General features: G+C 68.7%; 47 protein-coding genes, 1 tRNA gene and 1 other RNA gene. 16 read left to right on the top strand and 33 right to left on the bottom strand.

Annotation, left to right across the window (positions count from 1 at the left end; translation table 11 throughout):
- Positions 1 to 50 precede the first annotated feature (50 nt).
- From ACTIEW_RS14120 to ACTIEW_RS14110, 3 genes are all read right to left on the bottom strand, one after another.
- Positions 51 to 581: a porin family protein gene (locus ACTIEW_RS14120; protein WP_439478538.1), complete on the bottom strand. Its 531-nt coding sequence runs from the start codon at positions 579 to 581 to the stop codon at positions 51 to 53.
- Between the two features lie 172 nt (positions 582 to 753).
- Positions 754 to 3444, bottom strand: coding sequence for a pyruvate, phosphate dikinase (gene ppdK, locus ACTIEW_RS14115; protein ID WP_439478537.1), 2691 nt, complete (start codon positions 3442 to 3444; stop codon positions 754 to 756).
- Positions 3445 to 3586: 142 nt separating this feature from the next.
- Entirely contained in the window at positions 3587 to 4852 is a 1266-nt protein-coding gene (locus tag ACTIEW_RS14110) for an alpha/beta fold hydrolase (RefSeq protein WP_439478536.1), read from the bottom strand.
- A 134-nt stretch (positions 4853 to 4986) separates the two neighbouring features.
- Here ACTIEW_RS14110 and ACTIEW_RS14105 point away from each other — a divergent pair, with 134 nt between their 5' ends.
- From ACTIEW_RS14105 to ACTIEW_RS14095, 3 genes are all read left to right on the top strand, one after another.
- On the top strand, positions 4987 to 6066 hold the full coding sequence (locus tag ACTIEW_RS14105) for a site-specific DNA-methyltransferase (RefSeq protein ID WP_439478535.1): 1080 nt from the start codon (positions 4987 to 4989) through the stop codon (positions 6064 to 6066).
- 132 nt (positions 6067 to 6198) lie between these two features.
- Positions 6199 to 7314, top strand: coding sequence for a glycosyltransferase family 4 protein (locus ACTIEW_RS14100; protein WP_439478534.1), 1116 nt, complete (start codon positions 6199 to 6201; stop codon positions 7312 to 7314).
- A gap of 86 nt (positions 7315 to 7400) precedes the next feature.
- On the top strand, positions 7401 to 9548 hold the full coding sequence (locus ACTIEW_RS14095; RefSeq protein WP_439478533.1) for an amylo-alpha-1,6-glucosidase: 2148 nt from the start codon (positions 7401 to 7403) through the stop codon (positions 9546 to 9548).
- On the opposite strand, the gene ACTIEW_RS14090 is transcribed toward ACTIEW_RS14095, so the two are convergent.
- A complete protein-coding gene (locus ACTIEW_RS14090; protein ID WP_439478532.1) occupies positions 9545 to 10561 on the bottom strand; it encodes an A/G-specific adenine glycosylase in 1017 nt (338 codons plus the stop codon). The genes ACTIEW_RS14095 and ACTIEW_RS14090 overlap by 4 nt on opposite strands.
- A 21-nt stretch (positions 10562 to 10582) precedes the next feature.
- On the opposite strand from ACTIEW_RS14090, the gene ACTIEW_RS14085 reads away from it, so the two are divergent.
- From ACTIEW_RS14085 to smc, 4 genes are all read left to right on the top strand, one after another.
- Positions 10583 to 11149, top strand: coding sequence for a DUF721 domain-containing protein (locus ACTIEW_RS14085; RefSeq protein ID WP_439478531.1), 567 nt, complete (start codon positions 10583 to 10585; stop codon positions 11147 to 11149).
- Positions 11150 to 11212: 63 nt separating this feature from the next.
- Complete coding sequence (locus tag ACTIEW_RS14080; RefSeq protein ID WP_439478530.1) at positions 11213 to 11905, top strand: thioredoxin domain-containing protein; 693 nt, start codon at positions 11213 to 11215, stop codon at positions 11903 to 11905.
- An 8-nt stretch (positions 11906 to 11913) separates the two neighbouring features.
- Complete coding sequence (locus ACTIEW_RS14075) at positions 11914 to 12552, top strand: thioredoxin domain-containing protein (RefSeq protein WP_439478529.1); 639 nt, start codon at positions 11914 to 11916, stop codon at positions 12550 to 12552.
- Positions 12553 to 12566: 14 nt separating this feature from the next.
- A complete protein-coding gene (smc, locus tag ACTIEW_RS14070; protein WP_439478528.1) occupies positions 12567 to 16007 on the top strand; it encodes a chromosome segregation protein SMC in 3441 nt (1146 codons plus the stop codon).
- Here the strand turns inward: smc and ACTIEW_RS14065 are convergent.
- The 15 genes from ACTIEW_RS14065 to sppA form a co-directional block, all read right to left on the bottom strand.
- On the bottom strand, positions 16004 to 16729 hold the full coding sequence (locus ACTIEW_RS14065) for a WecB/TagA/CpsF family glycosyltransferase (protein ID WP_439478527.1): 726 nt from the start codon (positions 16727 to 16729) through the stop codon (positions 16004 to 16006). The genes smc and ACTIEW_RS14065 overlap by 4 nt on opposite strands.
- Positions 16730 to 16861: 132 nt before the next feature.
- On the bottom strand, positions 16862 to 17947 hold the full coding sequence (murG, locus tag ACTIEW_RS14060) for an undecaprenyldiphospho-muramoylpentapeptide beta-N-acetylglucosaminyltransferase (RefSeq protein ID WP_439478526.1): 1086 nt from the start codon (positions 17945 to 17947) through the stop codon (positions 16862 to 16864).
- A 223-nt stretch (positions 17948 to 18170) separates the two neighbouring features.
- The gene (locus ACTIEW_RS14055) at positions 18171 to 19352 is read right to left on the bottom strand and encodes an FtsW/RodA/SpoVE family cell cycle protein (protein ID WP_439478525.1); all 1182 of its coding nucleotides are present in this window, start codon (positions 19350 to 19352) and stop codon (positions 18171 to 18173) included.
- 6 nt (positions 19353 to 19358) lie between these two features.
- Positions 19359 to 20858: a UDP-N-acetylmuramoyl-L-alanine--D-glutamate ligase gene (gene murD, locus ACTIEW_RS14050; RefSeq protein ID WP_439478524.1), complete on the bottom strand. Its 1500-nt coding sequence runs from the start codon at positions 20856 to 20858 to the stop codon at positions 19359 to 19361.
- 271 nt (positions 20859 to 21129) lie between these two features.
- Positions 21130 to 22239: a phospho-N-acetylmuramoyl-pentapeptide-transferase gene (mraY, locus tag ACTIEW_RS14045; protein WP_439478523.1), complete on the bottom strand. Its 1110-nt coding sequence runs from the start codon at positions 22237 to 22239 to the stop codon at positions 21130 to 21132.
- Positions 22239 to 23648: a UDP-N-acetylmuramoyl-tripeptide--D-alanyl-D-alanine ligase gene (locus ACTIEW_RS14040; RefSeq protein WP_439478522.1), complete on the bottom strand. Its 1410-nt coding sequence runs from the start codon at positions 23646 to 23648 to the stop codon at positions 22239 to 22241. Before ACTIEW_RS14040 ends, mraY begins: the two co-directional genes overlap by 1 nt.
- Complete coding sequence (locus ACTIEW_RS14035; RefSeq protein WP_439478521.1) at positions 23641 to 25110, bottom strand: UDP-N-acetylmuramoyl-L-alanyl-D-glutamate--2,6-diaminopimelate ligase; 1470 nt, start codon at positions 25108 to 25110, stop codon at positions 23641 to 23643. Before ACTIEW_RS14035 ends, ACTIEW_RS14040 begins: the two co-directional genes overlap by 8 nt.
- Positions 25107 to 26750, bottom strand: coding sequence for a peptidoglycan D,D-transpeptidase FtsI family protein (locus ACTIEW_RS14030; RefSeq protein WP_439478540.1), 1644 nt, complete (start codon positions 26748 to 26750; stop codon positions 25107 to 25109). Before ACTIEW_RS14030 ends, ACTIEW_RS14035 begins: the two co-directional genes overlap by 4 nt.
- A gap of 89 nt (positions 26751 to 26839) precedes the next feature.
- A complete protein-coding gene (ftsL, locus tag ACTIEW_RS14025) occupies positions 26840 to 27259 on the bottom strand; it encodes a cell division protein FtsL (protein WP_439478520.1) in 420 nt (139 codons plus the stop codon).
- Positions 27256 to 28209: a 16S rRNA (cytosine(1402)-N(4))-methyltransferase RsmH gene (rsmH, locus tag ACTIEW_RS14020; protein ID WP_439478519.1), complete on the bottom strand. Its 954-nt coding sequence runs from the start codon at positions 28207 to 28209 to the stop codon at positions 27256 to 27258. Before rsmH ends, ftsL begins: the two co-directional genes overlap by 4 nt.
- The gene (locus ACTIEW_RS14015) at positions 28206 to 28640 is read right to left on the bottom strand and encodes a division/cell wall cluster transcriptional repressor MraZ (RefSeq protein ID WP_439478518.1); all 435 of its coding nucleotides are present in this window, start codon (positions 28638 to 28640) and stop codon (positions 28206 to 28208) included. The genes rsmH and ACTIEW_RS14015 overlap by 4 nt, the downstream gene beginning before the upstream one ends.
- 536 nt (positions 28641 to 29176) lie before the next feature.
- Positions 29177 to 29556, bottom strand: an RNA gene (rnpB, locus tag ACTIEW_RS14010) — RNase P RNA component class A.
- A 118-nt stretch (positions 29557 to 29674) separates the two neighbouring features.
- Positions 29675 to 30376, bottom strand: coding sequence for an N-acetylmuramoyl-L-alanine amidase (locus ACTIEW_RS14005; RefSeq protein ID WP_439478539.1), 702 nt, complete (start codon positions 30374 to 30376; stop codon positions 29675 to 29677).
- 68 nt (positions 30377 to 30444) lie between these two features.
- Positions 30445 to 30762, bottom strand: coding sequence for a hypothetical protein (locus tag ACTIEW_RS14000; RefSeq protein ID WP_439478517.1), 318 nt, complete (start codon positions 30760 to 30762; stop codon positions 30445 to 30447).
- Positions 30763 to 30866: 104 nt separating this feature from the next.
- Complete coding sequence (sppA, locus tag ACTIEW_RS13995) at positions 30867 to 32648, bottom strand: signal peptide peptidase SppA (protein ID WP_439478516.1); 1782 nt, start codon at positions 32646 to 32648, stop codon at positions 30867 to 30869.
- A gap of 223 nt (positions 32649 to 32871) precedes the next feature.
- Here sppA and panD point away from each other — a divergent pair, with 223 nt between their 5' ends.
- Positions 32872 to 33228, top strand: a complete 357-nt coding sequence (panD, locus tag ACTIEW_RS13990; RefSeq protein ID WP_439478515.1) for an aspartate 1-decarboxylase — start codon at positions 32872 to 32874, stop codon at positions 33226 to 33228.
- A gap of 45 nt (positions 33229 to 33273) precedes the next feature.
- Positions 33274 to 33552: a hypothetical protein gene (locus tag ACTIEW_RS13985; protein ID WP_439478514.1), complete on the top strand. Its 279-nt coding sequence runs from the start codon at positions 33274 to 33276 to the stop codon at positions 33550 to 33552.
- A 39-nt stretch (positions 33553 to 33591) separates the two neighbouring features.
- On the opposite strand, the gene ACTIEW_RS13980 is transcribed toward ACTIEW_RS13985, so the two are convergent.
- Positions 33592 to 34353 carry an SIMPL domain-containing protein gene (locus ACTIEW_RS13980; RefSeq protein ID WP_439478513.1) on the bottom strand — a complete coding sequence of 254 codons (762 nt, stop codon included), beginning with the start codon at positions 34351 to 34353 and terminating at the stop codon, positions 33592 to 33594.
- A 210-nt stretch (positions 34354 to 34563) separates the two neighbouring features.
- On the opposite strand from ACTIEW_RS13980, the gene ACTIEW_RS13975 reads away from it, so the two are divergent.
- Positions 34564 to 34639 (top strand) — tRNA-Ile (locus ACTIEW_RS13975).
- 61 nt (positions 34640 to 34700) lie between these two features.
- Here the strand turns inward: ACTIEW_RS13975 and ACTIEW_RS13970 are convergent.
- Positions 34701 to 36188 (bottom strand): hypothetical protein, encoded by a 1488-nt coding sequence (locus ACTIEW_RS13970; RefSeq protein WP_439478512.1) that lies wholly within the window; start codon positions 36186 to 36188, stop codon positions 34701 to 34703.
- A gap of 13 nt (positions 36189 to 36201) precedes the next feature.
- Entirely contained in the window at positions 36202 to 37686 is a 1485-nt protein-coding gene (locus ACTIEW_RS13965) for a tetratricopeptide repeat protein (protein ID WP_439478511.1), read from the bottom strand.
- Between the two features lie 266 nt (positions 37687 to 37952).
- On the opposite strand from ACTIEW_RS13965, the gene ACTIEW_RS13960 reads away from it, so the two are divergent.
- The 5 genes from ACTIEW_RS13960 to ACTIEW_RS13940 all read left to right on the top strand — a co-directional run bounded on the left by ACTIEW_RS13960 (position 37953) and on the right by ACTIEW_RS13940 (position 41788).
- The gene (locus ACTIEW_RS13960) at positions 37953 to 38447 is read left to right on the top strand and encodes a GAF domain-containing protein (RefSeq protein ID WP_439478510.1); all 495 of its coding nucleotides are present in this window, start codon (positions 37953 to 37955) and stop codon (positions 38445 to 38447) included.
- 175 nt (positions 38448 to 38622) lie between these two features.
- Entirely contained in the window at positions 38623 to 39300 is a 678-nt protein-coding gene (locus ACTIEW_RS13955; RefSeq protein WP_439478509.1) for an SDR family NAD(P)-dependent oxidoreductase, read from the top strand.
- Positions 39300 to 40157 (top strand): HpcH/HpaI aldolase/citrate lyase family protein, encoded by an 858-nt coding sequence (locus ACTIEW_RS13950; protein WP_439478508.1) that lies wholly within the window; start codon positions 39300 to 39302, stop codon positions 40155 to 40157. Before ACTIEW_RS13955 ends, ACTIEW_RS13950 begins: the two co-directional genes overlap by 1 nt.
- 78 nt (positions 40158 to 40235) lie before the next feature.
- Complete coding sequence (locus tag ACTIEW_RS13945) at positions 40236 to 41357, top strand: beta-ketoacyl-ACP synthase III (RefSeq protein WP_439478507.1); 1122 nt, start codon at positions 40236 to 40238, stop codon at positions 41355 to 41357.
- A complete protein-coding gene (locus ACTIEW_RS13940; RefSeq protein ID WP_439478506.1) occupies positions 41357 to 41788 on the top strand; it encodes a hypothetical protein in 432 nt (143 codons plus the stop codon). The genes ACTIEW_RS13945 and ACTIEW_RS13940 overlap by 1 nt, the downstream gene beginning before the upstream one ends.
- Here the strand turns inward: ACTIEW_RS13940 and ACTIEW_RS13935 are convergent.
- The 10 genes from ACTIEW_RS13935 to petA all read right to left on the bottom strand — a co-directional run bounded on the left by ACTIEW_RS13935 (position 41772) and on the right by petA (position 52515).
- Positions 41772 to 42995, bottom strand: coding sequence for a M48 family metallopeptidase (locus tag ACTIEW_RS13935; protein ID WP_439478505.1), 1224 nt, complete (start codon positions 42993 to 42995; stop codon positions 41772 to 41774). The genes ACTIEW_RS13940 and ACTIEW_RS13935 overlap by 17 nt on opposite strands.
- A gap of 65 nt (positions 42996 to 43060) precedes the next feature.
- On the bottom strand, positions 43061 to 44701 hold the full coding sequence (locus tag ACTIEW_RS13930; RefSeq protein WP_439478504.1) for a DUF4166 domain-containing protein: 1641 nt from the start codon (positions 44699 to 44701) through the stop codon (positions 43061 to 43063).
- Positions 44698 to 45126, bottom strand: a complete 429-nt coding sequence (locus ACTIEW_RS13925; RefSeq protein WP_439478503.1) for a thiol-disulfide oxidoreductase DCC family protein — start codon at positions 45124 to 45126, stop codon at positions 44698 to 44700. Before ACTIEW_RS13925 ends, ACTIEW_RS13930 begins: the two co-directional genes overlap by 4 nt.
- 98 nt (positions 45127 to 45224) lie before the next feature.
- Entirely contained in the window at positions 45225 to 45614 is a 390-nt protein-coding gene (locus tag ACTIEW_RS13920; RefSeq protein ID WP_439478502.1) for a RidA family protein, read from the bottom strand.
- Positions 45611 to 47233: a M28 family peptidase gene (locus ACTIEW_RS13915; protein WP_439478501.1), complete on the bottom strand. Its 1623-nt coding sequence runs from the start codon at positions 47231 to 47233 to the stop codon at positions 45611 to 45613. Before ACTIEW_RS13915 ends, ACTIEW_RS13920 begins: the two co-directional genes overlap by 4 nt.
- Positions 47234 to 47316: 83 nt before the next feature.
- Entirely contained in the window at positions 47317 to 48993 is a 1677-nt protein-coding gene (locus ACTIEW_RS13910; RefSeq protein WP_439478500.1) for a M28 family metallopeptidase, read from the bottom strand.
- 93 nt (positions 48994 to 49086) lie between these two features.
- Positions 49087 to 49665, bottom strand: a complete 579-nt coding sequence (locus ACTIEW_RS13905; RefSeq protein ID WP_439478499.1) for a DUF1579 domain-containing protein — start codon at positions 49663 to 49665, stop codon at positions 49087 to 49089.
- A 119-nt stretch (positions 49666 to 49784) separates the two neighbouring features.
- Entirely contained in the window at positions 49785 to 50657 is an 873-nt protein-coding gene (locus ACTIEW_RS13900) for a cytochrome c1 (protein ID WP_439478498.1), read from the bottom strand.
- 8 nt (positions 50658 to 50665) lie between these two features.
- Positions 50666 to 51967: a cytochrome b gene (locus tag ACTIEW_RS13895; RefSeq protein WP_439478497.1), complete on the bottom strand. Its 1302-nt coding sequence runs from the start codon at positions 51965 to 51967 to the stop codon at positions 50666 to 50668.
- 11 nt (positions 51968 to 51978) lie between these two features.
- Positions 51979 to 52515, bottom strand: a complete 537-nt coding sequence (gene petA / locus ACTIEW_RS13890; RefSeq protein ID WP_439478496.1) for a ubiquinol-cytochrome c reductase iron-sulfur subunit — start codon at positions 52513 to 52515, stop codon at positions 51979 to 51981.
- 196 nt (positions 52516 to 52711) lie between these two features.
- Between petA and ACTIEW_RS13885 the strand changes: the two genes are divergently transcribed.
- A complete protein-coding gene (locus ACTIEW_RS13885; protein ID WP_439478495.1) occupies positions 52712 to 53158 on the top strand; it encodes a tRNA (cytidine(34)-2'-O)-methyltransferase in 447 nt (148 codons plus the stop codon).
- Positions 53159 to 53219: 61 nt separating this feature from the next.
- Here the strand turns inward: ACTIEW_RS13885 and ACTIEW_RS13880 are convergent, their stop codons facing one another.
- The gene (locus ACTIEW_RS13880) at positions 53220 to 54488 is read right to left on the bottom strand and encodes a dipeptidase (RefSeq protein WP_439478494.1); all 1269 of its coding nucleotides are present in this window, start codon (positions 54486 to 54488) and stop codon (positions 53220 to 53222) included.
- Positions 54489 to 54788: the final 300 nt, after the last annotated feature.

The raw sequence follows: 54788 nt of genomic DNA, 5'->3' as shown, positions 1-54788 counted from the left end.
CAGATCACCACCGATTTGGGAATCCCGATTCCAACAAAACGGGCCACGCTCTAGAAGCGGCGGACGTAGCTCAGGCCGTAGGTGTCCAGCTCACCGCCGTTGTCGTCAGTGAAGTCGCGGCGGGTCCAGTCGGCGCGGACGCCGTTCCGGCCATCGAAGAAGTAGTTGGCGCCGACGCCGTAGTTGACGCTTTCGCCGTCCTCGGTCGCGCTGAAGCCCGCGACGTCGGCCTTGATCTGGGTCGTGCCGTAGCCGAGGCGGCCGAACAGTTCGAAATTCTCGTTGATCGGCAGGGTGGCGACGCCATAGGCGGCGACGTCGTATTCATGGGACAGGTCCCCGGTGGCGGCGCCGACGGTGACTTCGTCGTCCTTGACGCCGAACGAGGCTTCGCCCTCGACGCCGAAATACGGAGACACCCTGGCGTTCAGGCGGCCAGTGATGGCGCCGAGGCTGGCGTCGTCGCCGTCCAGCACGGTGTAGCCGACCGACCCCGTCACTTGCGGCGAAGAGATGCTCTGGGCCATGGCCGGCGCTGCGATCAGAGTAAGGGCGGCGGTCGCGAGAAGAATGTTACGCATTGTTTCTTGTATCCTCTAGATGCGGTGACTTTCGTCACCAGCCCCATCCAGCGGAGACACAAATGGGTCGAGGATGAAGGCGTTCCAGAGGCGGTTGTTTACATAACGACGACTGTGTGACGCGAACCACAGACAGCGTTTTGCCAACCTTGGCCGTTTCATGGCCTGTCTGTCAGCGGTCCTTCTCGCGCTCCGTCCCGGCCCGCGCATGCAGGGCCGCCTGGGCCGCCGCCAGCCGGGCGATCGGCACGCGGTAGGGCGAGCAGCTCACGTAATCCAGGCCGACGTCCTCGCAGAAGGCGATGGAGGACGGGTCGCCGCCATGCTCGCCGCAGATGCCCATCTTGATGCCGGGCCGGGCTGCCCCGCCGCGCTCTGCGGCGATGCGGATCAGATCGCCGACGCCGTCCTGATCAAGCCGGACGAAGGGGTCGGTCTCGAAGATGCCCTTGTCGATATAGGCCTGCAGGAAGCGGCCGGAGTCGTCGCGGCTGATGCCGAAGGTCGTCTGGGTCAGGTCGTTGGTGCCGAAGGAGAAGAACTCGGCGTATTCGGCCAAGTCGGCGGCGCGCAGGGCGGCGCGGGGCAGTTCGATCATGGTCCCGACCAGATAGTCGACCCGGTCGCCGGCCTCGGCGAAGACGGCCTCGGCGGTGCGGTCGGTCAGCTCGCGCAGGTATTTCATCTCCAGCCCGAGGGCGACCAGCGGGTGCATGATCTCCGGAATGGGGGCCTCGGCGGCGGTCTTCTTGACCTCCAGCGCCGCCTCGAGGATGGCGCGGACCTGCATCTCGTAGATCTCGGGGTAGGCGACGCCGAGGCGGCAGCCACGGTGGCCGAGCATGGGATTGGTCTCGTGCAGCTCCTTCGCCCGCCGCTTCAGCTTGGCGGCGTCCAACCCTTGCGTGACGGCGAGGGCGTCGATCTCGGCGTCGGTGTGGGGGATGAACTCATGCAGCGGCGGATCGAGCAGGCGCACGGTCACCGGCAGGCCGGCCATGATGGTGAACAGCTCGACGAAGTCGGCCATCTGGAACGGCGCGATCTTGGCAAGGGCGGCGCGGCGGCCGGCCTCGTCATCGGCGAGGATCATCTCGCGCACCGCGGCGATGCGGGCGTCGTCGAAGAACATATGCTCGGTGCGGCACAGGCCGATGCCCTCGGCTCCGAAGCCGCGCGCGGTCTTCGCATCCAGCGGCGTCTCGGCGTTGGCGCGGACGCGCAGGCGGCGGACCTTGTCGGCCCAGGCCATCAGGGTCTGGAAGTCGCCGGTCAGCTCCGGCTCGATCATGGCCACGGCGCCGTCCAGCACCTCGCCCTTCGAGCCGTCGATGGTGATGATCTCGCCGGCCCGGAAGGTGCGGCCGCGGGCGGTGAAGGTCCCCGTCTTGTCGTCGATCGACAGTTCATTGATGCCGCAGACGCAGGGACGCCCCATGCCGCGGGCGACGACGGCGGCGTGACTGGTCATGCCGCCCCGGGCCGTGACGATGCCCCGCGCCGCATGCATGCCGTGGATGTCCTCGGGCGAGGTCTCCTCCCGCACCAGGATGACGGCGTCGCCCAGCTGCGACAGCCGCTCAGCCTCGTCGGCGTCAAACACGATCTTGCCGGTGGCGGCGCCGGGGCTGGCGGGCAGGCCGGCGGCCACCACGGTGCGCGACGCGTTCGGGTCGAGGGTGGGGTGCAACAGCTGGTCCAGCGCCGAGGGCTCGACGCGGGAGATGGCCTCCTCCTCAGAGATCACGCCCTCGGCGGCGAGGTCGACGGCGATCTTCAGCGCCGACTTGGCGGTGCGCTTGCCGTTGCGAGTCTGCAGCATCCACAGCCGACCCTGTTCGACCGTGAATTCGATATCCTGCATGTCGCGGTAGTGACTCTCCAGCCGGCCGACGACATCGACGAATTCGGCGAAGACGACCGGCATGGCCTCTTCCATCGAGGGGGCGGTCTCGCCCATCTCCTCGCGGCCGGCCCGGGTCAGCGACTGGGGCGTGCGGATGCCGGCGACGACGTCCTCGCCCTGGGCGTTGATCAGGAACTCGCCATAGAGTTTGGCCTCGCCCGTCGACGGATTGCGGGTGAAGGCGACGCCGGTGGCCGAGGTCTCGCCCATATTGCCGAACACCATCGACTGGACATTGACCGCCGTGCCCCAGCTTTCGGGGATGTCGTGCATGCGGCGATAGAATTTGGCCCGGTCGTTCATCCAGCTGTCGAACACTGCCGAGACGGCGCCCCACAGCTGGTCATGGGGATCCTGAGGGAATGGCTGGCCCAGCCGGTCCTCGACCACGGCCTTGTAGTCGGCGACAACCCTCTCCCAGTCACCGGCGGACAGGTCGGTGTCGATGGTGACGTCCAGCCGATCCTTGTGGTCGTCCAGCACCTCCTCGAAGTCGTCGTGCGACAGGCCAAGGACGACGCTGGAATACATGGTGATGAAGCGGCGGTAGCTGTCGAAGGCGAAGCGGCGGTCGCCGGAAAGGGCGGCCAGACCCTCGACCGTATCGTCATTGAGGCCGAGGTTCAGGACTGTGTCCATCATCCCCGGCATGGAGGCGCGGGCCCCCGAACGGACCGAGACCAGCAGGGGGTTGGACGCGTCGCCGAAGGTCTTGCCGACAACCTGTTCGACCGTCTTCAGCCCGGCGGCGACCTGGTCGGCCAGGGCGTCGGGGTAGCTCTGGCCATTGGAGAAGTAGTGGACGCAGGCCTCGGTGGTGATGGTGAAGCCCGGAGGGACCGGCAGGCCGAGGGAGGACATCTCGGCCAGGTTCGCCCCCTTGCCGCCGAGGAGGTTCTTCATCGACGCGTCGCCGTCGGCGGACCCGCCGCCGAAGCCGTACACCCACTGAGTCATTTACCAGCCCCTGAGCCGTTGTCCGTCGCGGGGACTCGCATCCCTCGCGGCGCCTGGCCCCGCTTACCGCGCGAGGCGCGGCAAGGCGAGGCTGAGCATGTAACAAAACGTGAGTCCGCCTGACCGTTCCTGCGATGACGCGTCAGAGCGGGCGAACCGCCGGCCGCACATGGACAACCATGGACGGGTCCCCGTGATCTCGCTCGCCCCCGTGCGGCGCCGGTGGAGCGAGGTCGGCGTCGGGCGACAGGAATGAGCGCCGCGATGACACCGGAGTCCGACTGTGCAGAAGGCGGAAGAACTCGGCGAAGTCGCCGATCTGTTCGTTGTAGAAGGCGGCCTTCTCGACCGGCCCCATGTGGCCGGCGTCCTCGACACGGATCAGTCGCCCCTGCGGCAGGGCGGCGGAGATGGTGACCCCGGCATGGTCCTTTGTGACCAGATCGCGACCTCCGGCGAAAACCATGGCGGGCAGGTCGATGCGTGCCAACCGGTCGGTCACGGACCAGTGCAGCATGGCCAGGTTGCCGCGGGCCTGGACCGCCGGTGAACCGCGGGTGATCAGCAGGCTCGTCCGGTCCAGTTGCTCGCGGGTCGGACGGGTTCCGAACCCGACGAGACGGGCGGCGAGGTGGGTCGAACCGCTGAGCCACGCCTGCCAATTCATCACCCACAGCGCGGGCGACAGGACCGTGTCGAGCTTCAGAACAAGTTCGATCACGGGCTGCAGCGGCTTCAGCACCCGCGAGAAGATCATCGTCTCCAGCGGATTGGTGTGGGTGGTGTTCTCCAGCACAATGGCGACGACCCGATCATTCAGCTGTTCCGGGTGGCGAGCGCAGAACGTCTGCACTGTCATGCCACCGATGCTGTGGCCGACGAGGATCACGGGTCGATCGTTTGGCAGGCTGTCGATCACCGCGTGGAGATCCTCGGCGAAACCTTCGATCGAATAGCCCGCGGGCGGTCGACCCGAACGGCCGAGGCCGGGCAGATCCCAGAAAACCAGTCCGAAACGAGCGCCCAGATCGGCCCGCGCCTCAGCCCAGATCCTCGCCGAGAGCGCCCATCCATGGGTGAAAACCAGAATCGGCCCGGTGGTCGCGCCCTCCATCTCGACGTGAAGGTTCGCCCCGTCTGCGCCCGGGATCGTGACACTGTCGCCACGCACCGCGGGGGCGGTCTTGCCGCTCCGGCCGAGCAACATCAGCATCGGGACGCGGCCCAACAGGCTGAAGGCCATCAGGCCAGCGCCCCACCAGAGGGGGGCCCTGGACGGCTCGGCGAGCCCAAGCGTTTCCGCGACGTGCCAGGCGTCGTACCAGCGCCACAGCAGCCAGGCGGCTCCGGCGAAGATGGCCAGCGACCCCAGGGCGAACAGGCGCAAGACAATGGCGAGCAGGATCATCGGGGTACTTCCGGGGGACGAAGCCTGACCAACACCAGCCGACCTCGGTTCGTTCCGCGAAAACACCGGAGCTAACCCGCCCTTAACCGCGATGATTCACCACTCGGTCTTCAAGCTGTGCGGGGCCGCGTTCCATGTCCGAATTCAAGACCGACGTCATCCATCGTGGCGACTGCATCGAGGTGTTGCGGTCCCTGCCGGACGCCTGCGTCGACATGGTCTTCGCCGACCCGCCCTATAATCTGCAGCTGGGCGGCGACCTGCTGCGGCCGGACAATTCGAAGGTCGACGCCGTCGATGACGACTGGGACAAGTTCGACAGCTTCGCCGCCTATGACGCCTTTACCCGCGAGTGGATGACAGAATGCCGCCGCATCCTGAAGCCCGAGGGCTCGATCTGGGTGATCGGCAGCTATCACAATGTCTTCCGCCTCGGCGCCGCGATCCAGGACCTGGGCTTCTGGGTGCTGAACGACATCATCTGGCGCAAGTCCAACCCGATGCCGAACTTCAAGGGCACGCGCTTCACCAATGCCCATGAGACCCTGATCTGGGCGGCGCGGAGCCGGGACCAGAAGCGCTACACCTTCAACTACGACGCGCTGAAGGCCTTCAATGAGGATGTTCAGATGCGGTCCGACTGGACCCTGGCCCTGTGCACGGGCGAGGAGCGGATCAAGGACGCCGAGGGCAAGAAGGCCCATCCGACCCAGAAGCCCGAGGGCCTGCTGCACCGGGTGCTGATGGCCGCGACACGGTCCGGCGACGTGGTGCTGGACCCCTTCTTCGGCACCGGCACCACCGGGGCGGCGGCCAAGCGGCTTGGCCGTCACTATGTCGGCATCGAGCGCGACGAGACCTATGCGAAGGTGGCCGAGAAGCGGATCAAGGCGGTCATCCCCGCCGCACCCGAGGACCTGGTGGTCATGGGCTCGCGCAAGGCCGAGGTGAAGGTGCCGTTCGGAGCCCTCGTCGAGGCCGGGCTGCTCTCGCCGGGCGACAAGCTGTACTGCCCCAAGGGCGACCGCGAGGCGCGGGTACGGGCGGACGGGTCGCTGGTCGCGGGCGAACTCAGCGGATCGATCCACAAGATGGGGGCCCTGTTCGAGAACGCCCCGGCCTGCAACGGCTGGACCTACTGGCGCTTCAAGACGGATCAGGGTCTGAGGTCCATTGATGCCCTGCGGGCCGAGGTTCGCGCGGGAATGCAGTGACCGGAAGCCGACGCTGAGACAGACTTAACCCCTGCAGTTTCCACAGGAAAAACCCCGGTTCGGGGAACCTCGCACACCCGGGATGGTTTGACGCTCTGACGGCTCCTCCCCGGGCCGTCGGGAGCCACGGCCATGAAGATCGCGCAAGTCACGCCGCTGTACGAGGCGGTGCCGCCAAAGTTGTATGGCGGCACCGAGCGGGTTGTCGCCCATTTGACCGACGCCCTCGTCGATCTGGGCCACGACGTCACCCTGTTCGCCAGCGCCGACGCCGAAACCCGCGCGCGCCTCGTGCCGGTTCGTGATCAGGCCATCCGGCTGGACCCGGCCCCGCTGAAGTCCGATCTCGCCGCCCACATGACCATGCTGTCCGAAGTGCTGAAGCGCGCCGACGATTTCGACGTGATCCATTTCCACACCGACATGGTGCATTTCCCCTTCTTCGCCCGGTGCGCCGACAAGACCATCACCACACTGCACGGCCGGCTCGATCTGAAAGACCTGCCGGGTGTCTATGAACGCTGGCCCGGGTTCGGCCTCGTCTCGATCTCGGACGACCAGCGCCGGCCCCTGCCCCGGGCCAACTGGAAGGCCACGGTGCACCACGGCATGCCGGGCGAGCTGTACCGGTTCTCCCCCAAACCGGAGGGCTACCTCGCCTTCCTCGGCCGCATCTCGCCCGAGAAGCGCCCCGACCGCGCCATCGAGATCGCCACCAGGCTGAACAAGCCGCTGAAGATCGCGGCGAAGGTCGATGCGGCTGACAAGGTCTATTGGGAGACCATCATAAAGCCGATGGTGGATGGCAATCCGCTGGTCGAATTCGTCGGCGAGATCAGCGACCACCAGAAGTCCGCCTTCCTCGGCGGGGCCGAAGCCCTGCTGTTCCCCATCGACTGGCCCGAGCCGTTCGGCCTGGTGATGGTCGAGGCCATGGCCTGCGGCACGCCCGTGGTGGCCTTCCGCTGCGGCTCGACGCCGGAGGTCATCGAGGACGGAGAAACCGGCTTCCTGGTCGACACGCTGGAACAGGCCGTGGCTGCAGCGGGCCGGGCTCACCTGCTGGATCGACAGGCGATCCGCGCCCGGTTCGACCTGCGGTTTTCGGCCACAGCCATGGCGCGGCGCTATCTGGACGTTTACAGCGACCTGCTGGCGAAGCGGCCGTTCGCAGAGGATCCGGTTACCGATGTCGTGACGCCGCTCCGGCCGTTCGAGGGCAAGAGCTTCGCCGCCGCCAATCTCTGACCGGCGGCCGGTGAACGGAAGACGGCGCCCAAGCGTTCGCATTTGCACGCCGGTCTGACGTCGTCAGGCGCGCGCCCGGAGCCTTCATGGACGACGCCTATACGGTTCAGACCCCCGCCACGGGAAGCGGCGACGCCGACGGCCTCGAGCAGCTGATGGCGCTCAAGGACGGCGATACCTTCCTGGTGGCGGACGGCTGGGGCGACCTGAAAGGTGGGGCGGACGGCCTGTTCGTAAACGACACCCGCATCCTCTCGCGACTGGTCCTGACCGTCGGACAGGCGCGACCGTCGCGGCTGAGTTCGGGGGTCAGCCAGGACAACGTCTATTTCACCTGCCATTCGACCAACCGGCCCCTGCCCCCGATGGGCGGGCGATCGGCGCCGGCCGGGGTGCTGCACATCGAGCGGCGGCGCTTCGTCTGGGACCGTCGGATATTCGAGCGGGTGCGGATGGCCAACCACGGCATTCAGGATGTGCTGCTGCCGGTGGCGATCGATTTCGCCGCCGACTTCGCCGACATCTTCCAGGTGCGCGGGACCTTGCGCGAGAAGCGGGGAACCACGGAAGCCCCTGTTCATGACGGCAGACGCGTGACGTTCGCGTATGTCGGGCTGGACGGGGTTCGGCGGACGAGCTGCCTGGCCTTCTCCGAGCCGCCCGCGCGGCTCAGCGGATCGCGCGCGGAATTCATGTTCAGCCTGCCCAAGGGCAAGCGATGCGACCTCTATATGGAGTGCGGGCCCGATCGCTGCGACCAGCCTGACGAGGCGCGCTACCGGCTGAACGCAGTGCAGGCGCGGATGGCCATGCGCACCCGGCGGCGGCGCGGAGCCTCCCTCAGGGGGCCCCGCAGTCCGCGCTTCAACGACTGGCTGGATCAGAGCCGGGCCGACGTCGCCCTGCTGACCACCGACCTGCCCACCGGCCCCTATCCGTATGCAGGCGTGCCGTGGTTCTCGACGCCGTTCGGGCGCGACGGGATCATCACAGCCTGGCAGATGCTGTGGCTGGACCCGTCGCTGGCCAAGGGGGTGCTGACCTATCTCGCCATGCGTCAGGCGACGGAATTCTCGGCCTTCCAGGACTCGGCCCCCGGCAAGATCATGCACGAAACCCGCGGCGGAGAGATGAGCGCCCTCGGGGAGGTGCCGTTCGGCCTCTACTACGGCGGGGTCGACACCACCTGTCTGTTCGTGGCGCTGGCCGGGGCCTACGCCCGCCGAACCGGCGATTTCGCCACCATCCGGGCGCTGTGGCCAAATCTGATCGCCGCCGTCGGCTGGATGACGGACCATGGCGACATCAAGGGCGACGGCCTTATCGGCTATCAGCGCGGGGCTGAGACCGGGCTGTCCAACCAGGGCTGGAAGGATTCCGAGGATTCGATCTTCAACACGGACGGCCGCTTCCCCAAGGGACCGGTCGCCCTTCTTGAGGTGCAGGGCTACGCCTATGCCGCCTGGCGGGCGATGGCCGATCTGGCGGCGACGCTGGGCGACCCTCGGCAAGCGGAATGGGCGGGGCAGGCTGAACGGGTCCGCGCCTTGGTTGAGGACCGCTTCTGGATGGAGGACGAGGGCTTCTACGCCATCGCCCTGGACGGAGACGGCGAGCAATGCCGGTCGATCGGCTCCAACGCCGGCCACCTGCTGTTCACCGGCCTGCCATCGGTGGAGCGGGCGAAGCGGGTGACGAAGCGTTTGCTGGGGGCCGAGTTCCGCTCGGGCTGGGGCGTGCGGACGCTGGCGACAGGTCAGGCCCGGTTCAATCCGATGAGCTATCACAACGGCTCGGTCTGGCCGCATGACACCGCCATGGCGGCGGCCGGCATGGCGCGCTACGGAGAGCGGCAGGCGGTCGCCCTGCTTCTGGGCGAGATCTATGCGGCGGCGGCGCATTTCCACCTGCGCCTGCCCGAACTGTTCTGCGGCTTCGAGCGCAATCCCGGCGAGCCGCCCATCGCCTATCCGGTCGCCTGCCTGCCCCAGGCCTGGGCGGCGGGATCGGTGTTTCTGATGCTGCAGTCCGCGCTGGGGATCGGCATCGACGCCATCGCCGGGACAGTGGAGATCGACGACCCGGCCCTGCCCGCAGGTATTGACCGCTTGAACATCACCAACCTGCAGGTCGGCGACGGGATGGTCGACCTGGCCTTCCAGCAGATAGGCGCCCACACCGTGGTCATTCCCCAGCGCCGCGAAGGGCCAGTCTCGGTGCGGACCGTCCGCTAGGCCAGGCCCCGCTCCAGCGCCTTGCGAAACACCGTGGGCAGGGACCGCAGCGCCTCATCCGGATCGGTCCAGAGGAAGTCTCCCCGGCCCGCGGCGACCCGCACGGTCAGCGTCAGCGAGAAATGGGTGAAGACGTGCTCGATCGCCCCCGCCTCGCGCCAGTCGGCGACCGTGGGCGGAGCAGCGTCAACCTGTGACACGCTCCATTCCGAGGTCGGCAGACCCGTCATCCCGCCCAGCAGCCCCTTGTCAGGGCGAAGCACCAGCGCCACCCGCCCCCGCTCATCCCGCAGCACCCAGGCGACGCCGATGCGATGTGGCCGATCGGCCTTCTTCGTCTTCAGCGGCCAACGCTCGGGATGGCCTGTCGCATAGCCAGCGCACCACGGGGTCAACGGACAGGCCTCGCACAACGGCCTGCCCGGCCGGCAGACCGTGGCCCCGAGGTCCATCAGGGCCTGTGGCCAGTCTCCGGGGCGGTCGTCAGCGACAAGCGTGGCGGCCAGCCGTTTGAGCTCCGGTTTGGCGGCGGGCAGGGGCGTCTCGACCCCGAACAGGCGCGCCATAACCCGTTCGACATTGCCGTCGACCACATTGGCCGGACGGCCGAAGGCGATGGCGGCCACGGCGGCGGCCGTATAGGCGCCCACGCCGGGCAGGGCCAGCAGGCCGGCCTCCGTGTCCGGGAAGACCCCATCGTGATCGTTGGCCACCGCCCTGGCGCAGGCCAGCAGGTTGCGGGCGCGCGCGTAGTAGCCCAGCCCCGCCCAGGCGGCCATGACATCGCTGTCTTCCGCCGAGGCCAGATCATTCACCGTCGGCCAGCGGGCGGTGAAGGCAAGAAAATAAGGCGTCGCGTGCGGCGTGGTGGTCTGCTGCAGCATCACCTCGGACAGCCAGACCCGGTAGGGGTCGGAGGGCGGCGAACCCGGAGGCGCGCGCCAGGCCAGGCTGCGGCCATGGGTGTCGTACCAGTCCAGCAGGGCGGCGCGGAGAGCAGAGACGGGGCGCATCGTCCGCGCTATAGACCGGAAATGCGCCGCACGCTGCCCACAGACGCCGAGGCCCGCGAAATCCTGTCGCGCCGACGCACGCGTCCCGCGCCACGGCCGACACCCAGGGCCGGTCGGGCGTTGCAGGGGCTGATCAAGGAGCTGGACGGCAAGTTCGGACGCGGGGCGACCGCGTTGGAGCCGCGCTGGCGAGAGATCGTCGGCGACCGGCTGGCGCGCGTAACGCGGCCGCAGAAACTGACCAAGGGCCGGGGCGGCGCCGGCGGGACGCTGGAGTTGCGCGTGGCCGGACCGGCCGCCCTGCTGGTGCAGCACCAGTCCGAGGACATACTGGCGCGGGTCAATCTGTTCCTTGGCGCCGGCAGCGTCGATCGGCTGAGGATCGCCCAGGGACCGGTCAAGCCGCCCTCCGACATCGCCGCCGCGCCGAAGCGCCGTCCCGCCGCACAGCCTCTTGCCGCCCATGAAGAAGCCGAACTGAAGGCCGCAATCGACGCGGCGCCCGAGGCTCTGAAAGGGCCGTTGGAACGGCTGGGACGGGCCGTTCTGGGCGATCCGGAAAAAGGCCGCGACCGTTCGGGCCGTTGACAAAACTTCGCCGTTTCTGTTCTCGAAAGTGCTGAGGCGCGCGTATTCGCGGGGAATCGCGCGATGTTCTCCAAAATCCCGCCCCCAGTTGAGGACGACGCCATGAGCGCCCAGACCAAATACGCCGCCATGAGCCGCCGCGCGGCGATGACCGCAGCGGCCCTGGCCGCCATGGCCACGCTGGCCGGTTGCGGGGGCGGGGGCACTGCTGCGGTCGATGGCGACATGGCCATGGGGGCTCCCGAGGGCGCCAAGGTCACGGTCATCGAGTACGCCTCGGTCACCTGCCACGTCTGCGCCGCCTGGCAGACCGAGAACTGGGCCGCGTTCAAGGCTGCCTATGTCGACACCAATAAGGTCCGCTACGTCTTCCGCGAACTGCCGACCGGCCCGGTCAATGTCGCCGTGGCCGGCTTCATGATCGCCCGCTGCGCCGGCGACGACAAATATTTCGACGTTGTCCACAACATCATGGCCAGCCAGGACGAGTGGCAGGCGGGCGTCAATCCGCGCGACACCCTGTTCCGCATCGGCAACGGCGCCGGGCTGAGCAACCAGCAGATCGAGGCCTGCATCAAGGATCCGGACAACATCAACGCCGCCGAAGCCCGCGCCCGCGCCTCCCAGGCCGCCGACGTCGACGGCACCCCGACCTTCCTGGTCAACGGCGTCAAGGTCATCTCCCCGGGCTCCCAGAGCGGCACGACCATGGCCGACCTGTCGCGGGCGATCGAAGCCGAACTGGCCAAGGGCTGAGTGCAGCAGTGACCACCCGGCGGCGATCTCTGCTGATCCTGGCGCTGGCGTTGCTCGCGCCCGCTATCGCGGCTTCCGCGTCGGGCGCCGATTCGGCCTTCGCACGCCAGGCGGTCGCTCCGGCGACGGCGGCGGACCGCAGCATCGGCCGTGCCGACGCCCCGGTGACGGTGATCGAATACGCGTCTTTCGCCTGCAACCACTGCGCCGACTGGCATCGGTTCGTCTATCCGACGTTCAAGACGCGGTTAATCGACACCGGTCAGGTCCGGCTGGTGTTCCGCAACCTGCCGACCATGCCCGAGGACGTGTCCCTGCCCGGCGCGGCCCTGGCCCGTTGCGCGGCGCCCGAGCGGTTCTTCGATGTCGCCACGGCCCTGATGCTCGGGCAGGACGCGGTCTTCCAGGGCGGAACGCGCGAGGACTGGTACGCCCCCGCCATCGCCGTGAGCGGCCGGACCCAGGCCCAGCTGGAGGCCTGCGCCGCGACGCCCACGACCCTTGCCGCCATCAACCGCGACGTCGACAGCGCGCAAGCAGCCGGCGCCAACACCACCCCGGCCTTCTTCGTCAACGGACGCCGGGTGACGGACCGCTCGCTGGGTGGGCTGGAGGTCGCAATCCGGGCGGCCGCCGCAGGTCAGTGACTGCGTAGGAGCCGATGCAGTTCCAGCGCCTCCGGCTCGTGGGTTTCAAGTCCTTCGTCGACCCCGCCGAGGTGCATATCGAGCCGGGCCTGACCGGCGTCGTCGGTCCCAACGGCTGCGGCAAGTCCAATGTACTGGAAGGCCTGCGCTGGGTCATGGGGGCCAATTCGGCCAAGGCCATGCGCGGCCAGGGCATGGACGACGTCATCTTCGCCGGCGCCGCCGACCGCCCGCCGCGCAACCACGCCGAAGTCCAGCTGACCATCGACAACGCCCAGCGCAAGGCTCCGCAGCCCTTCACCGACAGCCCGATGCTGGAAGTGTCGCGCCGCATCGACCGCGGCCAGGGCTCGACCTATCGCATCAACGGCAAGGAGGTGCGGGCCCGCGACGTGCAGCTGCTGTTCGCCGACGCCTCGACCGGAGCCAACTCCCCGGCGCTGGTGCGGCAAGGGCAGATCAGCGAACTGATCGCCGCCAAGCCGCAGAACCGCCGCCGCATCCTCGAAGAGGCGGGCGGGGTGGCCGGCCTGCACACGCGGCGGCACGAGGCCGAACTGCGCCTGAAGGCGGCCGAGACCAACCTCGAACGGCTGGATGACATCGGCCGCGAACTGGAGACGGCCCTGTCGCGGCTGAAGCGCGAGGCGCGGCAGGCGGAGCGGTACAAGAAGATCTCCGCCGAGATCCGGGCCTTGCAGGCGGCCCTGCTGTTCGTGCGCTGGAACGATGCGCGCCTGGCGGCCGAGGCGGCGGCGGCGGAGCTGGCCGATGCCGACCGCGCGGTGGCCGAGGCGACCACCGCCTCCAGCCGCGCCCAGACAGCGGCGCTCTCGGCGCAGGAGGCGCTCAAGCCCGCGCGCGAGGAGGACGCCGTGGCAGGGGCCCTGCTGCACCGCGCCTCGCTGGAACGGGATCGGCTCGACATGGCCGAACAGGCCGCCCGGGCCGAGGTCGACCGCCTGACCGCCGAAGCCGCCCGCATCGCCGCCGATATGGAGCGCGAGACGGCCATGGCCGGGGACGCGGGCGACGAACTGACCCGGCTGGGCGCGGCGTTGGAGACCCTGACCGCCGAGATCGCCGGCGCGCCCACGCGTGGCCCGGAACTGGAAGCGGCCCTCGCCGCCGCCGAGGACGCCCGCAAGGCCGCCGACGCCGAGGTCGAGCGGGTGGCCGGGGCGGCGGCCTCGGTCGAGGCGCGGGTCAACGCCGAAAGCGCCCGCAAGCGCGACGCCGAGGCCCGCGTGGCCCGGGCGGAAGCGCAGCTGGCCTCGGCTGAGGCCGAGCGCGCTGCCCTGGGGCCGCTCGAGACCCCCGAGATCGAGGCGGCGAAGAGGGCGCTGGAAACGGCCCAGGCCGAACTCGCGGCGGCGCGCGCGGCGGTCGAGGCGGTCGAGGCCGAACGCGGGGACCGCGCTCGCACCGAGGCCGAGGCGCGCACGGCGGCGCGGGCGGCCGAGGATCGTCTGGGCCGGTTGCAAACCGAGGCGCGCGGCCTCGCCCAGCTGCTGGTCCACGGCAAGCGCGAACACGCCCCGGCGCTGGACAGCGTCGAAGCCGGCAAGGGCTATGAGGCGGCGCTGGCCGCGGCCCTTGGCGACGATCTGGACGCAGCGCTGGACGCGCGAGCGGCGGCCTACTGGGCCGGGGCCCACGTCCCCGCCCCTGTCTGGCCGACCGGCGTCGAGCCGCTGGCGAACCATGTCTCGGCCCCCGACCAGTTGAAGGCCCGTCTGGCCTTGTGTGGCGTGGCCCCGGCCAGCGAGATCGAGCGGCTGGCCAAATCCCTGCCCATCGGCGCGCGCCTGGTCACCGTCGCCGGTGACCTGTGGCGCTGGGACGGCTTCGTCCAGCGCGCCGAAGCCCCGCGCCCCGCGGCCGTGCGACTGGCCCAACGCACCCGCCTGTCCGAACTGGAGGGCGAGATCGACGCGGGCAAGCCGGCGCTGGAGACGGCGCAGGCCGCGCAGCAAACCGCGACCGAGGCCTTCCGCGCCGCCGAGCAAGCGGTGAAGACCGCCCGTGCGGCCCCGTTCCCGCTCGACAAGGCCGTGACGACGGCGCGCGACCGGGTCGAGACGCTCGCCCGCGAGCAGGCGCGCAAGGAGGCGCGGGCGCAGGCGCTGGACGAAACCCTGACCCGGCTGGCCACCGAGGTCGAGGCGGCGCAGGCCGCTCTCGCTGAAGCACAGGGGACCGACGCCCCCTCGGAGACGTTGGACGGCCTGCGCGCCGAACTGGCGGCGGCGCGAACGGCGGCGGATGTGGCGCGCGGCGCGGCGGCGACGGCGCGGGTCGAGCGCGACGCCGAGGCGCGCGAGGTCGCGGGTCGTCAGGCGCGGCTGGAAGCCCTGACCCGCGAACGCGACGGATGGGCCGCGCGGGCGAAGGACGCCACGGTGCGGATCGCGGCGCTGGAAAATGATGCGGAGAAGACGGCGACACGGCTGACGGCGGCCTCGGCGGCGCCGGAACAGCTGGCGAAGCAGCGTTCATCCCTGCTGGACGCCCTGACCGCCGCCGAGACCCGGCGCAAGGCGGCCGGCGACGCCCTGGCCGTGGCCGAGGGCGAGGCGACCGAGGCCGATCACGCCGCGCGGGCGGCCGAGGCGACGGCCTCCCAGGCGCGAGAGGCGCGGGCCGGACTGGCCGCGCGGGCCGAGGGCGCGGCCGAACGTCTGGCCGAGACCGAGGCCAACCTGCGCGAAACCGCCCAGATGTCGCCCGAGGAGCTGGGCCAGAAGCTGACCGACGACGCCATCGCCCGTCCCCCCGACGCGGCCGGGGCCGAGAGCCTGCTGTACGGTCTGGAGCGCGAGCGCGAGGCCCTGGGCGCCGTCAATCTGCGGGCCGAGGACGAGGCGACCGAATACGGCGACCGGCTCAACACCATGAAGGTCGAGCGCGCGGATCTCACGTCCGCCATCGCCAGGCTGCGCGACGGCATCGACGAGCTCAACGCCGAGGGTCGCGAACGGCTGGTCGCGGCCTTCGACATTATCAACGACAATTTCAAAAGCCTGTTCGAGGCCCTGTTTGGCGGCGGCCAGGCCGAGCTGAAACTGGTCGAGAGCGACGATCCGCTCGAGGCCGGTCTCGAAATCTACGCCTGCCCCCCCGGCAAACGGCTGGCGGTGATGAGCCTGATGTCGGGCGGCGAACAGGCCCTGACGGCCGCGGCCCTGATCTTCGCCGTCTTCCTGGCCAATCCGGCCCCGGTCTGCGTGCTGGACGAGGTCGATGCCCCGCTGGACGACGCCAACGTCGACCGTTTCTGCCGCATGCTCGACGAGATGCGCAAACGCACCGACACCCGCTTCATCGTCATCACCCACAACCCGGTGACCATGAGCCGGATGGACCGGCTGTATGGCGTGACCATGCCGGAGCGGGGGGTGTCCCAGCTGGTCAGCGTCGACCTGACCCAGGCGGAAGAGATCGTGGCGGCCTAGCGGGCCTTCAGCACCTCGCACCGTACGAACCACCCGAAGATCGCCGGACCCTCGATGACGTAACGGCGGAACATTCGGCGGGGCTGGCTCAGCAGACGGTGCAGCCATTCCAGCGACAGCTGCTGGAAGATGCGCGGTGCGCGTTTCTGGCGGCCGGTCAGGAAATCGACCGAGGCGCCGACGCACAGGGCCACGCCGGTCTTGCGGCCCGCCGCGCGCAGGGCGTGGGCGAACAGCTCCTGTTTCGGGAACGAGACACAGGCCAGCAGCACGTCCCACTCGGCCCCGGCGGCGTGACCGACGGCCGCCCTCCAGCCGAGCGTGCCGGGAACCAGCATGGGCGCCTCGAGGAATTTCAGGGTCTGGCGCGGATAGCGTGCGGCCAGGGCGTTGAAGGCGGCGCGGTCGGGACCGAACACGGCGATGGTCAGGCCTTCCGCGGCCGGACTGGCCAGCAGGTCGGCCGTCATGTCCGAACCCGGATAGACCGGCAGGGCGAGCCCGCGCAGTCGCGCCAGATTGCTGAGAATGCGGCTGTCGCAGACCTTCAGATCAGCCTCGGCATAGACCTCGCGCCCGACCCGGCCGTCCATCAGCTTGACCACATGGTCGACATTGGGCGTCACGACATAGCCATAGGCCCCGCGCGCCATGTCCAGCACGCGGGCCAGCATCCGGGGCCGGTCTCCGTCGGCGAAATCGAGGGTCATGAAGCGCGTCATGGCGGCAGTCTAGTCGCGTCGCGGTCAATGGACGGTTACGATGGGGGCATGATCCTGACCCTTCTTTCGCTGTTGTCGGTCGAGGCCGCCCAGCCGCCGCACCGGTTCAACCTGGCCGCCGAGGGCTGAGCTTCAGGCCACCGCCTCGACCATGTCCGCCAGTTCCGTGGTGGCGTCCGGAAGGGCCGCCGACCTCGCCCCCGCGCTCATGACCGACAGGCGCGCGGGATCGCTCAACAGCGACAGCAGAGCCGCCGCAAGCCGCTCCACCGTCGCCTCGTCCTCCAGCACAACCTCGGCCCCGCCCGCCTCGGCCAGGCTGGCGGCGTTGAAACGCTGGTGGTCGTCCATGGCGATCTTCAGCGGGATCAGCAGCGACGGCAGGGCCGCCACGGCCAGTTCCGAACAGGTGGAGGCCCCGGCGCGGCCGATGACCAGATGGGTGGTCGCCAGTCGCCGGGCCATGTCGCCGAAGAACGGTGCGACCTCGGCCTCGACCCCCGCCGCCGCATAGATCGCGCGCGCGGCCTCCAGCATTTCCGCGCGAGACTGCTGCTGCACGCGGAGCCGTTTGCGCAGGGATTCCGGCAGGGCGGCGAAGGCTTGCGGCACGGCCTCGGACAGGATGCGCGCCCCCTGGCTGCCGCCGGTGACCAGCACGTTGATCGGCCCGCGCGCGGTGGGTGCGGCGTACGGCCGGTCGAACAGGGCGCGGATGTCGGGCCGGACCGGATTGCCGATCAGGCTCACCCGCGCCTCGACACCTTGGGGGACCAGACGCAGGTTCGGGAAGGAGGCGGCGACCGCGCCGACCCAGGGGCTGAGCCAGCGGTTGGTGCGGCCGAGCACCGAATTCTGCTCATGCAACAACGTCGGCCGGCCCTGACTCAGAGCCGCCAGCAGAGCCGGGGCCGACGGGTAGCCGCCGAACCCGACGACCACCGCTGCATCCAGCCGCTTGAGCGCCTTGCGCGCCTTGATCAGGCCGCGCGTGATGGCCACGCCCGCCTTCGCCATCCCGACAGGCCCGCGCCCGGTGGCGGCGTCCAGCGCGATCCGTTCCTCAGCGGGAAAGGCCTGGGCATAGCTCTCGCCGCGATGGTCGGTGGCCAGCACGATGCGCCAGCCGCGCCCCGCCAGCTCCCGCGCCAGCGCCTCGGCCGGGAACATATGCCCACCCGTTCCCCCGGCGGCGACGACGCAGACCCTGGATTTCATATGGTGTGTTTGCCCGATGCCGCGCGCGCTCGCCACTCCCATACTTTCGTCATCCTCCGGCAAGCGGCGCAGCCGCGCAGACCGGGGGGACCCAGCGGCGCCGAAGGCGACCTTTTCACACACGATGTTTGAAGGCAGGATCCGCGACAGCTTCGCGCTCACGCGCGCCGCTGGGTCCCCTGGTCTCGCTGCGCTCGCCGGAGGATGACGAAAGCGGTTGTAGTTACGGCAATATCCGCCCGCGATCCGGCAGGCTGGCCCCCGGCTCGTAGGCGCCGGGGCGGCGGCGGGTCAAGGCCAGGGCCAGCCCCATGGTCAGCCCCATGGCCAGCATCGACGAGCCGCCGTAGCTGATGAAGGGCAGGGTCATCCCCTTGGTCGGGATCAGGTTCAGGTTCACGGCGATGTTGATGCAGGCCTGCAGCCCGATCAGCATGAACAACCCGGCCGCAGCCGTCTGTTCGAACGGATCGGTCAGCTTCATCGCCCGCCGCATCCCGCGCACGACGATGAAGGCGTAGAGGCCGATCATCAGCAGCGACAGAACCAGGCCGAACTCCTCGGCTCCGACCGAATAGATGAAGTCGGTATGCAGGTCGGGGACGTGGCGTTTCATCACTCCTTCGCCGACCCCGCGTCCAACGAGGCCGCCGGCGCGGATGGCCTCGGAAGCGCGGTCGATCTGGTGGGTGTCGGCGGTCTCGGGCGAGAAGAACCGGCTCAGGCGGTCGCGCATGTGGCCGAAGGCGAAATACAGGCCGACCACCCCGCCCGCCCCCGCCGCCGCCAGCGCCGCGACCCATTTCAGCGGCACCCCGGCCATGAAGAAGACGGCCATGAAGGTGGTGGTGATCAGAAGGGTCTGGCCGATATCCGGCTGGATCAGCAGCAGGCCGACGGTCAGGGCCCAGGTCCCGAATGCGATCGAGACGCCGGGCACGCCCTGCCCCTTCTGCGCCTCCGAGAACATCCAGGCGGCGAAGACGATCAGACCGGGCTTGGCGAATTCCGATGGCTGCAGGCTGAACGGGCCGAGATTCACCCAACGCGCCGCGCCCTTCACCTCATTGCCGATGAAAGGCAGGGCGGCCATGACCACGATGGCGCCTAGCAAGGCCAGCAGGGCGATCCGGCGCACGCCGCGCGGCGACAGCAGGGAGGCGACCAGCATGGCCCCCGTCCCGCCCGAGGCCCAGACCAGCATCCGCCACGAATAGTGGAAAGGGTCCGAGATCGACTCATCGGCGAGGATGGCCGCCGGACTGGAGGCGAAGCTGAGGGCCACGCCCAGGGCGATCAGGGTCAGGGCCGCGGCCAGCAGGCCCCGGTCGACCGTCCAGAACCATTTGGCGATGGGGCTCTGGTCGTTGCGCGAGAAGGCGGGGCTGTAGCTGTGGGTGGTCATGGTTCGCTAACCATGACCTGAAGGGGTGGCCCCAAGGTTAAGGACGGCGGCGCGGAACGCTTCGCCGCGCGCCTCGAAGTCCGGATACTGGTCGAAACTGGCGGCGGCGGGGCTGAGCAGAACCACCTCCTCGCGGCCGGTCGCGGCGGCGGCCTCGGCGGCGGCCTTTACGGCTGAGGCCATGTCACCGCTGATCCGGTGTGGGGTCTCGCCCAAACGCGCGGCGAACGGCCCGGCCGCCTCGCCGATCAGGAAGGCTTCGACCACGCGCGGGAACAGGTCCTCCAGATCGTCGATCCCGCCCGCCTTGGCCCGCCCGCCCGCGATCCAGAAGCTGCGCTCATAGGATGACAGCGCCTGACGGGCGGCGTCGGCATTGGTGGCCTTGGAGTCATTGACGAAGCGCACACGGCCGAGCCGGGCGACCTCTTCCATGCGGTGGGCGAGGCCGGGGAATGACAGGAGGCCTTGGGTGGCGGCTTCGTGCGAGACGCCCAGCGCGCGGGCTGCGGCCCAGGCGAAGGCCGCGTTCTGGGCATTATGGCGGCCGGCGAGCGAGCGGGCCTTCGTCAGATCGGCGACTGTCTCCCCCCCGATGCTCAGGCGGCCCGGCGCCCCTTCCATCTCTCCGCTCATCCCGGCGAAAGCCGGGACCCAGTTCTTTGGATGATCGGTCTGCGCAGGATTGCTCCGGTCGTTGTCCTCAACCGCGGGCTTTTCACTGGAAAGCACTGGGTCCCGGCTTTCGCCGGGATGAGCGGATGTGGAAATTCGTGTGCCGGATCGCTGGGCAGCCGCGAGCCCATCGGCAAGTCGACGTCCCCGCTCTTCGTCCACCCCGACCAGCGACAGGTCCGCGTGCGTGAAAATCCGCGCCTTCGCTGCGACATACCCTTCCATACCGCCATGCCGGTCCAGATGGTCCGGGCTGATGTTGGTCAGGATGGCCACGTCCGGCGCGAACGAGGTCGTGAGGTCCAGCTGATAGCTCGACACCTCGATCACATAGACCGCTCCCGGCGTCGGCGCCGGAAGCGCCAGCACGCCGATACCGATATTGCCGCCGACGTGGACGGTCCTGCCCGCCTGTTTCAGCACCCAGCCGATCAGGGCCGTCGTGGTCGACTTGCCGTTGGTGCCCGTGATGGCGACGACCTTCGGCCGCTCCGCCCCGGGCAGGGCGGCGATCGCCCGCGCGAACAGTTCGATGTCGCCGACCACCTCGACGCCCGCCGCCTTCGCCTTGCCCACGGTCCAGTGCGGCTTCGGATGGGTCAGCGGCGCGCCCGGCGACAGCACCAGGGCGGCGAAATCCGACCAGTCGGCGCGGGTCAGATCCTCGACGACGAACCCCTCCGCCTCGGCCTGCATCCGGCTGGAGACGCTGTCGTCCCACAGCACCGGCAGGGCCCCGCCGGCCTTGAGCGCGCGCGCCGCCGTCAGTCCCGACCGTCCCAGGCCGAAGACCGCGATGAGCCGCCCTTCGAAACCAGATACCGGGATCATGGTCGGTTCACCCGCCCGTCCGCCATCACATTGAGCGGGCGAAGGCGAAACGCCTCCCTTCCCCCTCGAGGGGAGAAGGGTCGGGGTTGGGGGTGGTGGCAGTGCGGTTCAGGATATGGCGCGTAAGGCTCCATCGAACGATTGCCACCAGAGTCCGTCCGCACTCGACGCCATACAGCCTGCAACCACCCCCACCCAACCCTCCCCCCTCGAGGGGGAGGGCTCAGCGAAACGTGCGGCGGGGCGGGATGATGAAACAAGGCTTGCGTCGTCACCGCAGCTTCAGCGTGGCGAGGCCGACCAGAGCCAGCATGGCCGAAACGATCCAGAAACGGATCACCACCGTCGATTCCGGCCAGCCCATCTTCTCGAAATGATGGTGGATCGGGGCCATCAGGAAGATGCGCTTCTTCGTCGCCTTGAAATAGGCGACCTGGATCATGACCGAGGCGGCCTCGATGACGAACAGGCCGCCGACGATGCCGAGCACGAGCTCATGTTTGGTGGCCACAGCGATGGCGCCGAGCGCGCCGCCCAGAGCCAGAGAGCCGGTATCGCCCATGAATATCTTGGCCGGGGGCGCATTGTACCAGAGGAAGCCCGTGCCCCCGCCGATGATCGCCGCGGTGAATATCGCCAACTCGCCCGCGCCCGGCACATGGTGGACGCCGAGATAGTCCGAGAAGATGAAGTTGCCGACGAGGTAGGTGATGATGCCGAACGCGGCCGCCGCCATCATCACCGGGACGATAGCCAGGCCGTCGAGGCCGTCAGTCAGGTTCACCGCATTGGAAAAGCCCACCATGGTGAAGGCGGCGAACAGGACATAGAACCAGCCGACATTGAGCAGCACGGCCTTGAAGAAGGGGAAGGCGATCGAGGTCTCGAGGTTGGGCGAGGTCGGCGAAGCCTTCATCCAGATCACCGTCAGGATCCCGGCGATGACCGAGACGACCACCTGGGCCAGCAGCTTCTGTTTCGAGGTCAGCCCGGCCGAGGTCTGTTTCGACACCTTGGCGTAGTCGTCGACAAAGCCCAGCAGACCGAAGGCCGCCGTCACGCCGGAAACGATCCAGATATAGGGATTGGTCAGGTCGCCCCATAGAAACACCGCCACCGCGATGCCCGCCAGGATCATCAGCCCGCCCATGGTCGGCGTGCCGACCTTGGACAGGTGCGAGACCGGGCCGTCCGACCGGATCGGCTGGCCCTTGCCCTGTCTGAGCCGCATCCAGGCGATGAACCGGCTGCCCATGGCGACCGCGACGATCATGGCCGTGGCCATGGCCAGCGCCACGCGCACCGTCTGGTACTGGACCAGATTGAGCAGCGGATAGTCCTGCGCGATGTCGGCGTAGTGGAGATAGAGCAGATAAAACATCAGACGGCCCCTCCCGAGCCTTCTCCCAGAGCCGCCAGGGCCTTGGCCACCAGCGACGCCTTCGATCCGTTTGAACCCTTGACCATGACAATGTCGCCCCTGCCGACCAGCATGGCAGCCTCGGCGGCCAGTTCAGCGGCCGTCTCGCGCCACAAGCCCTGACGCGAGCCCGGCAGGTCGTCATAAAGCCGCTTCATCTCGGGCCCAGCGGCGTGGACCAGATCGAGGCCCGCCGCGTCGATTGGACCGGACAGACCCTCGTGCAGCGCCTCGGACTGGTCGCCCAGCTCCAGCATGTCCGTCAGGACCACGACCCGGCGGCCGCCTCTGGCGGGCAGCGGGCGGGCGCCGAGGCTGCGGAAGCCGGCGGCCATCGACAGCGGATTGGCGTTGTAGCTTTCGTCGATCAGGGTGAAGTCGCCGCCCGGCGCATGCACCACCATCGTCTGGCCCCGGCCCGCCAGCGGCTGGAACTCCGAAAGCGCGGCCAGGGCTGTGTCCAGCGGCACGTCCAGGGCGTCGAGCATCAACAGGACGCACAGGCTGTTCAGGCCCCAGTGGAAGCCGGACTGGGCCAAGGGGAAGTCGATGGTCTTGCCGAACAGCTCGGCCCTGACGCGGGCCCCTTCGTCGTTCGGCTGGAAGTCGATCAGTCGGGCGTCGCAACCGGCGGCCGATCCGAAGGTCGCGATCCGGGCCCCGGCGCGGCGGGCGGCCGCGTCCAGCACGCCGGCGAAGGCCACATCGGCGTTGAACACCGCTGCGCCGTTGTTGACCAAGCCCTCGAAGATGGCCGCCTTCTCCGCCGCCACCCCGGCCTCGCCATCCGTGAAGGCCTCGATATGCACCGGTCCGACAGTCGTGACGCAGGCCGCGTGCGGCCGGACCATTTTCGACAGCGGCGCGATCTCGCCGGGCGCGTTCATGCCGATCTCGAACACGGCGCGTTCGGTGGCGCGCGGCATCCGCGACAGGGTCAGCGGGACGCCGATATGGTTGTTGTAGCTCTTGATCGAGGCGTGGGACGGGCCGGCGAGATCCAGTCCGGCCTTGATCGCCTGGGTCACGCTGGTCTTGCCGACCGAGCCGGTGACGGCGCCGCGGCGCGCCCGTGTCCGATCGCGCGCCGCGACGCCGAGGGCCTCCAGACCGCGCAGGGTGTCGGCGACAACCACCGACGGGCCGCCCTCGACCACATGCTCCGTGATCGCCCCGGCCGCCCCCGCGGCGAAGGCGGCGGCGGCGAAGTCGTGGCCGTCCCGCACGCCCTTCAGCGCCAGGAACAGGTCGCCGGGCACGATCTCGCGGCTGTTGTAGGTGATGCCTGTCGTCTTGAAGGCGGCGCCGGACAGGGTCCCGCCGGTGGCGGCGACGATCTCGGCGGAGGTCCAGAGCGGTCTGTCAGGCATGGATGCGCAGGGCTTCGGCGGCTTCGGTGGCGTCATCGAACGGGTGGGTGACGCCGCCGACGATCTGACCCTGCTCATGCCCTTTTCCGGCGATGACCACCACATCTCCGTCGCTCATCATCTCGATCGCCTCGCGGATGGCGGCGCGACGGTCGCCGATCTCGCGCGCGGCGGGACAGGCCGCGCGAACGGCCTTGCGGATGGCGGCGGGGTCTTCAGAGCGAGGATTGTCGTCCGTCACGATGGCGACGTCGGCCAGCCGCCCGGCGATCTCGCCCATCATCGGCCTCTTGGCGGTGTCGCGATCGCCGCCGGCCCCGAACACCACGATCAGTCGGCCGGTCGCATGCGGCCGCAGCGCCTTCAGCACGGTCTCCAGCCCGTCGGGGGTGTGGGCGTAGTCGACATAGACTTCGCCGCGGCCTGAACCGGAAATGCGCTGTAAACGTCCTTGCGCGCCCGTGATCTTTTCCAGCCCGGCCAGCACCCGCTCGGGCGTCTCGCCGGCGGCGATGCACAGGCCGGCGGCCACCAGGGCGTTCGAGGCCTGGAAGGCCCCCGCCAACGGCAGCAACACCTCATGCAGCGCGCCCCGCACATCGATAGTCAGGCGCTGCCCCCCGGGCACGGCGCGACGCCCGATCAGCGACAGGTCGCGCCCCCGTTCGCCCACGCCCATGACGCCCAGGCCCGACATGATCGAGGCCGCCGCAAAGCTGGAATAGGCGTCAGAGTCGGCGTTCAGCACGGCCGTGCGCCCACGCGGCAGCAGGGTCTCGAACAATCGCAGCTTGGCGTCGCGATAGGCGGCCATGTCGCCATGATAGTCGAGATGGTCCTGGCTCAGATTGGTGAAGGCGGCGGCCTGCAGGGTCACCCCGTCCAGCCGGCGCTGGTCGATGCCGTGCGACGAGGCCTCGAGCGCCAGATGGGTGACACCGCTTGCGGCCAGGTCGGCCAGCATCCGCGCCGCGTCGGCGGCGTCCGGGCTGGTCAGGCCCGGTCCCGTCAACTCGCGGTTAACGTTACCCGTTTGCGCCAAAACCCCGAGCGTCCCCATGCTTGCGGCATGCAGGCCCAGGGCGGCCCAGATCTGGCGGCAGAAGGCGGCGACCGAGGTCTTGCCGTTGGTGCCGGTGACGGCGACGCAGGTCGCAGGCTGGGACCCGTAAAAGCCGCGCGCGGCGATGGCGTAGGCACGGCGCACGTCGCCCGAGGTGATCAGCACCGGCGCCAGCCGGGCGTCCGTATCCACCGGGGCCAGAACCGCGGCGGCGCCCTGCGACAGGGCCTGGGGAATAAAGGCGCGGCCGTCGGCGGCGCTACCCGGCAGGGCCACGAACAGGGAGCCCGGCGCGACCTTGCGGCTGTCGGCCGTAACGCCGGTGATCATCGGATCAGCGGCTACGTCGCGGCGCAGCAGTTCCGACAGCTTGATCGGGGCGGGCCGGGTCGCGCTCATCGCCCGTCGCCTTCCAGATCCTCAAAGGCCGGGATGCGGTCGCCGAGGGCGGTGCGGTAGGGATCGGCGCGGCGCGCCACGCCGACAAAGCCGGCGATGCGGTCAGCGATGCGTCCCACGGCCGGGGCGGCGACGAAGCCGCCGGTGCGGGGCCAGGTCTGGGGCTCGTCGATCAGCACCAGAATCTGGTAGCGGCGCGCATTGACCGGGCCGTCGGCGGGGAAGACCCCGGCGAAGGTGCCGACAGCGTGGGCCGCGTTGTAGCGGCCGTTGACCGACTTGTTGGCCGAGCCCGTCTTGCCGCCGACCCGCAGGCCCGGCGCCTCTGCCCGGCCCCCCGAGCCGCGCACGACGTTGCGGCGCATCAGGTCCAGCATGGTCAGGGAGGTTTCGGGCGAGACAATCTGCCGGCCCCGCACATCCGGCCGACCGCCCTTGCGCAGGGTCAGGGGAATGAAGCGCCCGCCGTTGGTCAGCGCCCCCATGGCCGCGGCCATCTGCATCGGAGTGATCGAGATGCCGTAGCCGAAGGACAGCGAGGCCAGGGTCGAATCCGACCATTCGCGCGGCACGATGGGCGCTTCCGACGGGATCTCGAACGGCGCCCGCGACATCAGGCCGAAGCGTTCGAAATAGTCGTGCATCACGCGCGGCCCCATCTCGGTCGACAGGCGCGAGGTGCCGATGTTGGACGAGTGGAGATACACTTCCTCCAGCGTCATCACCTTGTTCTGGGCGTGGAAGTCGGTGATGCGACGGTTGCCGATCTGCAGCGCCTCCGAGGCGTCCAGCAGGGTGTTCATGTCGGCCCGGCCGGTATCGATGGCGGCGGCGACGGTGAAGGTCTTGAACACCGACCCCATCTCATAGGTGGCGGCGGTGGCGAGGTTGCGCGAGTTGGACGCCGGCCAGCTGGCCATGCCCAGAACCTCGCCGGTCTGGACGTCGGTGATGATGCCGACCGCGCCCTTGGCGCCGGCGGCGGTCGCGGCGGCGGCCAGTTCATTCTCCAGCACGCCCTGCACGCGCAGGTCGATGGAGATCTGGAAACTCTCGCCCCGGGCTCCGGCGGCGCGGATCTCGTCATTGAAGGCGCGTTCGGCGGCGGACAGACCGATTCCGCCAGTGTCGACATTGCCGACCACATGGCGGGCGGACTCGCCGAGCGGATGGACGCGAACGTCCTCGGGCTCGAAGGTGATCCCACCGAGGGCCAGATTATGGAGCGCCACCTTTTCGCGCGGCGTCAGACGGTTGACCACCAGCAGGCGGCGGTCGCCATACAGGGCCGTCTCGAGCCGGGTCTTCGACACGCGAGGCAGGGCGCGCCGGATCTGCGCAGCGGCCGCCCGGCGGTCCCAGACCTGGGCCGGATCGATATAGAGGCCGTAGTGGACGATGTTGGTGGCCAGCAGCGCCCCGTTGCGGTCGACCATGTCGGCGCGCACGACCGCATTGGGATGGTTCGACGCGCCACCGCCGGCGCCCGCCGTCAGCAGGGCCGCGTGCACGGCGCCGAGCGTCAGGCAGATGAAGGCGAAGGAAAAGGCCGACAGGATGACGAAGATGCGGACCCGCGTGTCCTCCTCGGGCCGGGCGTTGGCGTGGGCGCGGCCAAAGGCGTGCTCGACCCACCACATGGCCTCGGTCAACCAGCGCCATGAGGGCGTGTACCGCCGCACGCCCCAGGACGGAGCGGGCCGCGGCCCGACGTGCGGATCATGCACGCTCACGGCTCGTCTCCCGGAACGGGATCAGCGACAGGCGCATCAGCGGCGGCGGGCGGCGTCGGCGCGATGATAACCGGGCGCGGCTCGGGGATCGGGGCCAGGTTCGGCAGGTTCTCGGCCGTGGCCTGACGGTGCACATCGACGGGGCCCAGACCCGCGCCGCGCGACAGCGCCTCGAGCCGGTTGGGCTGTTCCAGCCGGGCGACCTCGGCGCGCAGCAGGCGCACCCGCTGGCCGTTGTCGCTGATCTGCCGCTCGAGATCGGAAATGCGAGCGCTCTCGCGGGCCGCAGCGGCCTTGGCCAGATAGACCGAGAACACCATGGCGGCGACCAGCAGCACGCCGATAATCTCGACCCAGCGGACACCGCGGATCTTCCAGGCGTAGAGCCGGTTCAGGGTGGCGACGGCCGAGCTCATGCGGCGATCCTCCCCCAAGGCGCGGCGTCGGTGCGGACGGCGGCGCGCAGCTTGGCTGAACGAGCGCGGGGATTGTCCGCCCGTTCCGCATCGCCGGCTTCACGCGCGCCCTTGAACGACAGGGTGAAGCTGGGCTTGCGGGTCTCGATCGCCACCGGGGCGTGGCGCGAACCGCCCGGTGCGTTGCCGGTGCGCTCGGTCAGGAACGCCTTGACGATCCGGTCCTCGAGCGAATGGAAGGTCACCACCGCCAGCCGCCCGCCGGGCGACAGGGCGGCCTCGGCGGCCTCCAGCCCCTGACGCAGCTGGCCGAGTTCGTCGTTCACGGCGATGCGCAAGGCCTGAAACACGCGCGTGGCCGGATGGATCGGCGCGCCGCGGCGTCCGCCGAGGGCCTTCTCGACCACCTCGGCCAGATCCAGCGTGCGCTCGAACGGCCGCTCGACGCGGCGGCGCAGGATGGCGGTCGCCACCCGGCCCGACTGACGCTCGTCGCCGTAGAGTTTGAAGATGTGGGCCATCGGCCCGTGTTCCCAGCCGTTGACGATGTCGGCGGCGGTCTCGCCCTCGTCGGACATCCGCATGTCCAGCGGACCGTCGCGCATGAAGGAAAAGCCGCGCCCAGCCTGGTCCAGTTGCATGGACGACACGCCGATATCGAACACCACCCCGTCCAGCCGCGCCTCGCCGCTGTCGGCGAAGGCCTCCGCCAGACCCGAAAAAGGCGTGCGCACCAGCCGGAATTTGCCGGGATAGTCGTTGGCGACGGCGTCGGCGTGCGACTGGACCGTCGGGTCGCGGTCCAGCGCGATGACCGTCGCTCCGGTGGCGAGGATGGCGCGGGTATAGCCGCCGGCGCCGAAGGTGGCGTCGATGATCACATCCCCGGCGCGCGGGGCCAGGGCCTCGATGACTTCGTCGAGCAGGACGGGGGCGTGAGGCGACGTCATCCGCCCTCCCCGTTCATGACCTCCCGGGCCAGGGCCCGGCGGGTGTCGAGGCGGGCCTTCCAGCGCGCCCGGTCCCAGATTTGGAAGCGCGGCCCGAGACCGATGATTGCTACGTCCTCACCGAGGCCGGCGTCCTGACAGAGGCTTTCCGGCAGGGTGATCCGGCCGCCGCCGTCGTAGGAGAGCGGGCGCTGACCGGCGTAGAAGGTCTCTTCGAGGGCGGTGCGTTTGTCGCTGCCGAACGGCAGAGCCTCAATCCGGGCGACATATTCGGCCATCAGCCGGTCGCCGCCGGCCTCGAGGCAGTCATCGGCCAGGGCGAAGAAGCAGAAGACGCCGTGCTCGGCGCCGTTGTCGGCGGTGCGGTACTCCTGCGGGATCAGCAGGCGTCTCTTGCCGTCCAACTGTTTCTCGTAGGTCGAGAGAAACACGCCTGCCCCAAACTCGGACCTCTCGATCCGCCCCTCTGATCCCCGTGAACACCACGCGGCGCACGCCGACTTCGCGCCAAGCGTCTGGGATAGCATGGGATGAACTGGGCCTCAATGGGATTAGTTGACGCCGGTTAACCTCAATTGCGGCGAACTACGCTGTATATGTGAGAACATAGATAGAACATCTACAGTATAAACAGCCTGTGGACCAATCCTGCGCCGCATTCAGGGCCAAAGGGTTAACGGCGCGCCGGCCCGCGGAACCGTCAGGCGATGTACGGGTTTTTCAGCCATGCCAAACAAGCGCGAACCCGCAGACCCGACGAAGCCGATGTCCCCCCGGGCCGTCGATGGCGCAGTTGTCGTCAAGGATCCGCCAGAAGCCGCCATGGATCTCACTGCGGACGCGGCGGAAATTTCCGGCCTCCGCCTGATCGACGCTGCCGACAGGGCCCGAAAGCGCCTCTAGCGCGCCCCCACGCTCAAGCAGTGAGCGACCGCGTCGCGAACGATAGCGCACCCCTAAAGAGATAAATGTCAGACGGCCTGTAAGCCGGGTTCTGTTCCGCCCCGGAGGACGGTGACGATCATTCCTCTGGACCGCCCATTGCTGAACGGTTCTCGCGACCTACCCGGACGCCTCGGGCGGTGAACCCTGCAGCCGAAGCCGCGCGACATCCCTATTCGGTCTTGCTCCAGGCGGGGCTTGCCATGCCGTCCCTGTTGCCAGGCACGCGGTGGGCTCTTACCCCACCCTTTCACCCTTCCCTGCCCCGAGAGGCAGGCGGTTTGCTTTCTGTGGCGCTATCCCTCGGGTCGCCCCGGGCGGGTGTTGCCCGCCGCCTCTTCACCGTGGAGCCCGGACTTTCCTCGACGGAGGCATAGCCCCCGCCGCGACCGCCCGGCCGTCTGACGGGGCCTAGGTGGGCGTTTCGACAGGCGACGTCAAATTTCTCCCTCCCCTTTATGGGGAGGGACGGCGAGGCGCAGCCGAGCCCGGGTGGGGAACGCCGGCGCCAAGCTCCCGGAAGTCAGTTCAACACCCCGGTCACGCTCTCCGCCGTCGCCAATTGCAGCACCCCCATCAGCGTCGCCCGCGTCTCGCCGTCGGCGATCCCGTCCACCGTTCCCGGCCGCCAGTGGCGCTGAAAGGCTTCGACGGTCAGCCGGGTCGCCTTGTCATAGGTTCCGCCGGGCGCAAGCGCATAGCCCAGCCGGTGCAAGCCGGCGCGCAGCACGATCACCCCCAGCCCCTCGTCTCCGACGCCCAGCAGCACGCCCAAGGCAGCGATCCGCTCGGGCGCCGGTTCGAACCACAGGCCGTGCCCGACCGAGGCCAGCCGCTTCCATGGAAACCGCTCGCCGGGATCCTGTTTACGCTCAGGCGCAAGGTCGGAGTGGCCGATGATGCGGGCGTCCGGAATGGTCCAGCGGGTGCGGATGTCGTTGATCAGGCTGATCACCGCGTCGATCTGGATCTCCGGGAAATCGCGATAGCCGAACTCATGGCCCGGATTGACGATCTCGATGCCGATCGAGGCGGCGTTGCAGTCGGTCTCGCCCTGCCAGGCGCCAGCGCCGGCGTGCCAGGCGCGGCGTTCCTCGGCCACCAGCCGCAGGATCGACCCGTCCTCATCGACGACATAGTGGGCCGAGACTTTCGCCTCGGGATCACGCAGGCGGGCGACGGCCTCATCGGCGGATTTCATGCCGGTATAGTGCAGAACCAGCATGTCGGGCGGGCCGCGGCGGGCGTCGAAATTGGGTGACGGGGCGTCCTTCACGGTCAGCACGGCGCGACTTACCGGCCCGGCCGCTCCCAGCCATAGGCGACCCAGGCGCCGTCGACCTTGTGCGCCTCGATGACGTCGTCGTCGCGACGGGTGCGGACGACGGCCTTGCGCCGGGCGCCCATGGCCAGACCTGCGAAGAAGACCAGGACGGCGGCGAACAGCGCGATGACGGCTACCGCGACGGCGGTGAAGACCGCCAGCACAGCGCCGACGGCCATGGCGAGGAGGGTCGCGATCACGCCGCCCAGCCACATGACCGGAGCCAGCAGTCCGTTCGACGGACGGCGCGCTGACGGGCCGAAGATCAGACGGTCGGACTGGGTCATCAAATCACCTTCGCAGACGCTGGAAGAACAACGTCGAACTCTCAATGTCGGTCCACATGGGTGAACGGTCAATGACCGGCCCCTTCACAGGCGAGTGTTCCGCCTCAATACGGCTGGTCCGCGAGCACCGAAGCGCCGGAGGCCCGGGCCCGTTCGGTCTGGATGCGGCGAACGGTCGCCTCCGCCGCCGGGTCGTTCATGACCCCGCCGATCCCGACTAGGACCCGCGCCGCCTCGCCCGAAACGCCGAACACCTGCGACAGGACCTCGAACGGCGACTGTGCCTCCGGATAGCGTTTGAACCGCACCGAATCCCCGGCCGGAATGCGGGCCAGTTCGCGCGCCTTGGCGATGGCCTCTTCCAAGCCGCCGAGCTGGTCAACCAGGCCGATCTGTCGGGCCTGCGCGCCGGTCCAGACGCGGCCGCGGGCGATCTCGCGCACCCGGGCGGGCGGCAGGCGGCGGCCGGCCGCGACGCGGGCGATGAACTCTTCATAGGTGCGGTCGATCTGGGCCGCGAAGGCCGTGCGCTGCGCCGGGCTGAAGTCCTGCGCCGGCGAGAAGGCGTCAGCGTAGTTGCCGCCGATCGACAGGTTGCGCATATCGACGCCGAACCGGCCCAGGGCGTCGGCCAGCACGAATTTGCCGCCATAGACGCCGATCGAGCCGGTCAGGGTCGAAGGCTGGGCCACGATCCAGTTGGCTTCCGAGCTGATCCAGTAGCCGCCCGAGGCGGCATAGTCGCCCATCGACACCACCACCGGCTTGCCGGCCGCCTTGGCCGCGCGCACCGCCGCCAGGATCTGTTCCGAGGCTTCCGGTGAACCGCCGGGCGAAGAGACGCGGAAGACGATGGCCTTGACGCTGTCGTCCTCGATGGCGTCGTAGAGGGCCTCGGCGAGGTCATCCGACATGATCGACGACCCGCTGCCGAACGGGTCGGCGCTGCCGCCCGTGCCGGTCATGATGGAGCCCTCGCCGCCGACGATGGCTATGGCGTTGCGGCCCGAGCCGCCTCGCTCGCCTTGCGACGCGGCATAGTCGGAAAACTCCATGATCTCGGCGTTGCGGCCGGCCCGGCGCTTCGCCTCGGCCTCGGCCTCCTCGACCTGGCCGATCTTGTCGATCAGACGCCGTTGCAGCGCCTGGGCCGACGAATACGGGCCGGCCTCGATCGTGGCGCGGAGCGCGGCCGGGGTCACCTTCCGGTCCTGCGCCGCATTGGCGAGGGCCGAAGTGTAGATGGACGTCATCCAGGCCGTCATCGCCTCGCGGTGGGCCGGGGTGAAGTCGCTCTGGGTGTATTCGTTGACCGCGTTCTTGTACTCGTAGCGCTGTTCGAACTCGGCGTTGACGCCGTATTTGTCGAAGGCGCGGCCCAGGAAGATGCTCTCGGCTGAAAAGCCCGCCAGCTGGAAACCGGCCGTGTTCTGCATCCACAACTCGGAGGCCGAGGCCCCGATCATATAACTGGAGACCGTGGCCCCGACCGGCTGAAAGCCCTGGCTGTGGGCGAGGACGACCTTGCCCGAGGCGCGGAAGCGGCGGATCGCCTGGCGAATCTCGTCGGCGGCGGCGGGGGTGATCCCGGCCTCCGGCAGACGGATCAGCAGAACCTTGACCCGGTCATCGTCCTCGGCCTGGGCCAGGGTATCGACGATCTGCAGCGTCGACAGGCCCGACCCGCCGAAGATGGCGAACGGATTGTTGGGGGCCTGGTCGGTGACGCCTTCGCGCAGGTCCAGCTCCAGCACCGTATTGCGCGGGGTCGGCTCCTCGGACGACGCCGCGCCGATCGCGATGACGATGAAGATGAACGGCACCACCACCAGGAAGAGGAACATCCCGGCAAAGACGCCGAGCATGGTGAGGAAAAACTGCTTCATGGCGAGGGGAGTCGTCCGGAGCGCGGGCCGGGTCATGGCCACATTTTGACCATAGGGCGGCGAGCCCTGCCGTCAAATGAACGTCACGTAACGCGCGAGCCGCGCCGCAGCATCGGATGCTGCATTGCAACGACAACGATTGATGGCGGGTCCCGAAACCCCTATATGAGCGATCTGCGAGCGGGGGCCGAACGCCCCGCGTCACATCCGGACCGCACTCCCCATGCTGGTCACCCTGATGAAGGCCAAGCTGCACCGCGCGACGGTGACCCAGGCCGACCTCGACTACGAAGGCTCGATCGCCATCGACAGCGATCTGCTGGACGCCGCGGGCATCTTTCCGCACGAACAGGTCGATGTGTTGAACATCACCAACGGCGCCCGATTCACGACCTACGCCATCGAGGCCCCGCGCGGCTCGCGCGTCATCGGCGTCAACGGCGCCGCCGCCCGTCTGGTGCAGAAGAACGACAAGGTCATCGTTGTGACCTACGGCCAGCTGCCGGAAGAAGAAGCCCGCCAGTGGTCGCCGACCGTGGTCCTGCTGGACGACAATAACGAGATCAAGCGCGCGGCTTGACGGCGACGCGGTTCAAGACTCCCCTGTCCGGCGGGAGGATGACCGATGGCGCGTACGCTTCAGGGACTGCAGTGGCTGCTTTTCGCCCTCTATGCGGTTGCGGGCGCGGTCGCCCTGCTGATCGCCACTCCCGCCGGCCTGCGCCTGCTGGGCCAGCCGGACAGCCTTCTGACCTTCCTGCCCGCCAAAATCCTTGGCCTGCCGTGGAGCTTACCGCTGTGGTTCATGGACGACGGCCCGATCACGGCGCTGGCGGTCCTGGGCATCTGCTACGGCATGAACATCGGCGTCGGCCTGATGCTGGCGCGCAGTTCGCGGGGTTGAGCAGCGGCCCTGAAGGGATCAGGGCCGCGCCTCAACGACCTACCGGTTCAGATCATAGACCCCGGTGATTTCGATCCGGACGGTCAGCTCGCCCGCCGCGACCGGCGTTGAGCCGCCCGAATCCATGGCCATTTCGGCCCGGGCGTACTGCAGCTGCGGGCGAGGCGCATAGCCGCCGCCTTCCGAGAGTGAGCGGATGCCGCCCAGCTCCACGCCCAGGGCCTGGGCGTAGAGCGCCGCCTTGGCCTGCAGGTTGCGCACGGCGATCTGGCGGGCCTGGTTCTCGGCCGCCGTCGGATCCTTGAGGCCGAAGCCGATGCCGTTGATCTGGTTCACCCCGGCCGCGACCACGGCGTCGGCCGTCGTCCCGACCTTCGTCAGATCGTTGATGATCACCGTCACCTGGTTCGAGGCCTGATAGCCGCGCAGCCGCGGCGGCTCGTTCTGGACGTAGTCATATTGGGCCGACAGGTTCAGACCCGAGGTCTGGACGTCGCGGGCCTCGATCCCCGCCCGGCGCAGGGCGGCCATGACCTGGTTCATCCGCGCGGCGTTCAGGCTCATCGCCTCGGCGGCGGTGGTCGCCTCGGTGACCACGCCGAAGCTGATGGTGGCCATGTCCGGCGCGGTCTTGACCTCGCCATAGGCCGACAGGTTCAGCGCCGGCCGTTCGGCCATGGCGTGGATCATCATCGGCGCGCCGCCATCCGGCTGCGACTGGGCCATGGCGGCCGGAGCGCCCAGGGCGACAGCGGCCATCAGGGCTCCGCCCAGCATCAGGGCGCGGGTGTTGCGGGTCATGTCGGTAGTCTCCAGTGAACGAGGACGATCCATCCAGCGCCGATCATGTCGGCGAGCCGTGGCCTAACCTTGGCCGTTTGTAGCTGATGAACGCGCGAACCGCCCTTGCAGGTTCCATTCATCGGCGTGAAATCGGCGCAACCCCGGCGCCGCGCGGATGGCGCTTGGCAATGCGCGGGACGGCCTGCTAGGCCGAACCGTCGTCCCGGAGGGCGCGTAGCTCAATGGTTAGAGCCGACCGCTCATAACGGTCTGGTTGCAGGTTCGAGTCCTGCCGCGCCTACCACCTCGCGAAAACGGCCCCGGACGCGCTGCGCCGGGGCCGTCCTCGGGTCGATGTTCAGACGTCAGCGGTTGAAGAAGCCGCCACTGCGCCAGCGGTTGTCGCCGCGATTGCGTTCGTCGCGAACATAGCGGCCGTCGCGGGTGTAGTAGCCGATGCCGCTCTGGTACTCGCGATAGCCTTCCAGCTGATAGCCATCGTCCTGGTAGGGCAGGCCCAGCAGGCCGTCCTCGTTTTCCCACCAGTTCTGGGGATAGGCGCCGTACATGCATTCCCAGCCGTCGCCGCCCCGCCAGTAGGGCTCGTAGCGGCCGCGATAGCGGTCGCGGAACTGGGCGCGGCACAGATACTGCGACCAGACCCGGTTGCCGCTGGCTTCGACCGTGGCGCGGTTCTCTGCGTAGATCACCTCGCGAACGCCCGAGAAGACGTTGTTGACGACCACGGCATGGCCCGAGGCGGCGGCGACGCCGACCGTCGCCGCGCGAATACGGCTGTCGGTCAGGCGCAGTTCGCCATTGTAGAGGACCACGCCCTTGTCGGACCGGCCGATGCGGCTGTTGGTGATAGCGACCGAGGCCCCTTCGATGGCCACCCCCTCGACATAGCCGAGGATGGCGGTGTTCTCGATCTCGACCCGGCCGTATTCCCGACCCGACCGAATGACGATCCCGATCGAGCGCGGCCCGAAGGCGTTGGGCGCGTCCGTGCCCTTCAGGGTGACAGCCGACAGACGCGAGGTCTGACCGGCGCCCGGGACCAGTTCAAGCCCGGACTGGGCGCCGGTGACCGCCAGCTCATGGGCGGTCAGCACCGCGCCGTCGGCGACGATGGCCGGGGCGATGGTCTGGGCGTCGATGATGGTGTTGCGGATGTCGATCAGACCGCCGTCGGCATAGATGGCGGCCTCATCGCCCGCATGGCGGAAGCCGACGCGATTCATGACGATTTCGGCGCCGTAGCCGACGATACAGGCGGCGTCGCCCGCGCGCGGCGAGGCGAAAATCATGTCGCGGATCTCGACCCGCACGCCCTGCGCCACCGTCATACAGGGCAGGCCGTCGGGAGCCATCAGGGTCGGAGCCGGATTGCTGGCCCAGTCACGCGGGTCGAAGCCGCCCTCGCCGATGATGGTCAGCGGCTTGTCGATGTTCAGCCAGCCGACGCAGGCGCCGCCGCGGGCGCGGATGACCAGGGTGCCGCCGGGGCGCACCCGGCGCACCGCGTCCTCGACCCCCCCGGTGCCGGGATTGCCGCCGCAGTCGATCAGCACGATCTCCTCGCCGCCGGGCCGATAGGGGCCGGGGCGCCAGTCGGGACGGTGCTGACCATAGTCATAGCGCCGGTGGCGCGAGCCGCGGCCGCGCGAGCCGCGCGACGGCGGATCCAGCAGGACGCCGAAATTCGGGCGCGTCTGGCTTTCGACCTTGGCCGCGACCTGGGCGTGGGCGGACCCGTCGCCCAGGGCGAAGACGGTGACGGCCGAGGCGATGGCGGCGACGCCGCCGATCAGGCCCAGGATCGTGCGATGAGAGGTGCGGTTCGTGATCATGCTTCCGCCCTCCTTAGCGGCGCTGCTGCGAACGGGAGACCTGGGCCAGCACCGCCTGGAGGCGGCCGGCCGAGGGGCCGAAGCCGGACAAGGCGGAGTCGATGCGGAAGGCCACGGCCTGGGCCTTGTCCTGGTCCGCCACCCCGGAGACGCCGAGCGCGAAATAGCTCGACATGGCGAATTTGGCTTCGGGGCTGCCCTGACGCGCCGCCTCTTCGAACCATTTGAAGGCGCGGGCGTAGTCGGCGGGCAAGCCTATGCCCTCGGCGTACATCACCGCCAGCACCAGCTGGGCCTCCGACGACCCGTTGATGGCGGCCATCTGGATGGCGCGAACGCGTTCCAGATAGGACAGTCGGCCTTCCATCAGATGACCGAGCATGGCCTCCAGCGTCTCGACCTGGCGCTTGGACAGGTCTTCCGGGCGGGCCGCGGCGGTGTCGGTGATCCCCAGATAGCGCAGGGCCCGGCCGACGTGGACGAACGGCAGTTCCGTCGCCATCCGCCCCAGCGCATACTCATAGGCGTCGCCGCGCGGACGGCTCTCGTCCGAGAAAGGCACGCCTGATCGCGGCGCGCTGTTGGGATAGAATTCGAACGGCGGCGTCCACTGCCGCGCCTTGGTCTCGACGAAGCCCTGGTACTGGCCGCGGCTGGGGGCCGAGCGCTCGAAATCCTTCAGCAGGACATAGGCCCCGACATCCCCGGTCTGCACCGCCAGATAGTTGTACAGATAGGCGTCGACGTCGTTGCGCTGGAACAGGTTGGTGGCCGAGTAATAGCCGCGCCGGTTGCGGTCGCGGCTGTTGCCGCTGGTGTTGCGGCCCCAGGCCTCCCGGGCCTCGCGATTGTCCTCGGGCTCGCCGAACGGGCCGTACAGGCCGTCGTGCAGCCGGGCCAGGGTGCGGTAGCCGTAGGCGTCCTGGGTCGACAGCACATAGATGACGCGATCGCGGACGGCCTCCTGCTCGTCGCGGGTCATCTGGCCCAGCTGGCGGTCCAGACGCTGATAGGCCGTGTGCCGTTCATAGGCGCGGCAGTCGTCGTATTTGGACAGCGGCCGCCAGCCGCCGAAGCCGCCGCGGTCGACGCGGTTGATCGGGGCGTAACCCTCGTCATTGGCCAGCGCCATGGCGTACCAGGTGGCGCTTTCGATTGGATCCTCAATGTTCTTGTCGGTCGCCCGGATCGCCGCATAGCGCCCGCCGAGTTCCAGCTGGGCGAAGAAGTCGCCACGGAAGGCCGCGCGCCGCAGCGCCCGCAGGCCGGTTTCCTGGGCGTTGAATTCGGACCCGGTCAGGGAGGCGGGACGCGGACAGGCGTTGGAGGCCGTGTCGTTACGCTGCCAGAACTGCGCACCGTTGCCGCTGCCGTTGCCGCACGAGACCATGCCGAGCGCGGTCAGGGCCAGCACGCCGGCGACCGCTGCGATGGCGACGGGACCGCGGCCCCGAGCGAAACGGGAGCCGCCTTCCTGGTTGGATCGACCCTCGCTCATACTCCCCCTCATACGACTAAAACGGGCAGCCCCCCGCCCATCGCGCGTACCTTTGCGTAAGCGGGACAGTCCGGCCCTGTTAACCTTCTGTCAAGGTAAACGCCGGTTTCCGATAAAGCGTTGCCGCATAGCGGCCTTTTTGTGGTCCGGAGATAGTTTTCCACGGGAATCAGCGGGTTGTGCACTCGCCTGTCAGGGGAAACAGACCCCTCGCCAGTCGGGCGAAGGCTGCTTATATGGGTCGTCCGGACTCCTGGAGCACACCGATGGCCTACGCCGCCCGCGACGATCGATCCGCCGACAAGGCCGCCCGCTACGCCGAGGTCGAGGCCGAAATTCTGGCCGTTCTGGACGGTGAACCCAACCGCACCGCGCGCATGGCCACGGTCGCCTCCATGCTGGCTGATGCCTTTCCCGCCTTCTTCTGGGCCGGCTTCTACGTCGTCGACCCGGACAAGGCCGAGGAACTGGTCGTCGGCCCATATCAGGGTACACTGGGCTGTCTGAGGATCGCCTTCGGCCGCGGCGTCTGCGGCGCGGCGGCGCGGGATCGCACAACGCAGATCGTCGACGACGTCCACGCCTTCCCCGGCCACATCGCCTGCGACAGCCGCTCGGCCAGTGAGATCGTGGTCCCGGTGTTCGACGCCTCGGGCGCCCTGATCGCCGTCTTCGACGTGGACGCGACGGTGACGTCCGCTTTTGACGCATTGGACGCCACGGCTCTGGAACGGCTCCTAAGCCGGGTGTTTGCTCAATAAACGCCGTCATCCTCGGGCTTGTCCCGAGAACCCATGGCTCAGTAGCCTCGATCGCTGGTCAGGGAAGGAACGCGGAAAGACAGGCCGGAATCGGCCGCCCGAACGACGGAAAAATGGGTCCTCGGGACAAGCCGGAGGATGACGGGTATGGGGAAACGGATTTGGGAGTGTCACGATGTCTGGTCGAGTGATCGCCGTCACGGGAGGCCATGGGGTGTTGGGCCGGGCCGTGGTCGAGGCCGCCCTGGCCGACGGGCTCAAGGTCGCGGTGATTGACCACATATCGGGCCAGACCGCCCCCGACGGCGTGCTCGAGCTCGGTGGCGTCAACCTGACCGACCCCGCCTCGGCCGCGAAGGCCATCGACGCCGTGGCGGCCCGGTTCGGCAGGCTGGACGCCCTGCTCAACATCGCCGGCGGCTTCGTCTGGCAGATGACGGACGACGCCGACCCGGCCTGGGCGAAGATGTTCGCCCTCAACCTGACGACGGCCCTGAACGCCAGCCGCGCCGCCCTGCCCCACCTGAAACGCTCCGACGAAGGCCGCATCGTCAATGTCGGGGCCAATGCGGCGCTGAAGAGCGCGGCGGGCATGGGCGCCTACGCCGCCTCCAAGGCCGGCGTCCATCGACTGACTGAAAGTCTGGCCGAGGAGCTGAAAGACACGTCGGTGACCGTCAACGCCGTCCTGCCCTCGATTCTCAACACCGCCCAGAACCGCACTGACATGCCTGACGCCGATCCGGCGAAATGGGTCGCGCCGGCCGACCTGGCGCGGGTCATGCTGTTCCTCGCCTCGCCCGAAAGCCGCGCCATCACCGGCGCTCTGATCCCGGTCACGGGAAAGGTCTGATGCAGCTCACCCGCTCGGTCCTCTATCTGCCTGCCAGCAACCCGCGCGCGATCGAAAAGGCGCGCGGCTTGAACGCCGACGCCGTTATCCTGGACCTCGAGGACGCCGTCGCGCCCGACGCCAAGGTCGAGGCCCGGCAGGCCGCCATCGAGGCCCTCTCGGCGGGCGGTTTTGGCGGCCAGGTGGGGGTCCGCGTGAACGGCCTCGACACCCGTTGGGGCGCGGACGATCTGACGGCCCTCTGCGTTCACAAACCCGACTTCGTCGTCGCCCCCAAGATCGAGAGCCCGGAGGCCGTCCGCGAGGTCGCCGCCCGCCTGCCCGGCGGCGTCGCCCTGTGGATTATGGTCGAGACCCCGCTGTCGGTCCTGCGCCTTGACCAGATCGCCGGCGCCGGCGCGCCGCTCGCGGCCCTGGTGCTCGGCATCAACGACTTCGCCGAGCGGATGAACCTGGTGCTGGACGCCGACCGCGAGCCGATGAAGCCCTGGCTGGCCGCCGTGGTCGCCGCCGCGCGCGGTCACGGCCTGCTGGCCATCGACGGCGTGGTCAACGCCACCGACGACGCCGACCGCCTCCGGACCGAATGCCTGCAAGGCCGCGCCTTCGGCTTCGACGGCAAGAGCCTGATCCATCCGGCCCAGATCGACGCCGCCAACGCCGCCTTCTCGCCCTCCCCCGAAGAGGTCGCCAGGGCCCGCGAGGTCGTCGCCGCCTTCGCCGCCGCCGACGCCGAGGGCAAGGGCGCGATCCGGGTCGGCTATCGCATGGTCGAACGCCTGCACCTCGATGCCGCCCACCGGTTGCTGGTGCGCCATGAGGCGGCCTCGACGCCGCCCACAGTCAGGCCTATCTAGTCCGTCCAGAAACAGAACCCGGCGAACCGCCCTCAAGCAGCGAGCGGCCGCGCCGCGAGCGATAGGGCCCCGCCTCATATGTCTCATGCCGTTATCGCCGCCACCGGCCTGTTCACGCCCCACCAGTCGATCTCCAACGCCGAACTGGTAGTCGCCTACAATAAGTACGCCGAGCGGTTCAACGCCGACCACGCCGCCGAAATCGCCGAGGGCGATGTCGCCGAACTGACCCCCTCCTCGGTCGAGTTCATCGAGAAGGCCTCGGGCATCAAGTCGCGCTTCGTGCTCGACAAGGCCGGCGTCCTCGATCCAGCCCGGATGGCCCCGAACATCCCCGAGCGCGCCGACGAGGACCTCTCGGTCATGGCCGAAATGGCCGTCGTCGCCGCCCGTCAGGCCCTCGCCGCCTGGGACAAGCCCGTCTCCGGGATCGGCGCGGTCCTGTGCGCCGCCTCTAACATGCCCCGCCCCTATCCGGCCCTGTCGATCGAGGTGCAGCAGGCCCTGGGCATCGACGGCTTCGCCTTCGACATGAATGTGGCCTGCAGTTCGGCCACCTTCGGCATCAAGACCGCCGCCGACTTCATCGCCTCGGGCTCGGTCAAGGCCGTGCTGATGGTCAACCCCGAGGTCTGCTCGGCCCATCTGAATTTCCGCGACCGCGACAGCCATTTCATCTTCGGCGACGTCGCCACCGCCGTCATCGTCGAGTCCTCGGACCAGGCCGGCCCCGGCGGATGGGACATCCTCGGGACGCGGCTGAAGACGGCCTTCTCGAACAACATCCGCAACAATTTCGGCTTCCTGAACAACGCCGCGCCCGAGGGCATCGGCGCGCCCGACAAGATGTTCGTCCAGCAGGGACGCAAGGTCTTCAAGGATGTGGTTCCGATGGTGTCCGAGATGATCGTCGGCCACGCCGCCGACCTCGGCATCGACCCCGCCACCCTCAAGCGGATGTGGCTGCACCAGGCCAATATCAACATGAACCAGTTCATCGGCCGCAAGGTGCTGGGCCGCGAGCCGACGCCCGAGGAGAACGTCATCATCCTCGACGAATACGCCAACACCTCATCGGCCGGCTCGATCATCGCCTTCCACCTGCGCCAGCAGGACATGGTGACCGGCGACATCGGCCTGATCTGCAGCTTCGGCGCCGGCTACTCCGCCGGGACCGTGTTCGTGCGGAAGCGCGCCTGATGGTCGACCGTAACGATATCGGCGCCGTCGTCGACGCCATGTACGCCTGCATCTCCGGCCCGGCAGGCCCGCGCGACTGGACGACCCAGCGGGAGATTTTCCACCCCGACAGCCGTCAGGCCCGCACCAGCCACGACGCCGACGGCCGGCCGACCATGATCGTGATGGGCCGCGAGGAATATCAGGCCAATGTCACGCCCTTCTTCGAGGCCAATGGCTTCTTCGAGGTCGAGATCAGCCGCCGGATCCAGGAGTTCGGCAACATGGCCCACGTCTGGAGCGTCTACGAGGCCCGCACCGCCCCGGAGGACGCCGAGCCCGAACGCCGCGGGATCAATTCGATCCAGCTTTGCCGGGGCCCGGACGGCCTGTGGTCGATCCTGCACATGATCTGGGACAACGAGCGTCCCGGTCTCACGGTGTCGGCGTAACCGCGGCAGCGGGCGGGGGCGCGGTGGCCGGCGCGTTGGCCGGGTGCGTCGCCTTCCATTCCATCGCCATGCGAATGCGGTTCTCGACCGAGGGGTGGTCGTAGAAGATGAACTCCTCGATCGCCGACGGCGATGGCGCGCGATACTCGGCCGTCTTGATCAGCGCCTTCGACAGCCCGTCCGGCTCATTGGCGTGGACCAGCGAGAACTGGTCTGCGTCGGTTTCGATCAAGCGGATCATGGTCGACTGGACCGGCGTCGACAGCAGGCCGATCACCGCGCCGATGGCCGCCAGCACGGGCAGACCAGCGGGATCGGCGACATCTCCCACCCGGCTCGCACCCAACAGCCGTTTCGCCAGCGGGAACAGCCTGTCCACCAGCCAGAAGCCGATCGCCGCCAGCAGGACCATGATCCCGGCCATCCACAGCGAATGCATGTGGACATAATGGCCCATCTCGTGACCGACCACGCCGCGCACCTCGGCCAGATCGGCGCCCTTGGCGAACATCACATCGCTCATCGCCACCCGCGCCGAGCCGAACAGGCCTGAAACATTGGCCGTGTAGCGGTCCGACTGTTTCGAGCCGTCATAGATGTAGATCTTGTCGTCCGGCGTCCCCGTCCGGTGGGCCAGCTCAACCACCGAGTCTCGCATCGGACCGTCGGGCGCCGGCGTATAGGTGTTGAACAGCGGCTCAATGAAGATCGGCAGAACCAGCAGCAGGAAGATGATGGCCACGGCGGTCAGGCCGGCGCCCCACGCCCACCACAGCCGCCTGGCATGCCGGATGATGAAATACAGGGCCACGATCAGCAGGCCCATGAAGACAGTAGAAATCCCCGTGCTCAGGGCCGCCTCGCCCAGCCAGCCGGCCAGCGGTTGTTCCGTCAGCCCGTACTGCTTTTCGCGCCACCAGCTCTGGTAGATGGCCCAGGGCAGGGTCAGGACCGAACTCATCAGCAGATAGACGACGCCCACGACCAGCGAGACCAGTTTCGGCCGTTTGCGCCGCCGCTCGATCCGGTCGCGGATGCCGCTGAGAATACCCGTGCGGATGATGATCCAGGCCACGACAATGCTGACGATCGCGCCCCACAACATGAGCCAGTGGCCGCCGCGCGTATAGGCCACGGCCCGTTCCAGATCCTCCGGCGAGATGGTCGCCAGCCAGCGTGCGGTCTCGGCCGCGGGGTCGATGCTCATGTCGGTGCCCTCCCTGACCCGGGAAGTTGACGCTGTATGGCGAAGGTTGTCAGGTTAAATTGCGGTCATGTCGCGCGGACCAGCCAGCCGCGATAGCGCACCAGCCGCCCGATCAACGGCAGGGATATTTGGACGTCGAAGACGAACCGGCCTTCGGCGTCGACCTCCTCATGGGCGCGCGTCGACGGCGCCAGCCCACTCGGCAAGCGGATCGGCCCCAGCCGCCAGCCCTCGACCCGATAGACCAGCCGCCCGCCCTCGGGCGTCAGCCGCAACTCCATGCTGAGCGGTCCGAACCGTTCGCGCACCCGACCGCCCGGTCGCGGCGTCGACAGCACGCTGGCGAAGGCGTGACAGCCGATCCGTCGCCGCCACACCGAACGCTCGCCGTCGGCATGGATGGCCACCTCGGCCGAACAGGCCGCCTGCGCCGTCGGAAAGCCCATGATCCGCGCGATCATGGCCGCCATCGGGCCCGCGGCTCCTTCCGTCATGGCCTCGCCGCGCCACAGCGACCGCCCGGGCGTCTCATGCAGGGCGCGAACTGCGGGCGGCAGGCCGTCAAAGCCCGGTCCGATAGCGCGAGCGAAGATCGCGCCCCGCTCGACAACCGTTTCTGTCGCCAGTCCATGAGGCGCCATCTCGGCCACGATGTCCTCCAGCGTCATCACGCCGACGCAGGCCCTCGCCCCCGGTTCGATCCGCCCCGCCGCGATGGCCTTGATCGCGGCCAGCGCCGGCAGGCTCGGCGTCACCGGCCCCTCCCCCGGCTCGGCGACCAGCCGCCAGACCCCCCGCGCGGCGCAACCCTCGCCATCCACCCCCAAGGCCTCCACCCGCATCGCACCGCGATCCGAGCCGATCACCGAGGCCCAGCCCGACACCTGGACCAGCAGCCCCGCCAACGGGACCGGATCGAACCGCAGAAGCCGCACCAGCCCCGCCAGCACCCACGCCCCCAGATGCGCCGCCGCCGGCTCCAGCCCCGCCAGGAAAAGGGCCCGCTGGCGCGGCGCGTACAGGGCGGGAAACAGGTCGAGGTCCGGCGTCTCACACAGCGACACCAACCGCCGTCCGGCCCGGCCGAAGTCGCGGCGGTACAGCCCGCTCCAGCCTTGCCGCGTCGTCCATTCATCCCCCTCGAACACCCGCACCGGCCGCCCCAGCCACGACAGGATGGCCCGCATCGCCGACAGCCCGCGCGGCGCCCGCGCGCCCGGCGAGATCGCCGCCTCGATCGAGACCACCTCGCGCCAGCCTTCGGTCAGCCGATCGAGCACCGCATTCGATAACGCCGGGGTCGAACTGCATCCGGTCAGGGCCGCCACCCCCGCCGCCTTCGCCGTCGCGTTCAGCGCCGGAAAGGCCGCCACGAAGTCACGCCCGTCGGCCAGGTCGACATAGGACAGGCCGGCCGCGATGGCCGCCCGCGCCGTCGTCGGCTCGGCGCCCTGAAACGGCCCGGCCGTGTCGGCGACGATGTCGGCCCCGGTCGTCTTGAGCTCAGCGGCGGTCAGGGTCGCGACATCCAGCGTCACAACGTCGATCCGGCCCTGCGGGAAGGCCAATCTGAACCGCGCCGCCACAGCCTCTGTCCGCCTACGGTCGCGCCCGGCCGCCACGACCTCGAAGCCGTCGCGCAGCAGGCCCTCGCAGAGCCGCGAGCCAAACACCCCGCCCGCACCGATGACCAGCACCCGGGTCACGGCAGGAACCGCGCCCGGTCTTCCGCCGACGGAACCATGCAGGTCTCCGTCCGTCCGAAGATCGCGTACCGGTTCCGGGCGATCAGCTCGTAGACCGGGTCACGCAACACCCTCGGCGCGGCCTTCAGCAGCGCCAGCGGTTGCGTCGCGGTCAGTGCTCCCAACACGGTCAACGCGGCGTCAGACTTGAAGAAGATCCGTCCGTCCAGGACCACCGCATTGGTCTGCGGCGCCTCGGGGTCGATGCCGAACCGCGCAGCCAGGGCCCGGCCGGTGTCGGACTGGACCGTCACGAAGCGGAACCGCTGCTCCGGGTCTCGATCGATCACGAACCGCACCCAGCGCGAGCAGAACACGCACACGCCGTCGAACAGGATCAGGCCGTCGGGCTCATCGGGGGCGGGCTGCGGCGACCAGCGGCTCATGGAGCGACAGTGCGGCGAACGGACGGGCGCCGCAACGCGTCATTCCGCGCCTTTCCTCCCCCATTGGGGGAGGGGGACCGCGAAGCGGTGGAGGGGGTTCAGGCCGCCGCCACCGCCTCGATCTCCACCAACCAGGCCTCGTCGAAGATGCCGGTGATGATCACCGTCAGGGCCGGCTGACGCCCCGCCAGACGGCGGATGCGGACTTCGCGGTTCTTCAGGGCATAGGACCGGTCCGACAGGAAGGTCGTGACCTTGACGAGGTTGTCCAGCGTCATGCCCGCAGCGGCCAACTGGGTCTCGATATTGGTCCAGACCTGATCGCACTGGCCGGTGAAGTCCGCTGCAAGAGAGCCGTCGGGCGCGACCGGGATCTGGCCCGAAAGATAGAGCCAGCGGGTCGGTCCGGTCACCTCGACCGCCTGCGGATAGGACCCCTCAACTGGCGGCGAGCCGTCGCCGGTCAGGGGCTGGATGGTCGCAGTCACTGGCGTGCGGCGTCCGAGCGGGCGCGGACCACGGCGAACTCCGAGGTCGGCTTCCAGCCCGGCCAGTCGCTGCTGTTCGCGAGGCCCAGACCCAGGTGATACAGCAGGGTCAGGTTCTCGACCGCCGAGGTGAAGTCGAGGTCGGCCGACCATTCATCCGACGGCTTGTGATAGTCGGCGGCGAATTTGGCCCGCCAGGCGGCCTCGCCCGCGGCCCGACCGCCCTCGACCCAGTCCCAGCCGTGCCAGGGCATGATCGCCGGCACGCCCATGCGGGCGAAGGGGAAGTGGTCGGAGCGGTAGTAGAAGCCCTGCTCGGGCATGCCGTCATCCGACACATAGCGGCCCAGCGGTTCGGCGAGGGCCTGCAGCCGGTCCTCGAGCTCGTTCTGGCCCTTGCCGAAGATCGGCACGTCGCGGGTTGAACCCGACAACGGCAGCATGTCGATGTTGATGTCGGCCACCGTGGTCTCCAGCGGATACACCGGGTTGGCGGCATAGCCGTAGGCGCCCATCAGGCCCATCTCCTCGGCCGCCATGTGGGCGAAGATGATCGAGCGTTGCGGCCGCGGCGCGGCGCTCAGCTGGCGCGCCATCTCGACCACGCCGACGGTGCCCGAGGCGTTGTCCCAGGCCCCGTTCCAGATGGCGTCGCCGACCACGCCCGGATGCTGGGCCTCGCCGCCGACGTGGTCCCAGTGGGCCGAATAGATGATGGTCTCGTCCGGATGTTCGGTCCCCGGAATACGGGCCAGCAGGTTGTGGGTGACGAGGGTTTCGATGGTCTCCGACGCCTCGACCGACAGGGTCACGCCGTTCAGCGCCACCGCCTCGAACGTCCCGTCGGCGATGTTCGGCAGTTGGGAGATGTCGAGCCCCGCCGCAGTCGCCCAGAGGCCGGCCACGTCGTGGTTGATCGCGCCCGAGAACTCCAGATCGGCCGCGCCCGGCGTCAGGGTCCGGGTGCGGGCGGCGCCGCGCAGCGCGCCCTGCCACATCGGCGAGGCGGCGTCCCCCATGACCACGGTGATGACGCCTACGGCCCCGCGGCGGAAGGCCTCGTCGGCCTTGTAGGCGCCGGACTGGTAGTTCATCGCATACTGGCCGTTGAACAGGTCGCCGTCCGGCTCGCCGCCGACCACGATCACGACCTTGCCGCGCACATCGAGGTCGCCGTAGTCGTTCCAGTTCCGCTCGGGGGCATGGATGCCGTGGCCCGCGAAGACCAGGCCCGCATTCTGGATCGAGGCGCGGCCGTCGTTGGTGACGGCGCGCACGGTGATGTCGGTTCCCACGGTCAGGGGATGTGACGTCCCGTCCGGTCCGGTCCAGGCCGCAGTCGCGCCGGCGACGGGCGTGTAGCGTTTGAGTTCCACCGGCTGCAGCCATTGGCCGTTCGGCCCGCCGGGCTCCAGCCCCATGGCCTCGTACTGGGCCTGCAGCCAGGACAGCACCATCCGCTCGCCTTCGGCGCCGGGATAGCGGCCCTGATATTCATCGGCGCTGATGGTGCGGATGTTGTCGCTGATCCGTGCGGCCGAAAAGTCCTGGGCCGAGGCCATGCCGGCGGCGAACAGCACGGCGGCGACGGCGACGCCGCCCATCATCTTGCGAAACATATGGGAGGCTCCATCCCCGGATTAATGGCGCGCACTCTAGGGCGGCCCGGCGGGACCGCCCGTTAAGTTTTCGTCATCTGGACCTAGCGGCGCTGGGCCGCCGAAGGGGCGCGCGCCGGGCCGAACTCGGAGCCCGGCATCCATTCCGGCCAGTCACGGCTGTTGGCCAGGTCGCGGCCGATGGTGAGGATAAGTTCCAGATCCTCGACCTGACCGCTCAGGTCCCAGCCGGGCGACCATTCGTCGTCGGCCTGGTGGTAGCGACGGGCTCCGTATTCCGAACGGGACGCTTCGCGGGCGGCGATCGGCTCATCGCGGAAGGCGCCGCCGCCGTCGACATAGGCCATCGGCACGCCGCGCTTGGCGAGGGGGAAGTGGTCGGAGCGGAAATAGCTGCCCGAGGCGGGATTGCTGTCCGGCTTGGCGGTCCGGCCCTGACGGGTGGCCTCGGCGGTGACGCGGGCGTCCAGGTTCGACTGACCCGAGCCGATGATATCGACGTCGGCCACACGGCCATAGACGTTCATGGCGTCGATGTTGAAGCCGGCGACGGTCGTCTCCAGCGGATAGATCGGGTTGGCGGCGTAGTATTCCGAGCCCAGCAGGCCACTCTCTTCCGCCGTGAAGCTGATCATGACGATCGAGCGTTCCGGGCGCGGACCGGCGCCCAAGACGCGGGCAAGCTCCAGCAGGCCGGCGGTGCCTGTCGCATTGTCGACCGCGCCGTTGAAGATGGCGTCGCCGTTGGCGTCAGGCTCGCCGACGCCGATATGATCCCAGTGGCCGGTGTAGAGAATGGTCTCGTCGGCATGGGTCGTTCCCGGCAGGCGGGCGATGACGTTGCGGGTGGTCACCTGATTGGTGGCCACGTCGAACATGGCGCTGAAGCTGGCGCCGGTCAGGGTTACAGGGCGGAAATCGCGGCTGCGCGCGGCGACCTTCAAGGCCTCGAAGTCGAGACCCGAACGGCGGAACAGATCGACGGCGACGTCGCGCTGGATCCAGGACTCCATCGCCACGCGCTCGGCGGCGGCGTTGGCGCGGACGATGTCGAACTGCGGACCCGTCCAGCTGTTCTGGACCGTGGCCCAGCCATAGGAGGCGGGCGCGGTCTCGTGCACGACGATGACCCCGGCGGCGCCCTGACGGGCGGCTTCCTCGTATTTGTAGGTCCAGCGGCCGTAGTAGGTCATGGCCCGGCCGTTGAACGTGTTCAGCTCGGGCTGTTCGAAATCGGGGTCATTGACCAGCACGACAATGATCTTGCCGCGCACGTCGACGTCCTTGAAGTCGTCCCAGTTCCGCTCGGGCGCATCGATGCCATAGCCGACGAAGACCAGCGGCGTGTCGCTCAGCATGACGTGGCTGCCCGGCAGCCGGGTCGAGACGGTGATCTGCTGGCCCTGGGCCAGCGGGATGGTCTCGCCCCCGACTTCCAACTGCATCCCCCGGAAATTAGAGGCGGTGAAGCGGTTCAGCGTCACGTCCTGGGTCCACGAGCCGTTCCGGCCGCCGGGCTGGAAGCCCGCCGCCGCATACTGCTCGCTCAGATAGCGGACGGTCATGTCCTCGGCCGGGGTGGCGATGCCGCGACCCTGGAAGCTGTCGTCAGACAGCACGCGCGCATGCTCGGACAGACGGGCGACGTCGATACTCGCGGCTGGCGCGGCGGGGGCGGAAGTCCCGCCTCCCCCCATGCTGGCGCAGGCGGAAATCAGGGCCCCGGCGGCAAGCACGGCGGCAGTCGAAAACAGACGCATGGACGGGAACACCCTCAGCCGAAATCAGAGGCCGGGACATTAGGGCGCCGCCCGCCGGGTGTCGATGCGCGGCGCCTTCGGATTTTCCGGGACTCAGGGTGTCGGATCAACCGTCCCGCCCGCTGGCCAGTCGGTGTCGCCGATCCGGGTCAGTCGCATCTCGATCATCGGACGGCGCGGCTGGCCCTCGGCCACCCAGGTCCCGACCTCGTGCCAGGTCCCGTCGCGTACCACCGCCACATATTCGATCCTGGCCCCGGGTCCGGCCGGCGTCTCCCAGCGGAAGCCGTCGGTGGTGACCTCGAAGGCATAGTCGCCCGAATGGCCCTGGGCGTAGGAGCGGAAGCCGTAACGCCCGGCGCGGGCATCCCACGACACCGTCGCCATGGCGTTGAACTGGGTCGTGCCGTCGGCGGCGTAACCCCGGCCCTCGATGACCTTGATTGAGCCGCCCAGCATCGAGCCGACCCGTTCGGTCTGCGTCAGCGTCATGGTCCCGTGCGGGCCGTGGATGGTCGCTGCGCCGCGCCATTCTCCATCCAACATGTCCAGCCGGTCGAGGGCAGCGCGCTGGGCCTCGGTGCCGTTGGGCGAGGCGGACATCTGGGCCTGGGCCGCCACCGGGGCGGCCAGAAGGACGGCGGCGAGCGCCAAGCAGGTGAACGGTTTCATCGTCGGATCTCCCTTTGACTTTGTCTTATAAAGTACTTTCGTGACAAAGACAAGCGCGCACGAAAAACCCGCCGACGCGGGGCGCCAGCGGGTCATTTCGGTATCGGTGGCGGCAAGCCCTAGTGGGCGACGCCCTTCCAGATCCGGCGGTAGCTCAGATAGGTGATGCCCGCGAAGATGAAGAGGAAGATCAGCACGCCGATGCCGGTCTGCTTGCGCTGGACCTGACGGGGATCCGAGGCCCAAGCGATATAGGCGGCCACGTCCCTGGACATCTGATCGACCGAGGCGACGGTGTCGTCGTCATAGGTCACCTGACCGGCGGTCAGCGGGTTCGGCATGGCGATGAAGCCGCCAGGCGGCACATGCGCGCCCTCGGGCATGAAGGGCGTCAGGTCGCCGGCCATATAGGTGTTGTAGTACTGGCCCGGACGGATCTGGAGGCCCTGCGGCACGGCCGCGTAACCGGTCAGCAGCGAATAGATGTAGTTGGCGCCGCCGTGGCGGGCCTTGGCCATCACCGACAGATCGGGCGGGGCCGCCCCGCCGTTGGCTGCGGCCGCGGCCGTGGCGTTCGGATAGGGGTTAGGGAAGCGGTCAGCGGCGGTGCCGTCGCGCATCACCGGCTCGCCCGTCTCGGTGTCGATGTCCGCGATCTGCACTTCCTTGGCCAGCGCCTTGACCCAACGGTTCTCGGCGGGGCTGGCCTGATGCGCGTCGAAGAACGGCCCGCCCGGCTCGGCCAGGGTGCGGAAATGCATCAGATCCATGCTGTGGCACGAGGCGCAGACCTCGCGATAGACCTTGTAGCCGCGCTGCAGCTGGTTCCGGTCGAAGCTGCCGAACGGTCCTTCGAAGCTGAAGCCGCCGTTGCGCAGGGCGTGGGCCTCGCCGGCGGCCAGCGCGGGCTGGGCCGCGAAGGTCAGGCCGGCGGCGGCGGCGATCAGGACCAGGGTCTTCTTCATGGCGCGGATATTCGTATGGAGGGTCATGGTCCCGCTCAGCCCTTCATCTCGGCGTCGCCGCCCGACAGGACCGGCTCGGAGATCGTCGCCGGGATCGGCTGGGGCGTCTCGCGCAGGCCCACGAGAGGCATGATGATGAGGAAGAAGGCGAAATAGTAGGCCGTCGCGAACCGGGTCAGCCACAGGTAGCTGTTCAGGTCCCCGTCGATCAGGATGAAGGTCTTGAAGTCCCCGATCACCGGCGCGTCGGGCAGTTGGGCCCCGCACCAGCCGAGGATCAGGCCCACGATCACGAGGATGATGAAGAAGGTCCGCATCGTCGGGCGGTAGCGCATCGAGCGCACCTTCGACGTATCCAGCCACGGCAGGATGAACAGCACGCCGATGGAGCCGAACATGGCCACCACGCCGCCGAACTTGTCCGGGATGGCGCGCAGGATCGCGTAGAACGGCAGCATGTACCACTCGGGCACGATATGCGCCGGGGTCACCAGCGGATTGGCCGGAATATAGTTGTCGGCGTGACCCAGGGCGTTCGGCATGAAGAAGACGAACAGGGCGAACAGCATCAGGAACAGGATGATGGCGAACCCGTCCTTGACCGTGAAATACGGGTGGAAGGGAACGGTGTCCTTGGCCTGCCGGTCCTTCGGGATCAGGATGCCGACCGGGTTGTTCTGGCCCGCCGCATGCAGGGCCCAGAGGTGCAGCACCACGCAGCCGGCGATGACGAACGGCAACAGATAGTGCAGCGAGAAGAAGCGGTTCAGCGTGGCGTTGTCGATGGCCGGACCGCCGCGCAGCCAGATCAGGACCGGCTCGCCGACGATCGGGATGGCCCCGATCAGATTGGTGATCACCTCGGCGCCCCAGTAGGACATCTGGCCCCACGGCAGGACGTAGCCGAGGAAGGCGGTGGCGATCATCAGGAAGAAGATCAGGCAGCCGATGATCCAGATCATCTCGCGCGGCGCCTTGTACGAGCCGTAGTAGAGGCCGCGCAGCATGTGCAGATAGACCGCGATGAAGAACATCGAGGCCCCGTTGGCGTGGGTGTAGCGGATGATGTCGCCGCCATTGACGTCGCGCATGATGCGCTCGACCGAGGCGAAGGCCATTTCCGTGTTGGGCACATAGTGCATGGCCAGGATCACGCCGGTGGCGATCTGGATCACCAGGCAGAGGGCCAGGATGCCGCCGAAGGTCCACCAGTAGTTGAGGTTCCTCGGGGTCGGCAGCGCCATATAGTCAGCGCCGAAGCGGACGATCGGCAGACGGGTGTCGAGCCATTTCTCGATGCCGGTCTTGGGGACGTAGGTGGATTCGTGATCGCTCATCGGTCTCGCCCTCAGCCGATCTTGATGCGGGTGTCGGAGAGGTAGGCGTACTCCGGCACGACGAGGTTCAGGGGCGCCGGACCCTTACGGATACGGCCCGAGGTGTCGTAGTGCGAACCGTGGCACGGGCAGAACCAGCCACCGAAATCGCCGGTGCCGAAGGTCGGGATACAGCCCAGGTGGGTGCAGTTACCCAGCAGGACCAGATACTGCTGGTGGCCGGCCTTGACGCGGTCGGCGTCGGCCTTCGGATCCTTCAGCGACGACAGCGGCGTCGAGACGGCGGCCTGGATCTCGGCGGCTGTGCGGTAGCGCACGAAGACCGGCTTGCCCTGCCATTTGATGACGACCTGTTGGCCTTCCTGGACCTTGCTCATGTCGAATTCGATCGACGCCAGCGCCAGCGTATCGGCGGCCGGGTTCATCGAATTGATCAGCGGCCAGGCCATCATGCCCGCCGCCCCCACGGCCGCCGCGCCGGCCGCGATGTGGATAAAGTCTCTGCGGTTGGGATCCGGGTTGTGCGGATCGCCCTGGTCTTCAGCCACCGATTCGTTCTCCTGAGACGCCGACGACGCAGCCCCTGGGACCCGCCGTTGCAACGCTGTCGTTCCTGAGCGACTTCCCGCGATACTCGCCCGGCCCGGCTTTGCGGCCCATAGCCGCAATTCGCGCTGCTTGTTGAGAAACAGTCGCAATTCGAGCCGCGACAAGCCTCCGGGCCGCGCGTATGAGGCCCTTAGAATGCGTCTCGTCCTTTTTCAACCGGCCATTCCTCAGAACGTCGGCGCCTGCATCCGTTTGAGCGCCTGTTTCGGCGTGGAACTGCACATTATCGAGCCCGCGGGCTTCCGTTTCGACGACCGGGCGATGAAGCGCGCGGCGCTGGACTACGGCCCGCTGGGCCATATGACGCGGCACGCCGACTGGGCCGCTTTCCAGTGCGACCGGGGACCCGGACGTCTGGTCCTGTTCACGACGAAGGGCGCGACGCCGCTCAACGAATTCGTCTTCCGGACCGACGACATCCTGCTGTTCGGTAGCGAGCCGTCCGGCGCGCCCGACTACGTGCATAAGGCCGCTGATGCACGGGTGGTGATTCCCATCCAGCCGGAAGCGCGCTCGCTGAATCTGTCGGTCAGCGCGGGGATCGCGCTGTGGGAGGGACTGCGGCAGACCGGCGAGGTCTAACACCTTAGTCATCCCGAACGCCGCGAAGCGGTGATCCGGGATGACGAGGGTGATTTGCTCCCTACTCCGGCGCCCCCGCCGCCGGCAGCTGAGCCAACCCCGGCCGCTCGCCCCGCTTGCTCGCCGCCACGGCTTCCACCGCCCGCATGACCCGCAGGGCGTTCTCGCCCGCCAGCTTGCGGATGTCCGCCTCGGTCCAGTCGTTCGCCATCAGCGCGGCCAGCAGCCGAGGATAGGCGTCCACCCCCTCCAGCCCGACCGGCAGGGAATCGACGCCGTCATAGTCGCCGCCGAGGCCGACATGGTCGATCCCGGCGATGTCGCGGATGTGCTGGATATGGGCGACCACGTCGGCGATCGTGGCGACCGGTTCCGGATGCGCCGTCGTCCAGGCCGCCAGCCCGGCCGTCACCGCCGCCGGAGCGCCGGGGTTCAGAGACTTGAGCCTCGCGTCCTCTGCCGACCGGGCGCTGTTCCAGGTCCGCACCGTCTCGGAGACGAAGCCCGGCACGAAGGTGACCATCACCACCCCGCCGTCCGCGGGCATCAGCCGCAACACGCTGTCGGGCACATTGCGCGGATGCGCGGTCACGGCCCGCGCCGAGGAATGGGAGAAGATCACCGGCGCGTCCGAGACCCGCATGGCGTCCAGCATGGTCTCTTCCGAGACATGGCTCAGATCGACCATCATCCCCAGCCGGTTCATCTCGCGCACCACGTCCTCGCCGAACGGCGACAGCCCGCCCCATTTCGGCGCGTCGGTGGCGCTGTCGGCCCAGGTCGTGGTCCGCGAGTGAGTCAGGGTTATGTAGCGGGCGCCGGAATCGAAGAACTCGCGCAGCAGCCCCAGGGAATCGTCGATTGAATAGCCGCCCTCCATGCCGATCAGGCTGGCGATCCTTCCGCGGCGGTGGATGCGCTGGATATCGTCGGCAGTGGTCGCCAATTCGAACACGTCCGGGTGGGCGGCGACCAGCCGCTTGACCGTGTCGATCTGTTCGAAGGTCGCCACCGCCGCGTCGGGCGGGGTCATCGAGGCGGGCACATAGACCGACCAGAACTGGCCGCCCATGCCGCCGGCGCGCAAACGCGGGATGTCGGTGTGCAACTGGGTCGAGGCGTCGAGGTTGGCCGTCAGATCCACGGCATGGGGATCATTGCCGTGGTTCTGGCGCAGCGCCCAGGGCAGGTCGTTGTGCCCGTCAATCAGCGGCGTCCGCTCCAGAATTCGCCGTGCCCGCGCCTCGCCAGCCGCATCCGGCGTCTGGGCCAGCACCGGGCCGGCCAGCAGGATAGCGGCGACGGTGGTCAGAAGGACGGTGCGGATCATGGCGGGCTCCCGGAAAGAACGACGGCGGACAGTGGCAGAGGAGACGGCGAAGGCAAGGCCGATGCCGCCTTGCGTCTCCTCCCTGTCCGCGCAGCGAATGGGGAGGGGACGGAAACGGCATGACGCTGTGCTGGCAATCCGCGAACTCATAGTCGGGTTGCCGACAAAATACCCCGCCAGTTCAACACCCTGCCTGCGCCGGAAACATTATTGTTCGTCGGGTTGGGGCCGCGCCTATCCTTCTGCCCATCCCGTCGCGGGGGAGGGCGTCTGGCGCCAGGGCCATCAACGTGCGGCGGG

The organism is Brevundimonas sp., assembly GCF_051860745.1.
Lineage (GTDB): Bacteria > Pseudomonadota > Alphaproteobacteria > Caulobacterales > Caulobacteraceae > Brevundimonas.
The sequence above is the reverse complement of the archived record's forward strand: the minus strand, read 5'-3'. Positions and strand labels throughout refer to the sequence as shown.

Excerpts from the sequence above, each read along its gene's own strand:
- ACTIEW_RS14120 (WP_439478538.1), bottom strand. The coding sequence starts at position 581 with ATGCGTAACATTCTTCTCGCGACCGCCGCCCTTACTCTGATCGCAGCG.
- ppdK (WP_439478537.1), bottom strand. The coding sequence starts at position 3,444 with ATGACTCAGTGGGTGTACGGCTTCGGCGGCGGGTCCGCCGACGGCGAC.
- ACTIEW_RS14110 (WP_439478536.1), bottom strand. The coding sequence starts at position 4,852 with ATGATCCTGCTCGCCATTGTCTTGCGCCTGTTCGCCCTGGGGTCGCTG.
- ACTIEW_RS14105 (WP_439478535.1), top strand. The coding sequence starts at position 4,987 with ATGTCCGAATTCAAGACCGACGTCATCCATCGTGGCGACTGCATCGAG.
- ACTIEW_RS14100 (WP_439478534.1), top strand. The coding sequence starts at position 6,199 with ATGAAGATCGCGCAAGTCACGCCGCTGTACGAGGCGGTGCCGCCAAAG.
- ACTIEW_RS14095 (WP_439478533.1), top strand. The coding sequence starts at position 7,401 with ATGGACGACGCCTATACGGTTCAGACCCCCGCCACGGGAAGCGGCGAC.
- ACTIEW_RS14090 (WP_439478532.1), bottom strand. The coding sequence starts at position 10,561 with ATGCGCCCCGTCTCTGCTCTCCGCGCCGCCCTGCTGGACTGGTACGAC.
- ACTIEW_RS14085 (WP_439478531.1), top strand. The coding sequence starts at position 10,583 with ATGCGCCGCACGCTGCCCACAGACGCCGAGGCCCGCGAAATCCTGTCG.
- ACTIEW_RS14080 (WP_439478530.1), top strand. The coding sequence starts at position 11,213 with ATGTTCTCCAAAATCCCGCCCCCAGTTGAGGACGACGCCATGAGCGCC.
- smc (WP_439478528.1), top strand. The coding sequence starts at position 12,567 with ATGCAGTTCCAGCGCCTCCGGCTCGTGGGTTTCAAGTCCTTCGTCGAC.
- ACTIEW_RS14065 (WP_439478527.1), bottom strand. The coding sequence starts at position 16,729 with ATGACGCGCTTCATGACCCTCGATTTCGCCGACGGAGACCGGCCCCGG.
- murG (WP_439478526.1), bottom strand. The coding sequence starts at position 17,947 with ATGAAATCCAGGGTCTGCGTCGTCGCCGCCGGGGGAACGGGTGGGCAT.
- ACTIEW_RS14055 (WP_439478525.1), bottom strand. The coding sequence starts at position 19,352 with ATGACCACCCACAGCTACAGCCCCGCCTTCTCGCGCAACGACCAGAGC.
- murD (WP_439478524.1), bottom strand. The coding sequence starts at position 20,858 with ATGATCCCGGTATCTGGTTTCGAAGGGCGGCTCATCGCGGTCTTCGGC.
- mraY (WP_439478523.1), bottom strand. The coding sequence starts at position 22,239 with ATGTTTTATCTGCTCTATCTCCACTACGCCGACATCGCGCAGGACTAT.
- ACTIEW_RS14040 (WP_439478522.1), bottom strand. The coding sequence starts at position 23,648 with ATGCCTGACAGACCGCTCTGGACCTCCGCCGAGATCGTCGCCGCCACC.
- ACTIEW_RS14035 (WP_439478521.1), bottom strand. The coding sequence starts at position 25,110 with ATGAGCGCGACCCGGCCCGCCCCGATCAAGCTGTCGGAACTGCTGCGC.
- ACTIEW_RS14030 (WP_439478540.1), bottom strand. The coding sequence starts at position 26,750 with ATGTGGTGGGTCGAGCACGCCTTTGGCCGCGCCCACGCCAACGCCCGG.
- ftsL (WP_439478520.1), bottom strand. The coding sequence starts at position 27,259 with ATGAGCTCGGCCGTCGCCACCCTGAACCGGCTCTACGCCTGGAAGATC.
- rsmH (WP_439478519.1), bottom strand. The coding sequence starts at position 28,209 with ATGACGTCGCCTCACGCCCCCGTCCTGCTCGACGAAGTCATCGAGGCC.
- ACTIEW_RS14005 (WP_439478539.1), bottom strand. The coding sequence starts at position 30,376 with ATGCTGGTTCTGCACTATACCGGCATGAAATCCGCCGATGAGGCCGTC.
- ACTIEW_RS14000 (WP_439478517.1), bottom strand. The coding sequence starts at position 30,762 with ATGACCCAGTCCGACCGTCTGATCTTCGGCCCGTCAGCGCGCCGTCCG.
- sppA (WP_439478516.1), bottom strand. The coding sequence starts at position 32,648 with ATGAAGCAGTTTTTCCTCACCATGCTCGGCGTCTTTGCCGGGATGTTC.
- panD (WP_439478515.1), top strand. The coding sequence starts at position 32,872 with ATGCTGGTCACCCTGATGAAGGCCAAGCTGCACCGCGCGACGGTGACC.
- ACTIEW_RS13985 (WP_439478514.1), top strand. The coding sequence starts at position 33,274 with ATGGCGCGTACGCTTCAGGGACTGCAGTGGCTGCTTTTCGCCCTCTAT.
- ACTIEW_RS13980 (WP_439478513.1), bottom strand. The coding sequence starts at position 34,353 with ATGACCCGCAACACCCGCGCCCTGATGCTGGGCGGAGCCCTGATGGCC.
- ACTIEW_RS13970 (WP_439478512.1), bottom strand. The coding sequence starts at position 36,188 with ATGATCACGAACCGCACCTCTCATCGCACGATCCTGGGCCTGATCGGC.
- ACTIEW_RS13965 (WP_439478511.1), bottom strand. The coding sequence starts at position 37,686 with ATGAGCGAGGGTCGATCCAACCAGGAAGGCGGCTCCCGTTTCGCTCGG.
- ACTIEW_RS13960 (WP_439478510.1), top strand. The coding sequence starts at position 37,953 with ATGGCCTACGCCGCCCGCGACGATCGATCCGCCGACAAGGCCGCCCGC.
- ACTIEW_RS13955 (WP_439478509.1), top strand. The coding sequence starts at position 38,623 with ATGTCTGGTCGAGTGATCGCCGTCACGGGAGGCCATGGGGTGTTGGGC.
- ACTIEW_RS13950 (WP_439478508.1), top strand. The coding sequence starts at position 39,300 with ATGCAGCTCACCCGCTCGGTCCTCTATCTGCCTGCCAGCAACCCGCGC.
- ACTIEW_RS13945 (WP_439478507.1), top strand. The coding sequence starts at position 40,236 with ATGTCTCATGCCGTTATCGCCGCCACCGGCCTGTTCACGCCCCACCAG.
- ACTIEW_RS13940 (WP_439478506.1), top strand. The coding sequence starts at position 41,357 with ATGGTCGACCGTAACGATATCGGCGCCGTCGTCGACGCCATGTACGCC.
- ACTIEW_RS13935 (WP_439478505.1), bottom strand. The coding sequence starts at position 42,995 with ATGAGCATCGACCCCGCGGCCGAGACCGCACGCTGGCTGGCGACCATC.
- ACTIEW_RS13925 (WP_439478503.1), bottom strand. The coding sequence starts at position 45,126 with ATGAGCCGCTGGTCGCCGCAGCCCGCCCCCGATGAGCCCGACGGCCTG.
- ACTIEW_RS13915 (WP_439478501.1), bottom strand. The coding sequence starts at position 47,233 with ATGTTTCGCAAGATGATGGGCGGCGTCGCCGTCGCCGCCGTGCTGTTC.
- ACTIEW_RS13910 (WP_439478500.1), bottom strand. The coding sequence starts at position 48,993 with ATGCGTCTGTTTTCGACTGCCGCCGTGCTTGCCGCCGGGGCCCTGATT.
- ACTIEW_RS13905 (WP_439478499.1), bottom strand. The coding sequence starts at position 49,665 with ATGAAACCGTTCACCTGCTTGGCGCTCGCCGCCGTCCTTCTGGCCGCC.
- ACTIEW_RS13900 (WP_439478498.1), bottom strand. The coding sequence starts at position 50,657 with ATGACCCTCCATACGAATATCCGCGCCATGAAGAAGACCCTGGTCCTG.
- ACTIEW_RS13895 (WP_439478497.1), bottom strand. The coding sequence starts at position 51,967 with ATGAGCGATCACGAATCCACCTACGTCCCCAAGACCGGCATCGAGAAA.
- ACTIEW_RS13885 (WP_439478495.1), top strand. The coding sequence starts at position 52,712 with ATGCGTCTCGTCCTTTTTCAACCGGCCATTCCTCAGAACGTCGGCGCC.
- ACTIEW_RS13880 (WP_439478494.1), bottom strand. The coding sequence starts at position 54,488 with ATGATCCGCACCGTCCTTCTGACCACCGTCGCCGCTATCCTGCTGGCC.